The sequence below is a fragment of the Diaphorobacter oryzae DSM 22780 genome (assembly GCF_059568935.1).
The window spans coordinates 57,018-114,688 of sequence record NZ_JCANUL010000010.1 but is presented as its reverse complement, the minus strand read 5'-3'; the positions used below and the strand labels follow the sequence as shown (position 1 = coordinate 114,688).

Genomic DNA, 57,671 nt, shown 5'->3' with positions numbered 1-57,671 from the left:
GGTCTAAATTGGCACGCAGAACATGCTGCAAGGGGCTTGTAGCCTAGCTTTTCGGTGTGCGCTCTGTGCAAAAAAACAGTACTAAATTCAGCCATGAAACCCGCCGCCCCCTCCTGTGCTGCGCGTCACACGGTTCCTGGATCAGATCCGTAAGCGCATTCGTTACAACCACTATAGCTTGCGCACGGAGTTGGGCCGTTACATAGCTGCGAGTTCATCAGATGACCGCTTTGCGTGATTTGGCTGAAGAACAGCTCTGGGTCGGTCAGCGACAGTCGCGAATCAGCCAGTAGCTGTCATTTAAAATTCATGAAAAAAGCTTTGACCATCGCTCCAAAATCAACGCGGTTGCGTCGTCAGCGGTTGTCGATGACGTATCAATTACCAGCTGCGACGATTGCCAAGGCTCATACGCACGCGTCACGACTTGTTCCCATGTCGGAAGCGTGAATCCGTCAATATCAGCCTTTCGGGAGTTCACACGCCGTTCGTGTTCAACTAGGTCAGAGCACACAACTTCTACTTCAATGAACGGCGTAGCCACGCTTTTAGCAACCTCACGCCAAGCTTGCCGAGTAATTTCCAATGGATTAACACTATCTGCGACCACCGGAATGCCAAGAGATAGGTTGGATTTTGCGAGTTCATACGCCACCATATATCCGGTGGGGCCGACGTCTCTTTGCCCCTGAGATTTGATGATGGCGTGCTCGATAGCATCAATGCGCAAGTATGTGGCGGGTCGTTTTTGCACTAAAAGTCGAGAAATAGTGGTTTTGCCGGTGCCGGGTAAGCCTCCAAGAACAATCAACATGGCAGAAAATCCTTTAAATGGTTCGCAAGGTTAGCTGTCACATCCCGGATGATGTGCATGATATTCACAGCAGCGGTCACAAGCTTGCCAAAGCTTAGCGGCTGCAACCAGCCTCAAACGGCCGGCACAGACAGTTCGCATTCTTGACTGCCCGCAGGCCAGACACGGCCCGGTGGCCCAAGATTTCAGGATGCAGCGGGGCATTCATGGCTGGCCAGCGAAGGCTGACCCATGTAGCGTCGCACTGCCGGCTCAGAACCATGCCCAGATGCGGCGCAGCAACGCGGGGGCCGGTCGGGCAGGACGGAATACGTAGCGGCGTGAGTGGTGCATGGCCTTCTCGGTGTGAGTTTGTGGTGGCACTGTATGAAAAATCAGTATCATGGACAAGAGCGCTGTTGCACCTCTCAATCAGCTCGCCAAAGGCGCCAGAATTGGCGCGCGCGCCAGCGCCCTCCGCTCCACCTGATGTCCTCAGCCTCCGCGCCCACCGAACTCCTGGGCTTCATCCTCACGCGCCACTGGCGCGATCTCCCGGACGGCACCGAGATCGAATACTGGCTGGCCACCGACGAAGGGCCGAAGAAGGTGCTTCTGACCCAGCAGACCTCGGTCGCCTTTTTGCCGGCCTGCCATCGGGCTGCGGCACAAGCCCCACTGGCGAACCTGCAGGGCCTGGAGGTGAGGGAACTCGGTTTGAAGACATTCGAGCAGGAACCCGTCCTCGGTGTCTATGCCCGCAGGTTCCGCGATCTCGGCAAGCTGGCGCGTGCACTCCAGCCGCTGGGGATCCCGCTCTACGAAGCGGATGTCCGCCCGCACGACCGCTACCTGATGGAGCGGTTCATCACGGCCGGCGTCGTGGTCGAGGGAGGCCTGCGCGAAGGCTCGACCATCATCGACGGCCGGTTGAAGCCCGCGTCCAGCTGGCGCCCGGTGATGAAGGTGGTGTCGCTGGACATCGAGACGAGCGCGACCGAGGAGCTGTACTCCATCGCCCTGGATGGCGCGGGCGACCGGGTGGTCTTCATGCTCGGGGCGGCGCCGATGCCAGCCGCCTCACTGACGGACTTCAGGCTGCTTTATTGCCCGACTCGCCGGGAGCTGATCGAACAGCTCAATGCCTGGTTTGAGGTTCACGATCCAGACGTCATCATCGGTTGGAATGTGATCCAGTTCGACCTGCGGGTGCTGCAGAAGGCGGCCGATGCGAACTCCGTGCAACTGCTGCTCGGACGCGAACGCCGCCCCATCGCTTGGCGTACGCACCCGGGCCGACAGGGCTACCTGTTTGCACCCATGCCCGGACGGGTGGTCGTCGATGGCATCGAAGCGCTTCGGGCGGGCATGTGGAGCTTCCCGTCGTTCAGCCTCGAAGCGGTCTCGCAGAAACTGCTCGGCGAGGGTAAGGAGATCGGCGATGCCTACGACAAGATGGCCGAGATCGAGCGGCGCTACCAGGAAGACAAGCCAGCGCTGGCCCGCTACAACATCCGCGACTGTGCGCTCGTCCTGCGCATCTTCGACCAACTGGAGCTGCTGCCGTTCGTGCTCGAGCGAGCTCAGACGACGGGCTTACAGGCGGACCATTTTGGTGGGTCCATCGCCGCGTTCAGCCACCATTACCTGCCGCGCATGCACCGCCTCGGCTACGTGGCACCGAACGTGGGTGACATCGCGGCCAAGGCGTTTCCTGGCGGCTATGTGATGGACTCCACGCCGGGCTTCTACGACTCCGTCGTGGTCCTGGACTACAAGAGCCTGTACCCCTCCATCATCCGGACCTTTCTGGTAGACCCTGTGGGCCTGGCCGAGGGAGAGAGAGCCGACATCCAGACAGGGTTAGTGCAAGGGCCGCAAGGCACGCTGTTCTCGCGCGAGAAGCACTGTCTGCCGGACATCGTGACCACACTGTCGAATGCCCGGGACGAGGCCAAGCGGGCGCGTAATCAGCCGCTGTCGCAGGCCCTGAAGCTGCTCATGAACTCGTTTGCCGGCGTGCTGGGCGCTTCCGAGTGCCGCTTCTTCAATCCGAAGCTGGTGTCTGCCGTGACCCTGCGCGGCCATGAGGTGATGAAACTCACCCGGGTGTTCGTGGAGCAGCGCGGATACCAGGTCATCTACGGTGACACCGACTCCATCTTCATCTGGCTCAAGCGGGCCTATCCCAATGCGCAGGCGCACGCCATTGCGGCCGGCCTGGTGCAGGAGATCAACGCGTGGTGGACCCGCAAGCTGCGAGAAGAGCAGCAGTTGGAGAACTTCCTCGAAATCGAGTTCGACACCCACTACGCCAAATTCTTCATGCCCACCATCCGAGGCTCGGACGTCGGCAGCAAGAAGCGCTACGCCGGCCTGAGCATTGATGAGGAAGGACGAGAGGAGATGGTCTATCGCGGGCTGGAGATGGCCCGCAGCGACTGGACCCCGTTGGCACGCCAGTTTCAGGAGGGCTTGCTGTCACGCATCTTCCACGGAGAGCCCTATCGGGCGTTCGTGGCCGACTATGCGCGGTCGATGCTGGACGGCCAGATGGATGCGCTGCTCGTCTACCGCAAACGCCTGCGCCACCGGCTCGATGCCTACCAGGTCAACGTGCCGCCTCAGGTGCGCGCAGCGCGCATTGCTGACGCGCACAACGCGCGGCTGAACCGCCCCCTGCAGTACCAACGCGGTGGCTGGATCCAGTACCTCATGACGCAGAGCGGCCCCGAGCCCCTAGAGGCGCGGCATTCGCGCATCGACCATGAGCACTACCTTGTCAAGCAGCTTCAGCCGATCGCCGACGCGATTCTTCAGCCATTGGGGGACAGCTTTGCGGCATTGACGAGCGCGCAGAAGGTGCTGTTCTAGGGGGCAGGGGGCGCAAGCTGGTTTAATACCTGACGACGGAACTGGCTGACCGGTATAGGGTGACATGTCAGCTTGGCCATGCCGCTGCGCTTTTGGCTTTATCCTGCCGGTCTGGACGGTCAGTTTGCAGCGGTTGCGGCCATCCGAGGCCATGACTGTGCAGCGCTGCTGCGGATAAGGGTCAACCGACGATTGCGGTACTTGCCATTCTTGCAAGGCGCTTCAAGTCGCCCGCCTGTCTTCGAATGCACACCGCGCCTATTGGCTCTTGGTGCGCGGCTTGCCGTCGCCCATTGCTTCACGCCTGCGCTCCCACTTCAACTCCAGGGCTCCCACATTGAGGAACACGGCAAAGAGGACCGGCCTAGCCGCTGCATGAGCAGCCATGCAGCGTCACTCCACGTCACTGCGCCCGACCCGGCAGGAACTCAATGCCCGTGCGCCGCACCAGCTCCGCATAGCTGATGGGCCGTGACACGCGCTCACCGTCGCGGTTGGCTTGCCAGTGGGCCCAGGCGCGGTCCGTGGTGGCGTCATAGACCAGCTTGTACAGGTACGTGGGCACCCGTACGCCACCCGGGCCGATGCGCTCGCTCTCCGAGGTGAACACCGGCCCGGTGATCACGTACACATCGCCCTGGGCGCGCAACGCATAGTGCCGCGTATCCTGCTCAATCTTGGCCCAGGGCCCGCCGTTGTGCTGAATGTTCTGCGGCACCATGTTCGCCAGGGAGAAGCTCTGGGCCATGGCCGCGGGCGTGGGCATATCGCCGGCCGGAGCCATATGCCCGCGCGAGTATCCCGAGCCCTTGTAGTCTTCCAGTTCCGCCCGCTCGCTGCGCGGCAGCCGTGCATCCGCGAAAAAGCGCTTGGCGCGCTTCTCATCGGCATCCTCAATGAGGCGCCGGTTGAGCCGCTGGGCCACATAGAGCGGGGTGCGGGTGGCGCCGCTATGCAGCACGGCAAAGGCCTCATAGCAGAGTTCGCGCAGCGTGCCCTGACGAGGAACCTGAGGCGGCTTCCCCTCCATGAAGAACTGTAGGCACTGCGCGAAGCGCGTGGGCAGTTCAATGCTTGGCGGCGCGCTCCGGCTGGAGCGTGCCTCTACAGGGAAGGCGGTGAGGAGACCAGAGACGGCAGCGGCGGCAACGGCCAGTGCTGCGAAGGCGGGGCGCAGTGCTTGCACCCGAAGAACATTCCAAACCACGGCAAACAGGCAAAGCGCTCGATTGAAGCACGCCGCATGAATCCCCCGGTGTAAGCCGGAGAAACAATCTCCCGCTGGCAGCCAGCGATCCCGCAGCAATGCCAGCGCGGCCCAAGCAGGGCAGGAGGACGCGGGGTATCGGCAATAAATCCGACTTCACCACCTCGCATCCACCGACATGAACCGCGCCGAGCTCGTTGAAATCCTTGCCTCCAAGAACGATTTGTCCAAGACGGCTGCCAATGCCGTGCTCGAGACCCTGATCGAGACCATCCAGACTGCCGTCAAGAAGGGCGATGCGGTGCAACTGGTGGGGTTTGGCACCTTCAAGTCCACCAAGCGCGCTGCGCGCACCGGCAAGAACCCCGCCACCGGCGCGGCCCTGAAGATCCCTGCATCCACGGTGCCCAAGTTCGTGCCCGGTGCCAAGTTCAAGGCTGTGGTGGACCCCAAGGCTGCCAAGCGCAAGGCCGAGAAGGCCGGCAAGTAAGCTATAGCGGCTCAGCCACCAGCTGCCCGGGCACAAGCCCTTGGGCGGTTTTATGTTGGCGCCAGCGGCGCTGCGCACCCGACACAGACAGGATTGAAACAATGACCGCCTTCTCCGACGCCTTTCGCTCCGAGGTCCTGCGCATGGCGCGCAAGGAAATCAAGGGTGAACTGGGCCAGCTGCGCAAGACCGTCACCGCGCAGCGCTCCGACATCGCCGCGCTCAAGCGCGACATCAAGGCGCTCGCCACCCAGCTACGCGGGCTGGGCAAGGCACAGGACAAGGCGGCCGCTGCTGCAGAGCCGCAGCACAAGCGGGCCAAGGGCCAAGAGGCCACGGATTCCATGGGGCGCAAGGCGCGTGCTTTTGTCTTCAACCACGAGGCCTTGATCACCAAGCGGCAGGCACTGGGCCTGACCCAGAAGGAAATGGCCAAGCTGCTCGGTGTGTCGGTGGTGAGCATCTACAAGTGGGAAACGGGCGATGTCACGCCCCGAGCGGCCCAGCTCGAGCGCGTGCGCGAGGTGCTCAAGATGGGCGTGCGCGCAGCGCGCAAGCAGATTGCGGAGTAAGCGGTTATGCAATGGCAGCGAGAGGCTGGACGCAGTCATTCGACCTTAATTCGTCATTCGTCCGCTCTTTCCGCGAGCGGACGCTGTCCGTAGACCCATGAGGCATTGAGCCATCGGACTGACGATGCGCGGGCCGACCGGATGAAATTCATCTGGGAGTAGTCGCACTGCTGTGGCACTGGAGCGGCCCAAGGTGCATCAGCAGCCCAAGGTGGATGCGTTGGCGGCTCTGGAGCTGGGTATCGAGCACCGGCTGACCAGAACGGCATGGTGGAGCGGTTCAACGGGCGCATCGCGGACGTTCTGAAGACCCACCGGTTCAACAGCTGCGATGACATGGAGCAGAGTTTGCTGCGTTATGTGGCCCTGTACAACCACCAGTTGCCCCAGTCAGCACTGGGAAGCAAGACGCCTATGCAGGCCATGAAGCAGTGGCACAAGGAGCGCCCGGATCTGTTTCACAAGCGGCCCTATGAGCGTCCGGGATGCGACACCTAGGGGGCCCACCTCGCTCACAACCGCTGCCGAGGTTGCCTCCCTCGCTACAGTCCTGCAAGCCAAGTTACGGTGGCACTTTGTCTAGTAGTGCCATGATTCTCAAATGTTGTTAGCGCAGTTCACTTCAAATGCAGTTTATTAATCGCGGTCCTGACGTACCTGAGCGTCTATTGCAGGCCCATGAAAGTGGGCGCGTAGTGTTCTTTTGCGGTGCGGGCATTTCATATCCAGCGCAACTGCCCGGATTTTCCGGCCTTGTGAATAGACTATACGAAGCACTCGGGATCACACCCAATCCGGTACAGCAGTCCGCGATTCGGGCTGGGCAATTTGACACTGCCATTAGCCTGTTGGAAACGGATGTCGTCGGTGGCCGAGGGAGAGTTCGCCGTGAGCTGGCGACGATCCTGACTCCCAACCTTGCGGCTCCGAACGCTATAGCCACGCACAAGGCTCTGCTGACGTTGGCGCAGAATCGCGAGGGCCGAACGCGGCTTATCACTACCAACTTTGATCGTCTGTTTGAGGAAGTGAGAGCAACGAAATTACCGTTGCTCGCAGACTTCAAAGCGCCTCTACTACCTGTGCCAAAGTCCAGGTGGGATGGACTGGTGTATTTGCACGGCTTGCTGCCAGAGACAGTAACGGCAGGCGAGTTGGATCGCTTGGTGGTTTCCAGCGGTGACTTCGGGCTGGCCTACTTGACCGAACGCTGGGCCGCACGCTTCGTAAGCGAGTTGTTTCGCAACTTCACCGTGTGCTTCGTCGGATACAGCATCAACGATCCGGTGCTGCGCTACATGACTGATGCCCTGGCTGCAGACCGCTTGATGGGAGAAAGTCCATATGAAATGTTCGCCTTCGGTAGCTATTCCGAGGGTACAGAGGTGGCTAGCGCCAATGAATGGCAGGCGAAGAACGTTACGCCAATTCTCTATCGCGACGATGACCAACACGCCTTTCTTCACGAGACCGTGAGAGCTTGGGCCAACACCTACCATGACGGCGTGCGCGGCAAGGAACGCATCGTTGTCGAATGCGCTATCGCACGCCCTTTAGCGAGCACGAAGCAGGACGATTTCGTGGGGCGGATGTTGTGGGCATTGAGTGATCCGGGCGGTTTGCCCGCCAAGCGGTTTGCCGAACTCGACCCAGTGGCGTCGCTGGACTGGTTGGAGCCGTTGAGCCAGGAACTTTATCGGCACGCCGACTTGGGGCGATTTGGTGTTCCCCCCCAAGCGGCTGTAGACGAGCAACTCGTATACAGCCTAACCAGCAGGCCCGCACCGTACTCACTCGCGCCGCGGATGGCCATTGTTGACGCTGGATATCGCAGTAGCGGCTGGGATGCGGTGATACTCCAACTGGCCCGCTGGATGATTCGTCACCTTGACGACCCAAAGCTGTTGCTCTGGCTGATCAATCGCGGCGGCCAACTGCACGAACGATTGGTCTGGCTAGTCGAAGGTCGTCTTGATGAGCTAGATAAATTCACAAGTGACGGAAACACCAGTGAATTGAGTCGCATCCGGGCGAGCGCGCCCAATGCCATTCCGCGCCCAGCGATGCGAACGCTTTGGCGCTTGCTACTAAACGGCCACGTGAAGTCCGGCATACGTAATCTGAGCCTTTACCGCTGGCATGAACAGTTCAAGCGCGATGGGCTGACCGCTAGCGTACGCATGGCCCTTCGGGCAGCGCTAACCCCTTGCCTCTCATTGCGCGAACCGTTCCGCTGGTCTGGCGCGGATGATGACGACCAGGAAAAAGATCAAATCAAGAACATTGTGGAGTGGGAGGTTGTACTGGCATCTGATCATGTCCATTCCAGCCTTCACGACATTCCCAAGAATGACCAGTGGACAGCGGCACTACCGGACCTACTAGAAGACTTCAACGCCTTGCTGCGCGATGCGCTCGACCTGATGCGTGAACTTGGTGGTGTAAGTAGGGAGCAAGACCACTCGTACGTCCGTCAGCCTTCGATTTCAGTTCATTCGCAAAACAGGGACTTTGACGATTGGACGGCGCTGATCGAACTGACACGCGATGCGTGGCTAGCCACCGCAGAGAAATCGCCGGAGCGGGCGCGAGCGATGGCTGAGAGTTGGGTGCACGGAAATTCATACCCGGTATTCAGGCGCCTCGCGATGTTTGCAGCTGCACAAGGACGTGTCATTTCGCTTCGGCAGGCTTTGGACTGGCTGTTGGCAGATGAGCGACGATGGCTCTGGTCGGAGGAAACCAGACGCGAAACCATGCGCCTGTTGGTTTCCTTGACGCCTCAGCTGAATGCAGCGATGCAGGTTGAATTGGAGCAGGCCATTCTTTCCGGACCGCCCCGCAATCTGTACCGTGTCGATATTGAGCACGATGCTTGGATCAATATCGTTGATCACGGCGTATGGCTGCGGTTAGCAAAATTTGCCCAAGCAGGCGCTACCCTCAGCGAAGCGGGACAAACGCGACTCGATACCCTCTCGGCAGAGCACCCGTGGCAGCTAGCTGTAGACGAGAGTGATGAATTCCCCATTTGGATGGGAGGTGGCGGCTGGGTCGGAGATCGGGACCCATGGAAGCCATTCACTCCTATTCCACGAACGAGGCAAGGCGTACTGGAATATCTGCTGGAACATCCTGTGTTGGACGGCTCCCAGCAAGATGACTGGCGAGAATTGTGCTCAGAAATGCTTCAGGAAACCGCCGAGGCTCTAAGCGAACTCGCGCATCAGAAAAATTGGCCTGTAGAGCGCTGGCGCGATGCTCTGCAAGCTTGGGCTGAAGAAAAGTTACAGGACCAATCGTGGACCTTAATGGCCCCGGTCGTTGTTGATATCCCTGACAACTTGATGGAAACCTTGTCCCACGGCGTTAGTGGTTGGCTACAAGCCGTAGCAAAAACCTCTGAAAGCCACGAAGGTCACTTCCTAACTATTGCTCAGCGCATTTTGAGCTTGGATTTAGGGGGCGATGAAGACACTGACGATCCTGTCTTCCGCGCTATCAATCATCCGGTCGGACGCGTGACATGGGCATTGCTGGATCGGCTATATCGCCGAGAGCCCAATGACGAGCAAGGGCTGCCAGAAACTTACAAGACCGTTTTCACCGAGCTATGCGATACGCGGATCGCCAGGTTCAAACATGGTCGGGTATTGCTAGCCGCGCACGCTCTTTCGTTATTCCGTGTGGACAGGGCTTGGTCGGAAGAACATCTCGTACCTCTGCTTGACTGGAACCGCATCGAACCCGAAGCAATGGCAGCTTGGGAGGGTTTTTTGTGGTCGCCACGGCTTTATCGTCCGCTGATGGAGGCGATAAAGCCTAGTTTTCTGGAAACGGTCAACCACTACGGACAGTTGGGCAAACACAAAACGCAATTCGCGGCGTTACTTACATTCGCGGCACTTGATCCTGGTGACACCTTCACCACAGCGCAACTGGCCACTGCTGTCCGCGCACTTCCTGCGGACGGCCTGCGCAAATCGGCTCAAGCTTTGGTGCAAGCCTTGGAGAGTGCGGGTGAGCAGCGTGAAGACTATTGGAAGAATCGGGTCTTGCCGTTCTGGGAAAAAATCTGGCCGAAATCAAACAATCAGGCATCAAGCGCCAGCGCAGAGTCGCTAGCTCGTCTGTGCATCGCAGCGGGGAACGAGCTACCTTCGGCGATGGCAGTAGTTGGCAATTGGCTGCGTGTGATTCAGCAACCAGATCATGTGATTCGACGATTGCAGGAATCTGCTCTCTCAGCCCGCTTTCCGGATGAAGCACTGCTACTACTATCCGCTATTTTGGGTGATCACTCGCAGTGGCTATCACCGCAGCTGCGTCAATGCCTTAATGACATTGGCCAAGCCGCACCCGCCCTACTTACAGACTACAGATTTTTGAGGCTGGATGAGTTAGCCAGGAAGTCTGGAATATGACGAAGTGAACGGGCTGGCTTTGTTGCGCAAGTCGGAAGCGAGACGAGATGCTCCCTACCCCAGACGCAGCTATACCACAGCAGGCACAGGCACCGCCAAAAAGTTCCAGCTTTTGTGCAAGGTACTTTGTACGGTGCAGGCTGACATAACACGGCTCCATCGAATGACCGCTTAATGCAGAGTAGCCGACAAACGTGCATCGGCAGCCAACGGCAGCAATCGCTGCAAAGCTGGCAATCAGTTGAAAACAACCAGCGGCGGCAACGGGTCGAAACCGCCAGTTCCTTGCCCGCAAGAGCTGTCCTTGAAGCGCCCACTGCTCCGGAATCGTGGTCGCTCCATGCGCGAGCGTCTGCAAATGGCCCGTCACGGTGGTCCAGCAGTCGCTCCGCCGGCGAAATGTCCAATGACCTTGCAGTCGGCAACAGCCAATGGTCCGGGAATTTTTAGCGACTGCAACCAGTCTTAACCAGAACTAGCTGATCAGCGATTGTGGACTGTTTTTGACGGTGGCTTCGCCTCAATGCTTTATCGCAGCTCAGGCTATTGCAAATGCAGAGGCGTTGATCCATCGAAAACCGCAAGTCGCTGGATGTATGGCCCCATGTAGGTTTTCATTTCTACATGGGCAGGGCTAACTTGATATGTGTCGTGAGCAGGTGAATCCTCAAAGGCGGACACCAGGGCATGGGTGTAGCCACTAGCCCGGTCTGCCTCGTTGACTCCAAAATGGTAAATTTTTACGCCCACACATTCTTGACGAATCCGCACCGAATAGGCTTCCACTTGACGGAAAAATTCGGGGCCAGCATCTGGGATTAGCTCCATCATTACGATGTGCATGTACAACATAGATAGGGATCTTTTTTGTTCGTGGAGATGGTTCAAGGATCACGCCGAAGGGCGAGGAAATCAGCCGGTCCCTTACATGCGGGCCAGCATGCCGCCATCGATGGCGAGTACGTGCCCGTTGATGAAGGCCCCTGCGTTTGATGCCAGATACACCACCGCAGGTGCAATGTCATCGGGTTCGGCCCATCGGCCCAGGGGCACGGCGTTCTGTAGAAAGCTGTCGAATCCCTCGCGTTCCTGCAGTCCTTGTGTGAATTGAGTGCGCACAAAACCAGGTGCCAGCGCATTGCTGGTGATGCCGGCGCCGCCATACTCCACAGCCAGTGCTCGGGTGAATGCGGCGATAGCGCCTTTGGCCGATGCGTAAGCGGCGATGCCCGGCATGCATGCTTGGCCCGCCACGGAAGACATCAGGATGATCCGACCAAAGCCCTTGCGCGCCATGTGTGGTAGCACCGCGTGCGCGCAATTGAAGGCACCGTTGACATGCACATCAAAAAGCGATTGCCACTGTGCCAGTGTCATCTCGGTCACTGGTTTGCGGTTCTGGTTGCCGGCATTGCTGACCAGAATGTCAGGTGTCCAGCCGTCTGCCGCCAGCATGTCTATGGCCTCGCCCACCGCCCCGGCCTGAGAAACATCAAACACAGCGTGGCGCGCGTCCACACCGTCTGACGCAAGCAAGCGCAAGGCTTCTTCGCAGCGGCCAGCATCCAGATCATTCACCACAATGCGCGCGCCCGCTTGACCTAGGTGGCGAGCGATGGCCAAACCCAGGCCTGTGGCGCTACCCGTGATACAAGCCACGCGGCCCGTAAGTGCAAAGTTTTTCTCGAAATAGGAGGTCATGAAAGCAGCTTTCTTTTAACGCAAGGATTGGATACCAGCGCACACGTTGAGACTCTGGCCGGTGAAACTGCGTCCTGCTGGGGACGCCAGAAAAAGCGCTGTCTGCGCAACGTCGGCAACCGGTACCTTGCGATGCAAGGCCACATTCGCCAGAATTTCCGCGAGCATGTCTTCTTCGCTGATCTGGCGTGCCTGCGCCTTGGCCGTCGTAACGCTGCGGGAGCGCTCGCTGTCCACGATGCCCGGCAGGATCGCGTTCACGGTGATACCATCGCCTCCCAGTTCCAGCGCGAGGCTCTGGGTCAGGCCTACCACACCCCATTTGGATGCGGCATAGGGGGTGCGCAGTGGGTAGCCCAAGCGCCCGGCTACCGAACTGAGGTTGATGATGCTGGCGCACTGTGAGGCTCGCAGTGCGGGGATGGATCGGCGTACGCACAGGTACTGGCTACGCAAGTTGACGGCCATGGTGGCGTCCCATTGCTCCGGCTCGATGTCCTCAATGCGTGACGTAGGGCCAGCGATACCTGCGTTGTTGACGAGCACGTCGAGTCCGCCCAGCTCCGCCAAGGCGTGGTCAAACCAGGCATCGACAGCGGCTGGGTCCGATGCATCCGCGAGCCAACCGCCTCCACCCGGCAGCGAGGGCTCGGCAGCTGCGAGGGCGGAAGCGGAAATATCGCTGATCTGCACCCTGGCCCCTGCCTGCGAAAAGGCTTGCGCAATTGCCAGACCGATGCCTGAAGCGCCTGCGGTCACCATCACGCGCAGGTTTTGGAATTGCATATTCATGTTTCTACCCTCTGTGTATTGCCAGTCAGCGCATGTAGGAGCCGCCATTCACATCGAGCGTGGCTCCGCAGACAAAGCTGGCGCCGGGCGTGCACAGGAAGGCCAGCGGCCAGGCAATTTCTTCCGGTAAACCGAAGCGCGGCACTGGCACGTTCTTCAGCGTTGTGGGATCGGCTACAGCCACCATGGAGGTTGCGATGGCACCCGGTGCCACGGCATTCACCATGACCTCCGGCGCCGCCCGACGGGCCAGCCAGCGGACAAAGGTGTGGATTGCGCCCTTGGATGCTGCGTAATGCACAGGTGAATGGCTGAAACTGCCACCTGTGTAGGCTGCCACCGATCCGACGATGACCAGGCGCCCATAGCCCCGAGCCTTCATTCCGGGCAGCAGAGCACGCGCGAAATGGGCGGGTCCGGCCACGTTGACGTCCATGACCTCATGCAGTTGATCTGCCCAGTCGTCACCCTCCCAATTGGTCACTGGATAGATGCCTGCGTTCAGGATCGCGGCGTCAATCGGCCCGGCCTGGTCGCAAAGTGCCTCGACCTGAGGGCGGCTGCGGACATCACAGATGACAAAGCTGTGCCGACGCTCCCCAACCGATTGCAGCTCCTCCATGAAACCCTGTGCAGGAGCTACACGGTCTGTCAACAGCACCTCGGCCCCCAGGCGCGCGCACAGCCGTGCCGCAGCCTGGCCAATGCCGCCGGCGGCACCTGTGATCAGTACACGCTGGCCGGTGAGTTCGTAGGGAAGCAATGTCGAAAGAGGCAGCATGGAAGGTTAGGACAAAAGCGGTGGCACACAGGCACGCGTCTGCCGGCCCGTGGGCGATACAGCGGGCTCGGCGACTGGTGGGGGAAGACGGCCCACCGCCATCGTGGTGGGCGCGTCCTGCCGGCTATGGACCGGACCGTGCCGGTCGTAGGCAATTGCCCTGTCAGACTCAGGGTGCCGTCTTGCGAACTTTCTCGATGGTGGCCATGGTCTTGTTGACCAGGTCCACGCCCAACTCCGGCTTGTACTTCTCAATGATCGATGCAGTCGCCTGCACCATGCGGGTCTGCTCCGCTGGTTCGATGGTGTTGAACTTCATGCCAGCCTTGATCAGCTCCTTGACCACGTCTGCTTCCATCTTGCGGCTCACTTCGCGGTGATAGGCCTGTGCTTCCTTGCACGAGGATTCCAGTATGTTGCGCTCGGCGCTACCCATGCGGTCCCAGAGCTTCTTGCTCACCAGAACGACGGCGGGCAGGTATACGTGACGGGTTTCGGTCAAGTAGCTCTGGATGTCCTGATACGAGCTGGACTTGGTGACCAGATAGGCACTTTCCTGTCCGTCGATGGCCTTGGTTTCCAGGGCTGTGTAAGTTTCCGGGTAAGGCAGGGGCAGCGGCGTGGCGCCCAGTGCCTTGAAGATGTCGATGTATACCCGGTTTTGCAGCGTGCGCAGCTTCAGGTCGCGGAAGTCTTCCAGTCGCTTGATCGGGTGCTTGCTATTGGTTACTTGGCGGAAGCCGTAGTCCATATAGCACAGGCCAATCAGGTTCTTTTCCGAGAATTTCTGGAGCAGCAACTGTCCGACTTCACCATCCACCACCGCGTCGGCTTCTTTCTCGCTGCGGAAAATGAAAGGCAGGTCAAAAATGGCCAGTTCCTTCACGTTGCCTGCGGCACCGGCGGTGGACACCACTGACATCTCCAGCATGCCACCCTGCACGGAGGACATGGACTGGATTTCGTTGCCCAGCGTGGCGTTGGGATAACCGGTGACCTTGATCTTGCCAGCACTTTTGGTATTAACGATCTGTGCGAACTTGTCCACTGCTAGGCCAATGGGGTTGTCCTTAGCCACAGCGTAGCTGAACTTGATCTTGCGGCCCTGAATGTCCTGGGCATGCAGCTGGGCGCTGCCCAGCGCGACTACTCCAGTGGCTGCGGCCAGGGCCAAGCTGCGAATGTGGCGGGAAGTCTTTTGCTTTGTCATGTTTGTCTCCTAAAAAAATAGCAATCGTCAAACGGGATTCGGCCAATTACTTCAGTTCCTGGCCGTCGAGTTCGCCACCCAGAAACTTGTTGGGCTTGAGGAAGAAGCACAGCACTAGCGCCCCCTTGGGGGAGCGGGCCACGTGGCGATGGCCCTTGGGGCGCCAAGCGAAATTTCCGGCGGAATAAACGCCGTCGTCGTCCTCGAACTCACCTTCAAGCACGTAGCTCTGCTCGATCTCGACGTGTTCGTGGAGCGCTAGCACTGTGCCGGGCTGCCAGCGGAACAGTGCCGTAAGCAAGCCGGTGTCGTCGTCCTTGACAAGTACCTTCATGTCGATACCGGGTGTAGGGGTGGGCTTCCAGGGCAGGTCGTTCACCGCTACGTTGCGCGAATCAAGGGGGCCGTGCTTTTCAGCGTTGGGCAGGAAAGGTGTCATCAAGGCCATGGTGTCTCCGCGGACAGGAAAATTGGAAGGGAACAGGGGAGTACGGGCGCTGCGGCGCTTCAGGCAACAACGGTGTTGGTCAGTTCGCCGATCCCCTGGATGCGGGCACGCATGGTCTGGCCTACTTCGAGGCACTGCGGCGGGCGCAAAGCAAAACCGACGCCTTTTGGGGTACCGGTCGCGATGACGTCCCCGGGCAGTAGAGTCATGCCAGCCGAAAGCTGCGCGATCACCGTCGCCACGTTGAAGATCATCGAGTTGGTGTTGTCGTTCTGGCGCTCCTGACCATCGATTTCCAGAACGAGATTCAGGTTGTCGGGGTTGTCTACGGCGCTGGCATGCACCACCACAGGGCCCAGAGGGCAACTGGTGTCCAGGCTCTTGCCCTTGAACCATTGGCCGTGCAGGCGCTGCAGGTCGCGTGCCGTAACATCATTCAGGATGGTGTAGCCAAACACATGTTCGTGGGCCTTGTCGGCTGTAATGTCACGACCGCCCTTGCCGATCACTATGGCCAGCTCAACTTCGTAGTCGAGACTGTCGGTCAGTTTGCCGTGGCGCAGCACGTTACCGCGATGTCCGACCAGGGCGGTGCGCGGTTTGGTGAAGAACTCGATTGCCTTCGGAAAAGCATCTGCCGGGCGCCCGTTGGCCAGGTTACCTTCAATGATGTGTTCGCGGTAGTTGCGGCCCACATTGAAGATGTTGCGACCGCTGGCGGCTACCGGTGGCAGGATGGTGGCGTCGGCGTAAGCCAACGTGCTGGCGGCATGGCTGCTGACTGCGGCATCGCACGCCTTCTGGATGGCCTGGCGGGCCAAGGCGAGGGCGGCGTCGCCACCAGCGATCAGTTCGTCCACCGATGCGGGAGCGGGATGCGCCGGCCATGAGGCCGTTAGATCAAGGATTCGGGTTTCGGCTATCAGGGCACCGAGGCGGGCGCCATCGGCGTGGAGGAAATTCAGAAACTTCATGGAACTGCTTTTATGGAGAAATACTTGGCGTGGCCTGCGGCGCGTCTTCCTGCTCAACCGCTATATGCAGTGCGCGCACATGGGAACGCGCCAGGGATTCGGCTCGGTCGGCATCGCGCTGCTCGATGGCATTGATGATTTCGAGGTGCTCGCGTAGGGAGTCGGCGCTGCGGTGCAGGCGGGCGATGGTCTGGCGGCGGTAGCTGGTCTGGGGGTGACCGAAAGAGGCCCAGACTCGCTCCAGGAGGTGGTTGTTGGCCAGCCGGATGACCTCCACGTGGAAAGCCACGTTGGCCTGCGAGTACTGGGCGGCCTTGGCCTCGGCCATACCTGGTTCTTCGAAGGGCGCGAAAATGGCGCGTAGTGCCATCACGTCGCGTTGCGATGCGTTCAGCGCGGCCTCTCGGGCGGCAAAGCCTTCGAGCTGTTCCCGCAGCTGTAGCCATTCGCGGTAGTCACGGTCGCTCACCGGCTGCAGGAGTGCACCGCGTCCGGGGCGCAGGCTGATGACGCCGGTGCTGTCGAGCCGGATAAGGGCTTCGCGGACCGGCGTACGGCTCACGCCCAGTTGGTTAGCCAGATCTTCCTCGCGCACGCGTACCGGTTCGGTGATCGCGGAGCGAAGCGCATTCAGATGGGCACTCACCGCCTCGTAGACGCCGGCGCTGGTGGACTTCGGGACTTGCTTTGTATTCATGGGAAGTCTCTGGGGATCATTTGGTCAGGAAGTTCAGAGGTACCAGAACGATCGATGGGAACAGCACCAGCAGGAACATCACAATGAACTGAGCCATCATGAAAGGCAGCACCCCTTTGGCCACATGATCCAAGCGCATCTTGCCCACACCGGCCACTACGTTCAGCACCGAACCCACTGGCGGGGTTACCAGGCCAATGGCGTTGTTCATGATGAACAGCACGCCAAAGTACACCGGATCGATGCCTGCCTCTTTGATGACGGGCATCAGCACCGGGGTGAGGATCAGGATGGTGGGCATCATGTCCATCGCCGTACCCACAACCATGACCAGCACCATGATGGCAATCAACAAGAGCGTGGGGTTGTCCATGAAAGGCCTGAGCAGCTCGATCACTTGGTCCGGGATGTCTGCCACGGTGATGAGCCAAGCCGACACCATGGACGCTGCCACCAGGAACATGATGACGGCGGTAATCTTGGAGGCCGACACGAACACGGCATACATTTGGCGCGGGCTAATTTCCCGATAAACCAAAGTAGACACCAGCAGGGCGTACACCGCAGCCACCACTGCAGCCTCGGTCGGCGTGAACACGCCGAACTTCAGTCCGAACAGCACGATGATGGGCAGGCCCAGGGCCCACAGCGACTCCTTCAGCGCCACCAGCTTCTCGCGCGTTGTGGAGGCCGCAGGCAAGGTGACCTTTTCACGTGATGCCACCAGCCACCAGGCGATGGCGATGGCTACGCCCATCAGCACCCCCGGCACGATGCCGGCCATGAACAGCTTACCGATGGACACGTTGGCGGCCACGCCGAACACCACAAACCCGATGGAGGGTGGAATCACCGGCGCGATGATGCCGGCCGATGCGATCAACCCCCCGGCTCGTGCCTTATCGTGCCCGGCCTTGACCATCATGGGCAGCAGCAGGGATGCCAGCGCCGCGGTATCGGCCACCGCCGAGCCCGAAAGGGCAGCCATCAGGCAGGCAGCAATGATGGCCACAAAACCCAGGCCACCGCGCATGTGCCCCACCAGTGTGATCGCAAGATTCACTATCCGCTTGGACAAGCCCCCCACGTTCATGATCTCGCCGGCGAGCATGAAAAACGGCACGGCCAGCAGCGGAAAGCTGTCGGCCCCGTTCACCACGTTCTGGGCCAGGATCTGCGCATCGAACAGGTCCAAGTGCAGCATGAGCGCCAGGCCCGAGAAGAGCAGGGCGTAGGCAATAGGCATGCCGATGGCCATGGCCGCCAGCAGCGCGCCTACAAAGATGAGCACAGTCATTTCTGTTTCCGATTTTTGTGGGGTGGCTTACTTGTGCACCGCAGCATCAGGGGCGGGAGGCAGAACAAGGTGCGCTGTTTCTTCGGATTCCTGCACCATCACCAACTCGGCATCGGAGAGCCGACCGGTCACGGTGCGCCAGAACTGGTGCAATAGGATGAGCAACGTGGACACGGCAAACATCACGCCCGCAAAGTAGAAAATGGAAACAGATAAGCCACTCACCGGCGCCTCGGTTTCGCGGTTGACCTGTACTTGCATCCAGCTGCCCGTCAGCATCAGCCAGGTGATATAGAGCATGAGTAGCTGCACCACCACTAGACACAGTCGTTGGGCCCAGGTGGGCAGCCGCACGACCACCATGTCCGTGCCCATGTGGCCGCGCTCGCGCATCACGGCTACCGCGCCCATGAACACCATCCAGACAAACATCCAGCGCGAAATTTCCTCGGAGATCAGCCAGCCAGTGCTAAAGCAGTAGCGCATCACCACGTTTCCGAACACCAGAACCACCATGGCGGCCATCAGCAGCGCACACACGGCCTCCAGAGCTTGGCAATAGGCATTCAGTAACCGACTCATTGCCCATCCTTGTCGATTTGCTCAGCCCGTGGAGCCTCGACCGCCTCCAGTGCTCTCAAGATGATTGGTATGCAATTCATTACTTTGTATGCAAAAAACATTTTTAGTGTGCGAATTCTCATGGTGGATACACAAAAAGTGCTTCAGGGTTTACCCCCGCCTCCGGGGTGAGGCCTGGTTGGGCTGGTGCGGTAGCAACACGTTCATCGCACCAGCGGACAAGGCGTGCGACCCGGAGATGCACCAGACGCGCAAGGGGCGGCAGTGGTATTGCTGCATGAAGATGCACATTTGGGAGGACAGCTTTGTACCGTTTGGCTATCTCCGTCTCTTACAGTTCGAGCAAACTCAAGAGGCTTAGGTCGGTGCCAATGAGACGGGTAGCAGCCCGAGCAGGCCAGGGGGAGGGAGGTTCAGTGTGAATGCCTGTAGAAGGCTGTATTCGGAATCAGACGCGTGTCGTCAATAATGACGTGCAACAAAACGTAGCAAACGCATGGCAGGGCCATGGACCGTTTCGGGGGGAAGGCCATGCATAAGAAGAACCTTTCGGAAAGCGACATCTGCGACAAGTTCATCCGCCCGGCGATGGAGCAGGCCGGTTGGAACGGCATGGACCAGATTTACCGCGAATACCCGCTGCGCGCCGGTCGCGTGGTGGTGCGCGGCAAGCAGGCCCAGCGCGACAAAAGCACCGTGCTGCGCGCCGACTACGCCCTGTTTTTCAAGGCCAACATTCCCCTGGCCGTGGTGGAGGCCAAGGACAACCAGCATGCCGTGGGCGCGGGCATGGCCCAGGCCATTCAATATGCCGAACTGCTGGGTGTGCCGTTCAGTTTCGCCAGCAATGGCGACGGCTTTGTGTTCCGCGATGCCACGCTGGCCGATGGCGTGCTGGAGCGCAACCTGACTCTGGATGAATTTCCGGCCCCCGCCGAGCTGTGGAGCCGCTACTGCGCCTGGAAAGGCTGGAGCGACGCGGTGCGCGATGTCGCCGCGTTTGACTATGCGCCCAGCAAGACGCCGCGCTACTACCAGATGAACGCCATCAACCGCACGGTCGAAACCATCGCTGCCGGGAAGAACCGCGTGCTGCTGGTCATGGCCACGGGCACGGGCAAGACCTACACCGCCTTCCAGATCATCTGGCGCCTGTGGAAAAGCGGTGCCAAGAAGCGCATCCTGTTCCTGGCCGACCGCAACATTCTGATCGACCAGACCATGGTCAACGACTTTCGCCCCTTCAAGGGCGCCATGGCTAAACTCAGCCCCCATGCCAAGGGGGTGGAGCGGGTCGATGCCCAGGGCCAGGTGACGGTCGATGACGTGGAATTGGCCCTCAACAAAACCACCAAGCAGGTGGACAAGAGCTACGAAATCTACCTCTCGCTCTACCAGGCCGTCACGGGCTCGGACGAGGCCGACAACATCTACAAGCAGTTCAGCTCGGACTTCTTCGATCTGGTCATCGTGGACGAATGCCACCGCGGCAGCGCGGCAGAAGACTCCGCCTGGCGCGACATCCTGACCTACTTCGGCAGCGCGACGCAGATCGGCCTGACCGCCACCCCCAAGGAAACCGAAGACGTCTCCAACATCGACTATTTCGGTGAGCCGCTCTACACCTACAGTCTCAAGCAGGGCATCGAGGACGGTTACCTGGCGCCCTACAAGGTGATCCGCGTCGACCTGGACAAGGACACCTTCGGCTGGCGCCCTACTGAGGGCATGCGCGACAAGCATGGCAACCTCATCGAAGACCGTATCTACACCGGCGCCGATATGAACCGCAAGCTGGTGCTGGAGCGGCGCGACGAGGTCGTGGCGGCCAGGATCACCGAGTACCTCAAAGCCAACGACCGCCACGCCAAAGCGATTGTGTTTTGCGAGGACATCGACCATGCGGCCCGCATGCGCCAGGCGCTCAGCAACGCCAACGCCGACATCTGCGCGACCCAGCCCAAGTACGTGGTGCAGATCACCGGCGACAACGCCGAGGGTAAGCGCGAGCTGGACAACTTCATCGACCCCGAGAAAACCTACCCGGTGATTGCCACCACCTCTAAGCTCATGAGCACCGGGGTGGATGCACAGACCTGCAAGCTCATCGTACTGGATCAGACCATCAAGTCCATGACGCTGTTCAAGCAGATCATTGGCCGGGGCACGCGGCTGCGCGAAGACCTGGGCAAAACCTGGTTCACCATCCTGGACTTCAAGCGCGCCACGGAGCTGTTCGCCGACAAGGACTTCGATGGCGAGCCGGTGCAGGTCTATGAACCCCAGCCCGGCGATCCCGTCCAGCCGCCGGAGCCGCCCCCAGCGCCAATGCACCCTGCCGACGACCCCTCCGCACTGGAGCTCACTGATCCGCTGGGCCCCCTCGTTACAGGGCCTGGAGGTGACGAGCCCAAAAAATACATCGTCGGTGGCCAGGTCACCGTGGCCGTGGCCCGCGAGCGCGTGCAGTACCTCAACGCCCAGGGCAAGCTGGTGACGGAGAGCCTGCGCGACTACACCCGCATCAACCTGCTGAAAAAATACGATTCGATCGACCGGTTCCTGCAAACCTGGCACCAGGCCGACCGCAAGGCCGCCTTGCTGCACGAACTCGAAGGGCAGGGCGTGCTGCTCGATGCCCTGGCCGATGAAGTGGGCAAAGACCTCGACCCGTTCGACCTGCTGCTGCATGTGGCCTACGACCAGCCTCCGCTCACCCGCCGCGAGCGCGCCCAGCGCGTCAGAAAGCGCAATGCGTTCACCCAGTACGGCCCCGTGGCCCGCAAGGTGCTCGACTCCCTGCTCGACAAATACGCCGACGAAGGCATCACCACCATCGAGAGCAACGAAGTCTTCAAGCTACAGCCCTTCACCGACCTGGGTAGCCCGGTAGAGCTGGTGCGCAGCTTTGGCGGCCGCCCGCAGTACCTGAGTGCGCTCCAGGCGCTGCAGCAGGAGCTGTACGCTACGCACCCGGCCATCTGACCGTGCGCCGCTGAATACTCTGTTTTTGATAGCTGCTGGCGCTTATCTATAAGCGCTAGAGCCTGTTTTTGTCTGAAGCCTGCATTCCATGTCCAACCTCACCCCCGTCATTAAATCCATCCAGGACATCATGCGCCAGGACAGCGGCGTGGATGGCGACGCCCAGCGCATCAGCCAGCTCACCTGGCTGCTGTTCCTCAAGGTGTTTGACGCGCTGGAAGAGGAACTCGAACTCACCCGCGACGACTACAAAAGCCCCATGGCCGAGCACCTGCGCTGGCGCCACTGGGCGGCCGATGCCGAGGGCATGACGGGCGACGCCCTGCTCGACTTTGTGGACAAGCAGCTCTTCCCCGCCCTCAAGGGCCTGAACGCCGACCCCACCCGCAACCCGCGCGGCTACGTGGTGCGCGGCGTGTTTGAAGACGCCTACAACTACATGAAAAGCGGCCACCTGCTGCGCCAGGTGGTCAACAAGCTCAACGCCATCGACTTCAACCGCCAGGCCGAGCGCCACCAGTTCAACGACCTGTACGAAAAAATCCTGCGCGACCTGCAAAGCGCCGGCAACGCGGGCGAGTTCTACACCCCCCGCGCCGTCACCCAGTTCATGGTGGACATGACCAACCCTCAGTTGGGCGAAAGCGTCATGGATCCCGCCACCGGCACCGGCGGCTTCCTCGTCTGCGCCATCGAGCACCTGCGCAAACAGGTGCACAACGCAGAGCAAGAAGCCGTGCTGCAAAACAGCATTCGCGGCGTGGAGAAAAAGCAGCTGCCGCACATGCTGTGCGTCACCAACCTGCTGCTGCACGGCATTGAAGTACCCAGCCAGATCGTGCACGACAACACCCTGGCCCGCCCCCTGCGCGACTACACCGCTGCAGACCGCGTCAACGTCATCCTCACCAACCCGCCCTTTGGCGGCATTGAAGAGCCGGGCATCGAGGCGGGCTTTCCGGCCGACGTGCGCACCAAGGAAACCGCCGACCTCTTCCTCGTGCTCATCCAGCACCTGCTCAAGCCCGGTGGCCGCGCCGCCGTGGTGCTGCCCGATGGCTTCTTGTTTGGCGAAGGCGTCAAGGCTCGCATCAAAGAACAACTGCTGCAGCACTGCAACCTGCACACCATCGTGCGCTTGCCCAACGGCGTGTTTGCGCCCTACACCGGCATCAAGACCAACCTGCTGTTCTTCACCAAGGGCCAGCCCACGCAGCACATCTGGTACTACGAGCACCTCTACCCCCAGGGCGTCAAAACCTACAACAAAACCAAGCCCATCCGCATCGACGAGTTCGATGCCGAAAAAGCCTGGTGGGGCACCGAGGCCGATGGCTTTGCCGCCCGCGTGGAAAACGAACGGGCCTGGAAGGTCGGCATCGACCAGATCAAGGCCGCTGGCTACAACCTGGACCAGAAGAACCCCCACATCGGCGAGCAGCAAAGCCACGACCCCGACGTGCTGCTGGCCGACTACTCCCGCCTGCAGGCCGAGGCCCAGGCCCTGCGCGACGAACTCAAAGGCATCCTCGCCCAGTCTTTGGCCAAAACAGCCGCTAGCGCTTGAGGAATAAGCGCATGCTGCTATCAAATATGGAGCTACTCGCCACCGCCCCCGGTGGTGTCGCCCAACTGCGCGAACTCATCCTCACCCTGGCCGTGCAAGGCAAGCTGGTGCCGCAAGACCATGCCGATGAACCTGCGGGCGTGCTGTTGCAGAAGATTCGGGTGGAAAAGGATCGGCTGATTGCCGAGGGCAAGATCAAGCGGGACAAGCCGCTGGCGGAGATTGCGGAAGAGGAAAAGCCGTTTGGGTTGCCGCAGGGGTGGGCGTGGGTGAGGTTTGGCGATGCCTCAATCAACCGAGACGGTGAGCGTATCCCTGTCTCATCATCGGAGCGTGAGAACCGAGCAAAAGTCTATGACTACTACGGTGCCTCTGGCGTGATCGACAAGATCGATGGATTCCTATTCGATAAGACATTGCTGTTGATTGGGGAAGATGGTGCAAACCTTATTAACCGTTCAACTCCAATTGCGTTTTTGGCGCACGGTAAGTACTGGGTCAACAACCATGCGCACGTTATCGATACGACGCATCCAGAGTTGATGACCTATTTGGCCCTGTTCATCAACGCGATTTCCCTTGAGCCGTATGTCACGGGTACAGCGCAGCCCAAGATGAACCAGGCGAAACTCAACAGCATCGTTATTGCGCTCCCGCCCCTCGCCGAACAATCCCGCATCGTCACCCGCGTCGAAGCCCTCATGCGCCTGTGCGATGCGCTGGAGGCCAAGGGCCAGCTGGAGGCCGCGCAACACGCCCAACTGGTCAGCACCCTGCTGGGCACGCTCACCGCCAGCACCACGCCCGAAGAGCTGGCGGCTCACTGGCAGCGCGTGGCCCAGCACTTCGACTTGCTGCTGGACCGCCCCGAAGCCATCGACGCCCTGGAGCAAACCCTGCTGCAACTGGCCGTGCGCGGCCTGCTCGTGCCCCAAGACCCCACCGACGAACCCGCCAGTGCCCTGCTGCAAAAGATCCGCGCCGAAAAAGACCGTCTCATCGCCTCCGGCCAGATCAAACGCGACAAACCCCTGCCGCCTATTACCGAAGAGGAAAAGCCGTTTGAGTTGCCGCAGGGGTGGGAGTGGGTGAGGTTTGATGAGTTGATTCACCCTCAGAAGCCAATTGCTTATGGTGTGCTCGTTCCAGGCCCAGACGTATCGACAGGAGTGCCTTTTGTCCGAATTGCTGACCTATCAATCGTTAATCCGCCCGAAAGACCAGAAAAAACGATAACTCTAGAGGTTGATGCTCAGTTTCCGAGGACTCGACTTGAGGGCGGGGAGATATTGATGGGGGTGGTCGGTAGCATCGGGAAGCTTGGTGTCGCACCCAAGACCTGGGCGGGTGCAAACATTGCGCGTGCTATTTGCCGAATTGTTCCAGCTGATGCGGGGCTTCAGGAGTTTGTGCTCTTTCTGCTTGAGACCAAGTTCATGCAGGAGAGCTTTGCTGGTGACACCCGAACGTTGGCGCAACCTACGTTGAACATTGGATTGATACGGGCTGCTTTGACGCCTATGCCGCCCCCAGCAGAACAATCCCGCATCGTCACCCGCGTCACCGCGCTGCGCCGCCTGTGCGCCGACCTGCGCCAGCGCCTGGCCGGTGCCCAAACCACTCAGTCCCACCTGGCGCAAGCGCTGGTGGATTCCACGTCTTCCGTTTGAAGGTGAATTCCTGTGTCGAGCTTTGAGACCAATCCCAAAGACATGAAGGACCTGCTGGTCGATATTCAGGCAGGCAAGATTCAGTTGCCCGACTTTCAGCGCGGCTGGGTGTGGGAGGACATGCGCATCCGCGAGCTGCTGGTGAGCGTGGCCCAGTCCTTCCCCGTGGGGGCGGTGATGATGCTGGAGACAGGCGGCGCCGTGACGTTTGAGCAGCGCGGTGTGGAAGGTGTGGAGCCGCGCCCCAAGGCCGAAGATGCCAAGTGGCTGATTCTGGACGGCCAGCAACGCCTGACGACGCTGACCCAGGTGCTACAACTCAAGACGCCAGTGCAGACCCACAACGGGCGTGGCAAGAAGCTCAAGCTTTTTTACTACTGGAACATTGAAAAGGCGCTACAGCCCGGTGCCGATTTGCTCGACGCCATTGTGGCGGTGGACGAGAGCCGCCAGCAGTACGGGCAGTTCCACCGCGATGTGACGCTGGACCTGAGCACCCGGGAGCGTGAATGCGTGGCAATGCACTACCCATGCAATGCCATGTTTGATGCCATGGCCTGGATGGTGGACTTGAGCAAGTTCAATGCAGCCAGGATCCCGCAGTTTCTGGAGTTTCAGCAGGCGGTTATTGCCCGGTTCACAGGCTACAAAGTGCCGGTGATTCAGTTGCTCAAAGATACGTCGAAAGAAGCGGTTTGCACCGTGTTCGAAAAGGTCAACACCGGTGGCGTTCCGTTGAATGTGTTTGAGCTGATCACGGCCACGTTTGCGGCCGAGAAGTTCAACCTGCGCGACGATTGGCTGGGCAGTGTGGAGCGCAATGTGCAGGGGCGGCGCGCCCGGCTGCACGCGGCGGAGTTGCTGCGCAATGTGGAGGCCAGTGATTTCATTCAGAGCATCACCTTACTGGAGACCTTGGCCAAACGCCGCGAGCGCCTGGCCGAGCTGACCAAGGCCAATGCTGGGGTTGTGCCCAATGCAGACAAGCAGCAGTTGCCCCCCGTCAGTGCCAAGCGCAAGACCATGTTGGCGCTGACTCGCGAGGCCTACCAGGCCTGGGCAGACAAGGTGGAGCAGGGCTATGCCCAGGTGCCGCAGTTCTTGCGCCGCCAGTCCATCATGCGGTTGCGGGAGCTGCCGTACCAGACACAACTGGTGCCGCTGGCCGCCATCTTGGCCGAGCTGGACGACAAGGTGTGGCTGACGCCGGTGGCGTTTGACAAGCTGTCGCGCTGGTTCTGGTGCGGGGTGCTGGGCGAGCTGTACGGCGGCGCCGTGGAGTCGCGCATTGCCAAGGATGTGGAAGAGGTGCTGGACTGGGTGCTGCGCGACGGCAGCGTGCCCGCCACGGTATCGGACGCCAGCTTTGACGCCCAGCGGCTGGATCGGCTCTACACCCGCAACAGCGCGGCCTACAAGGGCGTCAACGTGCTGGTGCTGCGCCAAGGGGCGCAGGACTGGTACTTCAAGTCCACCGTGGACAAGCTTGACCACGACGACATGATGAGCCTGGACATTCACCACATCTTCCCGGAGGACTGGTGCAAGAAGCGTGGCATCAGGCCCGCCCAGTTCAACACTATCGTCAACAAGACGCCCATCTCTTACAAGGCCAATCGAAAGATCGGGGGGCATGCGCCTTCTGTGTATCTGGCGAAGTTGCAGGGGGAGAAGCTGGTGGGGCTTGACGATGCAACCATGGATGCGTTGCTTCATACCCACCAGATTCCTGCACGGTGCTTGCGCGCCGATGATTTTGATGGCTTCTATCAGGCGCGCAAGGCGCAGCTGTTGCAGTTGGTAGAGCAAGCCATGGGGAAGGCCCCGTTGGCCCAGGGAGATGCCTCCAGCGACAGTGACAGTGACGGTAGCGGCGAGGCGCTGGAGTATCAGGTGGAGGGGGAGGTGGCCTAGACGTCGCATACCGCCGCCCAGCTTCGCCGCAGAGCATCGCCTCGCGCTGGCGATGCTCTGCAATCGCCGGAGATCAAGCAATCTCTAAAGCCTTGGACTCGCTAACCCGACGTCTCCCCGGATTTGAGCACCGTTTCAAGCCGTTCCCGCGACCTCTACTCCTGACGGGCGCAGGGATTCGAAGGAACTTCAACATGAGTACGTCTCAGTAGTGGGGGCGCAGCCCACCAGCAAGGCCGAGTTGGGCTTTATTTGGCACGAAATCAGGCCTTGCCAAGCCGTCTGTCCCCCCAGGCGCAACTGCTGTTCGTCGCATGCCATCCCATAGATGACGTGGCCCTAAGGAATACCGTTATGTCACCACGCGCAGTTTGCCGGGCTCTGTCTGAGCGCCGAACTGCACCCCAGCCTGTTCCAGAATCCACGCCTCTATGCGCTCATGGTGCATGCGCAGCAGGTCGAGAGGGCGCACGGTGTAATGCTTCTCAGCAGTTGCACTGGGCTTGTGTCCCATGATTTGTGCCACCACACCGGCGGGAATTTCCAGCCATTCGGTCAGGCTCTTGAAACTGCGGCGCAGACCATGAACGGTCAGGTCGTCGATACCAGCCACTGCGCAGGCGTCATGGTGTGTATTGCGCGGAATTACTATGCGCCCACCAGCGGCGGTGGCGCTGGAGAAGACAAATTCATTGCGACGGGGGAGGGCGGCCAGCAGGTGCCACACATAGGGCGTCAAGGGGATAACGCGAGTGCCCTCCACTTTGTCCCGGATGGTCAGCCCCCGCCACTTGGTGTTTATGTCATCCCAGCGTAGGCCCAACACTTCGCCAGCCCTTGCACCAGTCAGCAGCAGTGTTTGCAGGTAGGCGGAAATCACCGGATTTTGCAGTTGACGTACGGCGTCAAACCATGCCCGCAATTGTTCCTTCAGCAGCGCATCCTGTTTCACTCCGGCCTTGCCCAATGTCTCCCGTGCCTTGTTGGTCTTCGCAGGGTTCACGCTGGGCAGCACCGACGCATATTCTGGCTGTTCTGCGCACCAACTTAGAAACGCTTTCAGGCAGCGCCATGCAAGGCGGGCGGCGGCGGGGCGGGTTTGTGTCTCGCGGGCTGCCCATGCCTCGATAACGGGTGCCGTCAGGTCACGCAGGGGCAAGGCCACGAAAGGGCGAAGTATCCCTGGCGCAGTTGCGCCACCGACGGCGCGATTAGATGCCACTCCGCCAGGCTTCACCAGTATCAGATGTTCGCTGTAATGGCGCTCCCCCCAGCGTGGGCGGCGGGCATCCAAGTACACGGCCCACGCCTCGCCGACGGTCACTGCCTTGGCGGCAGCGGCGGCTTTCTCTGCGGCTTTGTCTGCCTGTTGCTGGCGTTCTAGCTCGCGGGGGTCTTGTCCGTTATCTAGCACCACGGCAAGGCGACGCGCCTCAGTACGCGCCTGTTCAATGCTCCACAGCTTCACATCCCCGATGGTGCGACGAACGGTTTGCCGGTTTAACTTCGCTTCATAGACAAACGACTTGGCGCCGGCAGTAGTTACACGCACCCGCAGGCCAGGGGCTTCACTGTCGCGCAAAAAAGCCTGTTGCTTGCCAGCAGGACATGTCAGGCGCTCAATTACCCCGGCGGTCAGGTTAATCCGGTCAGACAGATTTGGGGCTTCGCTTTTCTTCGGTCTTGCCATGTTGATAGCTCCGGTCGGTTTGGCTACATGGGTTGCTCATGTAGCCACCATGTAGCCAAGAAACCTATATTTTTGAGTATAGCAATCAACACTTCACTGTCTAAAAATTCAGTATGTAAACGCTAAGTTGTTGTTTTTATTGATTTCATTGGCGTCGATCAACACTGTGAAATTGATAAGTTGCCTGACTCGAAATCAGGCGTAGTGGCAACACTACCGTGGGTTCGAATCCCACCCTCTCCGCCACAGACAACGCCCAGCAGCTATATAAAAATAGCGCTGGGCGTTTTCGTTGGGCCATGCCGTGGCATGCTCATGCGCCGATGCTGGCTTCCTCCAGTGAAGATCCTCGTGGCAGCAGCAGCCGGAATTCGGCGCCTGTGCCGCTGGCGCTGTGCACTTCCACCCGTCCGCCATGGCGCTGGACCACGGTCTGTACCAGCGCCAGGCCCAACCCTATGCCGCCTACACCGGGGTGGCTGTCCGCGTGCAGGCGCTTGAAGGGTTGGAACAGGTTGCCCTGCAACTCCGGTGCAATGCCAGGCCCCTGATCGCGGATGGAGATCATCCAATGCTGTTCATGTGATGCGAGTAGGCAGTGCACGCTGGTACCGGCAGGGCTGAACTTGATGGCGTTGCCCAGCACGTTGGCGATGGCGCGGCCCAGCAGGCCGCGATCGCCTTGGCAGGGCGCCGTGTCGGGCAGGGGGGAGATGTGCACCTGCACGCCATGCTCCTGGGCGGAGGCCCAGGCGTCGTCCACGGCCTCTTCCAGAGCGGCCACCAGGTCGAAAGACGTGCTGTGGTAGGCCTGCGACTGAGCGCTGGCGAGGTGCACGAAGCTTTGCGCCATGGCGAGCGAGGACTGGGCGTAGCGATCCACGCGTGCCAGCAGTTCCGGTTGCGGCATCTGGTCGGGGAACTCGCGTTGCATCTCCAGCAGCGTGAGGATGGATGCGATGGGGGCGCGGATGTCGTGCGAGATGAAGTGCAGCGCCTGGTCGCGCTGCTGCTGCGCGCGGCGCATGTCCGTCAGGTCCACCAGGGTGATCAGCCAGATGGTGCTGCGGCCCAGTGCGAAGGGCTTGCACAGCATGAGCATGTGGCGCCCCTGCGCGTCCCGGCCTTCCTGCTGGGGGGGCATGGTGTCCATGTGGCCGGCGTCTTGCGGCAGCAGGGGCCGGCCCGTATCGACCTGCACCAGGTCGGCCAGCGCCTGTGCAATGGCCTGGCCCTGCAGGGGCTGGTCTGCCTGCACATGGCGCAGCGCGGCCTCGTTGGTCAGGGTGATGCGACCACGGGCGTCACAGACGAAGGTGGGAGAAGGCAGGTGCTGCAGGCTGTCGCTCACGAAGTGGTGCAGCTTGCGCAGCCGCCGTGTGGCGTCTTCGACGGCGTGGATGCGCTGCTCGAGCACGTCGCCGCGCAGCAGGGGCGGTGGATTCTCCTGGGGCAGCGGCGACAGGCCCGCGCGCTGCAGCGCTTGTATCTCCAGCTGCAGGAAATGCGCTGCCGCGCTGAGCCGGCGCCAGCTCCACAGCGGGTACACCATGGCCAGGCCGACCAGGGCCGGTGCGACCGCGAATTGCCAGTCCACCAGTGCTGGCGCCAGCGCTGCGGCCACCAGCGTGGCAACGAAGAGGGTGGCGCAGGATATCAACCCGGCCAGCGGCCCCAGCGACCAAATGCAGAGCAGGGCCAGGGCCACGGGAACGAGGTTGAAGGCCATGTCCCCGGCCATGTCCGCAGGCTGGATGCGGGACTGCGCCAGTTCGGCATTGAGCGCATGGGCGATCATTTCAACGCCGGCGATGCGCTCGGCGCGGGCCACCATGGGCGCGGCGAACATGTCGCCCAGCCCGGTGGCGGTGGCGCCCACGAGCACATACTTGTCGCGAAACGCATCGGCCGGTACCAGGCCCTTGAGCACGTCGACATAGGCATAGGCCGGGAACGCGGGCTGCCCTCGCGCAAAGCGCAGGATCTGGCGTTCCTGCTGGACCCAGGGCCCGCTGGCGGGCGCCATGTTGCCGCGGCAGCCGGGCAGCTCCAGCCCTTCGGCGCACAGCAGGGCGGTGCTGAAGTGCGGCCAGGGTGCGGCCTGCGGCCCTTCGCGCTGAAACAGGCTGCGCGTCACGCCGTCGGAGTCCACCTGCACCTGCACATGACCGAGCTGTGCGGCGGCGCGCCGGATCAGGGGCAGCGGTGCATCTGCCGCGCCGTACAGGCCCTGGCCACGGCGTGCCACGGGCAGTGCGACGTGGCCGCTGCGCTCCAGCGCGCGCGCCAGCAGCAGATCGTCGCCGGGGTAGTCGGCGTCTTCTTCGCCAAACAGGATGTCCAGCCCCAGGGCGCGTGGCGACTGCGCGGAGATACTGTCGATGAGCTGGGCATGCAGGGCGCGGCGCCAGGGCCAGCGGCCAATGGCCTCGATGCTGCGGTCGTCGATGGCGACGATGACGATGTCCGGGTGCGCGGGCCGCGCGTGCAGGCGCATGCCCGCATCCTGCACCATGTGGTCGATGCGGCTCAGGCTGTCGCTGGCGCTCAGCCAGGCCACCAGGCCCAGCACGACAAGGGCCAGGGCGATCCATTCGCGGCGCAGGTCGGTGCGGCCGCGCGTCCGCGCGAACGGTTTCATCTCACGGGATCCGTGCGGTGGCGGTTGCGTCCACACCCGCTCAGGGCGACAGCGGGCGACCGTCGGAGGACATGACGGGCAGGCCCGTTCCCGTGAGCACTGCCGCCTGCACGCGGATCTGGCGCGGCGTGGAGAAGCCGCTTTCCAGGCCCGAGGGGTCGCGCGTCTGGATGCGTACGAAGTACTGGCCCGGCGCCAGGCCGGTGGAGGACCAAGCGGGTGCCTGCAGGCGCTCATCCACCAGCGGCGCGGCAAAGTCCTCGGCGCTGGCCACCTGCAGGCGGAAGCTCTGGCCGGGCTCGCCTGGCCAGCGCAGCTGCAGGCCGTCGCCGCTGCTTTCCGTTTGCAGCGCGGCGGCGCTGGGCGTGCTGGGGTGGTTGGCCACGACGAACGGCTGGGCCGGGGCGTAGGGGCCCTGGTCGGCACCGCCTCCGGGCAGTTCGCGCACGCTGGCGACGCGCCAGAAATAGTGGCCGGCCGCCAGTGCGCTCACCCGGGCGCCGCAGTGTTGCGCATGGGTTTCGTCCAGCTGCGGCGCGGCAAAGGTGGCGTCGGCCGCCACCTGGATGCGGTAGCGCGCCGCGCCGGCCACCGGCGTGCACAGCAGCTCGCCCTGCGTGCGCGAGAGCGTGCCCCCGGCCGGCGGTGCCTGGTACAGCGGCGGTACGGGCTGTGCCTTGACGGTGATGCCGCGCTGCGCTGGCCGGCCCGGCAGGCCGGCATCGTCGATGGCGCGCACCGACAGGTGGTAGCCGCCGTCGTCCACCCCGCGCAGGCGCACCTGCGGAGTGGCGAAGGTGCCGCTGCGCAGGATCTCGGTGAAATCGGCGTCGCGGGCCACCTGGACCTGATAGGCCACGGCCGTGGCCACGGGCGTGAGCGTGAGGGCGAGGAAGTCGGCGTCGTGCAAGGTCGCCGGCAGCGCGGACAGGTTGGGCGCCGGCAGCAGGGCGCGCGGGGCGCCGAGCCGGCCGTCGGCCGTGACGACCAATCCGTGGCCGCCATGCACCTGCGTGGCTTGGGGGGCTGGCCCGCCGTCGCCGGCGATGCGCGGCTCCACCGCGAGCGCGCCCTCGGTCACGGCGGCCAGGGTGCGGCCATCGTCGGCCAGGGTGACGGCAAAGCGGGTGCCGCGCACGCTGGTCGAGGCCTGGGGCGTGCGGATCTCGAAGCGGCGTGCGCCGCCGCGGCTGGGGGGCACGGAGGATTCGATGCCACCGCGGTGCAGTTCCAGCACGGATTGCGCGTCGCCCGCGCGGCCGCGCCGCCGCAGCTGCTGTAGTTGCACCTCCGAATCGGCCTGCACGCGGATCACCGTGCCGTCGGCGAGGCGCACGCTCACGAAGGAATCAGGGGCCACCTGCACCCGCGTGCCTTCGGCCAGGGGCTGGCCGGGCTGCAGCGCCACCGCCTGGGCAGCGCCCGGCGGGATCACGGCGGCCTGGCCCTGTACATGGCCCACCTGGGCCGACCCGGCGGGCAGCAGGTGCATGGGGATGCGCAGCACCGAACCGGGCTGCAGGTGGCGCGGGTTGGCCACCTGGTTGTGGGCCTGCAACTGCGTCCACAGTTGGGGAGCGCCCAAGTAGTGGGTGGACAGGGCTTCCAGCGTGTCGCCGGGTTGCACGCGGTGCTCAAGGGTTTGTGCCGCGGCCTGTCCGCCCCAGAGGGCTGCCGCCGCCCAGAGTGCCAGCGCAAGGGGCGCAGTCCGGCGCCCCGGCGTTTGCCGTGCCTGTATAGCTGTCACGTTGTGGTCCTCCCTCTGTGCAATGCCAAGCGGGGACAGGCCTTGTGGGCCGGACGCATCCGCAGGGCCGATGTTACCGGGGGATGTCGGCGGGCTCTTCCGTGCGGGTTTTGACGGCCTCGAAGCGGTAGCCCACGCCGTACACCGCCGTGACCATGTAGCCGTTGGCCGGGCGCAGGTCCAGCTGCGTGCGCAGGCGCGAGATGTGGGTGTCGAGCGAGCGCGAGATGACCTCGGCGCTGTGGCCCCAGATGATTTCGCGCAGGTGGTCGCGCGACAGCAGGCGGCCCATGTTCTGGAACAGGAACAGCGCCAGTTCGTACTCGCGCGTCTTCAGTTCCACGGGCTCGCCGTCCATTTCCAGGCTGCGGGTTTCGGGCAGGAAACGGTAGCGGCCGAACTCCAGCACGCCGCCGACGCTGGCCGGGTAGGCGCGGCGCAGCAGCGCGCCCACGCGGGCCGCCAGCTCGCCCACGCGCACCGGCTTGACCATGAAATCGTCGGCGCCGCAGGTCAGGCCCCGCACGATGTCGCGCTCTTCCTGGCGGTTGGTGACGAACAGGATGGGCAGGTCGGCGCCCAGCTGCTCGCGCACCCAGGTCACGATCTCGGGACCCTCGATGTCGGGCAGCTGCCAGTCCACGATCAGCAGGTCGAAGGTCTCGCGCCGCAGGTCCTTGAGCAGGGCCGCACCCGTGGAATAGGTGTGACAGACATGGCCCATGTCGGTCAGGGCACGGGTGAAGAGTTCAAGCTGGAGCGCGTCGTCGTCCAGTGCCGCTATGCGCATGGCACTCCTTGCAGGTGGTGGGGGTGCGCCGAGTATAGAAAGCTCTCCCGGTTCGCCCCGCCATGGACGCCGGCGGTTGACAGTTGTTTACCTGCGTTTGCCGGATATGTAGTCTTTTTGCCATCAGCGCCCGTGTATAAAGCGCTATTAGCTATAAAAACAATAGCGAGCAGTGGTGCTCAGTTCTGCGCCGCAGCGGCCAGCGCCTGCAGGGCGGCGGTCACTTCGTCGGCGCCCACGCCCTCCAGGGGCGCCAGCTGCGGGGCCAGCGCCTGCAGGGCGTCCGCCTCCTTTTGCAGCCGGGCGATGGCCTGGCCGGCATCGCGCGGGGCGTCGAAGCCCTGGCTTTGCAGCAGCAGCCGGCCGTCGGCGGCGACGAGCTTGAAGTAGAACTTTCCGTCCGCCTCGCGGTACTGCTTGAAGGCGGGCAGGGCGGCCTTGCCGGCCTTCGGGGCGCCCTGCGCCGGGGACCGAGCGGCGCTCAAGGAGCGCAGGCCCACGGCGGCGCGCAGCCGCTGCAGCAGGGGCCGGGCGATGGCGCGGGCGCGCTCGGCGCCAGCCTGCAGGGCGGCCTCCACCTTCTCGGGATGGGCCATCAGGTCGTCGTAGCGCGCCCGCATGGGCGTGATCTCTCGGTCGATGCAGTCGAACAGCTGTTGCTTGGCATCGCCCCAGGCGATGCCGTCGGCATAGGCGCGCCGCATGGCGGCGGTTTCCTCGGGCGTGGCGAAGGCCTGGTAGATCTGGAACAGCGCCGAGCCCTCCACCTCCTTGGGCTCGCCGGGCGCGCGCGAGTCGGTGACGATGGAGCCGATGAGCTTCTTCAACTGCTCGCGCGGGGCGAACAGCGGAATGGTGTTGTCGTAGCTCTTGCTCATCTTGCGGCCGTCCAGGCCGGCGAGCAGGGCCACGCTGTCCTCGATGGCCGCCTCGGGCAGCGTGAAATGCTCGCCGTAGAGGTGGTTGAAGCTCGACGCCATGTCGCGCGCCATTTCCACGTGCTGGACCTGGTCGCGGCCCACGGGCACCTTGTGGGCGTTGAAGATCAGGATGTCGGCGGCCATCAGCACCGGGTACATGAACAGGCCGGCGCTCACGCCGTCGTCCGGCTCGCGCCCGGCTTCCTGGTTCTTGTCCAGCGCGGCCTTGTAGGCATGGGCGCGGTTGAGCAGGCCCTTGCCCGTCACGCAGGTGAGCAGCCAGTGCAGTTCGGGAATCTCGGGAATGTCGGACTGGCGGTAGAACGTCACGCGCTCGGGGTCCAGGCCCGCGGCCAGCCAGCTGGCGGCGATCTCCAGCGTGGAGCGGTGCACGCGCTCGGGCTCCTGGCACTTGATGAGGGCGTGGTAGTCGGCCAGAAAGTAGAAGTTCTCCACCCCCGGCGTGCGGGTGGCGGCGATGGCCGGGCGCATCATGCCCGCGTAGTTGCCCAGGTGGGGGGTGCCGGACGGCGTGATGCCGGTGAGAAAGCGCGTGGTGGTCATGGAGTCAGCGAATCAGCGAAGCAGCGCGGTGAGCGGGGAGATCAGCAGGTCGATGGCGGCGTAGCCCAGCGACATCAGCGGGCGCAGCCACAGCGTGCCGACGATGCCCGCCACGACCAGCGCCAGCACGATGAAGAAGCCGTAGGGCTCGATGCGGGCGACGAAATGGGCCTGCTTCCAGGGCAGCAGGCCGACGAGGATGCGGCCGCCGTCGAGCGGAGGCAGCGGAAACAGGTTGAAGGCCCACATCACCAGGTTCACCGCGATGCCGGCGCGGGCCATCTCCAGGAAGAAACGCTCCTGGGTGCCCATGGCCACCAGCGCCACCAGCAGCAGCGCCCAGGCGATGGCCTGCACGAAGTTCGACGCCGGGCCGGCCAGCGCCACCCAGACCATGTCGCGCTTGGGATGGCGCAGGTGGCTGAAGTTCACCGGCACCGGCTTGGCGTAGCCGAACAGGAAGGCGCCCGAGGTGGCGAAGTACAGCAGCAGCGGCATCAGCACCGTGCCCACCGGGTCGATGTGCTTGAGGGGGTTGAGCGTGATGCGCCCCATCATCTGGGCGGTGTTGTCGCCGAAATGGCGAGCCGCGTAGCCGTGGGCCGCTTCGTGCACCGTGATGGCGAACAGTACGGGCAGGGCGTAGATGAGTACGGTTTGGATGAGATTGGAGATGTCCACGGCCCGGATTGTCTCAGACGCGGCGCTCCCCGGCCGCGAGGGCCCGCCGGGCGCCAGGGCGGGCGGTGTTGGGGAGTCCACGTACGGGATGCACCGGAAAACCTTGATAGCATGCCTGGTTGTTGCCAAATGCAACCAAAACATCAAAGGGGACAAGCGGTGCTGGGTTTGGATCGATGGACGATTGGAGCGCGCCTGACGCTGGCGTTTGGCTCGGTGGTGCTGTGGGTGGGGGCGCTCATGGCGGTGGCCCTGTGGGGGCTGGCGCAGCCGGGCGGTGCGGGCGCGGCGGCCGTGCCCTGGGTGTGGGCGCTGGGCGGCGTCGCCATCGCGGGGGCGCTGTTTTCGCTGCTGTCGCTGCGCCGCGGCATCGTGCGGCCCCTGGCCCAGGCCATCCTGATCGCCGAGACCGTGGCCGCGGGCGACCTGAGCCAGGAATTCGACTCCGAGCTGCGCGGCGACTTCGGCCGCCTGCTGAATGCGCTGGGGACCATGGAGGACACGCTGACCGAACTGGTCGGGCGCATCAAGCAGTCGGCGGATGCCATCGGCGTGTCGGCCGGCGAGATCGACGCCGGCAACGGCGACCTGTCGCGCCGCACCGAGGAGCAGGTGAGCGCGCTCACCCAGACGGCGGCCAGCATGGAGCAGCTCACGGCCACCGTGCGCCAGAACGCCGATCGCGCGCGCTCGGCCAGCGGGCTGGCGGTGGACGCCTCGCACACGGCCGGCCGCGGCGGCGCGGTGGTGGGCGAGGTGGTGCAGACCATGGACGCGATCAGCGCCAGCTCGCGCAAGATCGTGGACATCATCCAGGTGATCGAGGGCATTGCCTTCCAGACCAACATCCTGGCGCTGAACGCGGCCGTGGAGGCCGCGCGTGCCGGCGAGCAGGGCCGGGGCTTCGCCGTGGTGGCCAGCGAGGTGCGCAGCCTGGCCCAGCGCAGCGCCGTGGCCGCGCGCGAGATCAAGACGCTGATCCAGCAGTCGGTGGACCAGGTGCAGGCCGGCGCAGGCCTGGTGGGCCAGGCCGGCCAGACCATGCACGAGATCGTGCAGTCCGTGGGACAGGTCAGCGGCCTGTTGGGCGAAATTTCCCACGCGCTGGGCGAGCAGAGCGAGGGCATTGCTCATGTGAACCAGGCCGTGGCCCACATGGACGGCGCCACGCAGCACAACGCCGCCCTGGTGCAGCAGGCCACGCAGGCCGCCGCGGCGCTGACCGACCGGGCCGGGGACCTGCAGCAGGCCGTGGGTGCCTTCCGGCTGGACGACGACGGGCCCGCGATCGGCGTGGCCGCCAACGGGCCGCTGCGGCTTCAGGCCTGACGGGGATTTTGCTATTATAAATATAGCTATTTGCGCTTGATAGGCGGGCGCTGAAGGCTATTTTGGCCCTGAATCCCCAGCGCGGGGCCGGGCCTCAGAGCCCCAGGGCCTGCAGGCTGCCGCGCCCCTCGCGCACCACGACGGCATCGCCGCCGGTGTTCATGGGCGTGAGGTCCAGCACCGTGGTGGGCTCCTGCGGGCAGGCGCCGGAGTCGATGACGCCGTCGATCAGCTTCTCGTAGCGCTCGCGGATCTCCTGGGGATCGTTGAGCGGCTCGTCCTCGCCGGCCGGTATCAGCGTGGTGGCCAGCAGCGGCGCGCCGTGCAGTTCCAGCAGCATCTGCAGGCCCTTGCGGTCGGGCACGCGCAGGCCGATGGTCTTGCGCTGCGGGTGGCTCACGCGGCGCGGCACTTCCTTGGTCGCGTCGAGGATGAAGGTGTAGGGCCCGGGCGTGGCCAGCTTGAGCAGCCGGTACTGGCGGTTGTCCACATGGGCGTAGCTGGCCAGCTCCGACAGGTCGCGGCACAGCAGCGTGAGGTGGTGCTTGTCGTTGATCTGGCGCACGCGGCGGATACGGTCCACGGCGTCCTTGTCGTCGAGCCGGCAGACCAGGGCGTAGCTGGAGTCCGTGGGCACGGCCAGGACGCCGCCGCCCGAGAGCAGGCCCGAGGCCTGCTTGAGCAGGCGCGGCTGCGGGTTGTCGGGATTGGTTTCGAAGTATTGGGCCATGGGGGTGGGCGCCGTCCGGTTCAGGCGGCGGAGCGGCTCGGGGCGCGCAGGATGCGGTCGGCCAGCACCTCCCACACGGGCGTCAGCTGGCCGGGCAGGTCGGGCAGGGTGCCCAGGTCGGTGTGGGATTCGCCCGGGCTGTGAAAGTCGCTGCCGCGCGACGCGGCCAGGCCGAACTCCCGGGCCATGGCGGCATAGACGGGGTACTCGGCGGGCGTGTGGCTGCCGGTCACCACCTCCACGCCCAGCCCGCCGTGCTGCTTGAATTCGGAGAACAGCGCGTATTCCTCATTGGCCGTGAAGCGGTAGCGCGCGGGGTGGGCGATCACGGCCATGCCGCCGGCCTCGCGGATCCAGCGCACGGCGTTGGCCAGCGTGGCCCAGCGGTGCGGCACATAGCCGGGCTTGCCTTCGGTGAGGTACTTGCGGAACACCTCGGAGGTGTCACGGCAGAGCCCGGTATCGACGAGAAAGCGCGCAAAGTGCGTGCGCGAGATCAGCTCCGGGTTGCCCACGTAGCGCAGCGCGCCCTCGTAGGCGTCCGGTATGCCGGCCAGGGCGAGCTGCTGGGCGATCTCCTGGGCGCGCTCGCCGCGTCCGCCGCGCGTGGCGGCCAGTCCCCGGGCCAGTTGCGCGTCGTCCGCGTCGAACCCGAGGCCCACGATGTGCACCGTGGTGTCGGCAAAGGTGACGGAAATCTCCGTGCCCGTGAGGTAGTCCATGCCCAGCGCGTGCGCCGCGGCGGCGGCGCGGTGCTGGCCGCCGATCTCGTCGTGGTCGGTCAGCGACCAGAGCGCGACCCCGTTGGCATGCGCGCGCGCGGCCAGCGCCTCGGGCGTGAGGGTGCCGTCGGACACCACGGAGTGGCAATGCAGGTCAGCGTTGAGCAGGATGGACACGAATTCATTGTAGGGCGCGCGCCCCGATTGCGCTGCGGTGATGGCGACAACGCCATGGCGTGGGACGGCCTGCGCTTGTTACCTTAAAAATCTGTAATGAAATGTGCATCGGTGCGACACTAATGGGTCGCGCGGAACGGCTTGCCGTGCCGCGCGGTTTCGTTTCTTTTTCTTGCTGATGCGGCGCCGTGGCGCGCCCTTGAATGTGCACGACATGAATCTCAATCATTTGCCCGTTGCCCGCAAGCTGTGGGCCCTCATCCTGGGGCTGATGCTCTCGATGCTGCTGCTGTTGGGCGGCCTGCTCAACCACATGCTCAACCTGAGCGACGAGGCCGCCCGCATCGTGCAGGCCAACGAAGACCGCATCAGCCTGGCCCTGCGCTGGAAGGGCCTGACCGCGCTGGCGGTGGACCAGGCCATGAATTCGCTGGCCGCGGCCGATGAGACCCTGTCGGCGCGTCTGGCCAAGCAGTCCAAGGAAGGCATTCAGGCCATCAACGCCGTGCAGTCGCAGGTGGAGGCCTTGGCCTTCACCGCGGAGGCCAAGGCGCAGCTCGAGCGCGTGGCCGCCGCCCGCAAGGTGGTGCTGGACGCCAACGCCGAGGCCGGCAAGGTGCGGGCTTCCGGCGACTTCGCCGGCGGCCTGTCCATCGTCGAGAGCAAGTTCATGCCGGCCGTGGAGCGCTATATGGGCGAGCAGGATGCCTTCGTGCAGCTGCAGGAACGCCAGCGCGACGCCGCCAAGCAGGAGGCCATGGAGCAGCGCCGGCGCGCTGGCTGGATGGGCGCGGGCATCGCCGCACTGGTCGTGATCGTGGGCATGGTGCTGGCCCGCCTGTTGGTGCACTCGATCACGCGCCCGCTGGCGCGTGCTGTGGGCCTGGCGGACGCGATCGCCTCTGGGGACCTGACGCAGGACGTACACGACGACAGGCGCGACGAGCTGGGCCACCTGCTGCGCTCGCTGTCGGCGATGGGCGCGCGGCTGCGCGGCGTGGTGGGCGAAGTGCGTTCGGGGGTGGAATCGGTCTCTGCGGCCTCCAGCCAGATCGCCATCGGCAACCAGGACCTGTCCTCGCGCACGGAACAGACAGCGGCCAACCTGGAAGAAACGGCAGCCAGCATGGAAGAGCTGACAGCCACCGTGACCCAATCGGCGGACACGGCACGCCAGGCCAACCAACTGGCGGCCAACGCCGCCCAGGCGGCCGAGCGCGGCGGCCAGGTCGTGGGCCAGGTCGTGACCAGCATGCAGCAAATCACCGACTCCAGCCGCAAGATCGCCGACATCATCGGCGTGATCGACGGCATCGCCTTCCAGACCAACATCCTGGCGCTGAACGCCGCGGTGGAAGCGGCCCGCGCCGGCGAACAAGGCCGGGGCTTCGCCGTGGTGGCCGGAGAAGTGCGCAGCCTGGCCCAGCGCAGTGCCGAAGCGGCCAAGGAAATCAAGCAACTGATCACCACCAGCGTGGATAACGTCGAATCGGGCTCGGCACAGGTGGAACAAGCCGGCCAAAGCATGCAAGACATCGTGCACAGCGTGCGGCGGGTGAGCGACCTGATCGGAGAAATCACGGCGTCCTCGACAGAACAGCGCGACGGCATCGGGCAGGTGAACCAGGCGGTGGCCAACCTGGACCAGATGACCCAGCAAAACGCGGCGCTGGTGGAGGAATCGAGCGCGGCGGCGGCGGCCATGCACGAACAGGCACAGCGTCTGTCGCAAGTGGTGGCGGTGTTCAACGTGGGCGCAGGTGCGGTGGTGGCGCAGCGCACGCCGGTGGCGGCCCCGGCACGGACCCCCATGGTGAAGGCCCCGGCGGCCAAGGCGGTGAGCGCCCCAGCCCGCCCGGCGGTGGCCAAGCCCGCGGCCAAGCCAGCGGTGGCGGCGCCGGCGCAGATTGCCAGCGCCAAGGCGCCGGCGATGGCGGGCGGGGATGAGGATTGGGAGAGCTTCTAAAAAGAGAGCGGCTGGCGCTTGCTGCAAGCGCCTTGCAGGCATATTTGACTGCTGAAAATGGCAAAGCCCCTGCTGCAGGGGCTTTGCCATGTGGGCGCCTGCAGAAGGGCGCCCGGCGGCGTGCTCAGCCGGCGCGCTGGCCCGTCTGCACCATCTTCATGGCCGATCCGATGAGGGCTGACACCTCGGTCATGTTGCTGGGCACGATGAGTGTGGTGGTCGCATCGCTGGCGACCTGGCTGTAGGCCTCCACGGCCTTTTCGGCCACCTTGAGCTGCACGGCCTGGTCGCCGCCGGGCTGGCGGATGGCGGTGGCCACGCGCTCCAGGGCCTGGCCCGTGGCCTCGGCCACGGCGAGGATGGCGGCGGCCTCGCCCTGGGCCTTGTTGATCACGGCCTGCTTCTCGCCCTCGGAGCGGGCGATGAAGGCCTCGCGCTCGCCGGTGGCGATGTTGATCTGTTCCTGGCGGCGGCCCTCGGAGGCGGCGATCAGCGCGCGCTTCTCGCGCTCGGCGGTGATCTGGGCCTGCATGGCGCGCAGGATTTCGGACGGCGGGGTCAGGTCCTTGATCTCGTAGCGCAGCACCTTCACGCCCCAGTTCAGCGCGGCCTCGTCGATGGCGGCCACCACCTGGGCGTTGATCATGTCGCGCTCTTCAAAGGTCTTGTCCAGCTCCAGGCGGCCGATGACCGAGCGCAGCGAGGTCTGCGCGAGCTGCGTCACGGCGGTGATGTAGTTGGACGAGCCGTAGCTGGCGCGCATGGGGTCGGTGACCTGGAAGTACAGGATGCCGTCCACCTGCAGCTGGGTGTTGTCCTTGGTGATGCAGACCTGGCTGGGCACATCCAGCGGAATTTCCTTGAGGCTGTGCTTGTAGGCGATGCGGTCGATGAACGGAATGATGAACTTGGGGCCGGGCGAGAGCGTGCCGGCGTACTTGCCCAGGCGTTCCTTCACCCAGGCGTGCTGCTGCGGCACGATCTTGACGGCGCGCGCGATGAAGATCACGGCGATGACGAAGAGGACGATGGCGATTTCCATGGAGCGTTGTCTTTCTTTCGGTGCGGCGGTGGAATGTGGGTCGGGATGGTAAGCGGCCGGGATTACAGCGGATCGACCAGCAGGCGGTTGCCCACCAGCTCGGCCACGCGGTGCGGCCCGGTGGCGGGCGTGATGCCCTGGCGGTGCACGGCCGTCCAGCTGGCGCCGCGGTACTTGACGATGGCCGTGCCATCGGGCTGCCAGGAGTCGATGTAGACGGTTTCGCCCACGTCCAGGTTCACGCTGCGGTCGGCACGCGCTGGCGGCTCGCCCGGGCGGCTCCTGCGCTTGAAGTACGCGCCCAGCACCGTGCTGGCGCCCACGAGGGCGCTCACCAGGATCTGTGCGGAGGTGCCCAGCCCGGCGTGCGCGGCCAGGGCGCCGGCGGCCAGGCCGATGGCCAGCATCAGCAGGTAGAACGTGCCGGTCAGCAGCTCGACCACCACGACGGCGCCGGCCATGAGCCACCAGATGGTGGATGGATCCAGGTTCACGGGTATTTCTCCTTCCCTAGTTGTGTGGACTTGTTGTATGGAAACCGACTGATTCTGGGCGAAATGCGGTGGTGTTCATAGGGCATACACGCATATTCCTTACACTCCGCGCCTGTTTCTTTTTTTTGGCCGGCTTGCTGGAGGCAGCGCATGAAATTTCGCTTTCCCATCGTCATCATCGACGAGGACTATCGTTCCGAGAACACCTCCGGCCTGGGTATCCGGGCGCTGGCGCAGGCCATCGAGGCCGAGGGGTTCGAGGTCCTGGGAGTGACCAGCTACGGCGATCTGTCGCAGTTCGCCCAGCAGCAGAGCCGGGCCAGCGCCTTCATCCTGTCGATCGACGATGAGGAGTTCACGCTGGGCGCGGGGCAGGACCCCATCGTGCACAGCCTGCGCACCTTCATCGAGGAGGTGCGCCGCAAGAACGCCGACGTGCCCATCTACGTGCACGGCGAGACCAAGACCGCGCGCCACCTGCCCAACGACATCCTGCGCGAGCTGCACGGCTTCATCCATATGTTCGAGGACACGCCCGAGTTCGTGGCCAAGCACATCATCCGCGAGGCCAAGAGCTACCTGGAGGGCGTGCAGCCGCCGTTCTTCAAGGCGCTGCTGGACTATGCCGAGGACGGCTCCTACAGCTGGCACTGCCCGGGCCATTCGGGCGGCGTGGCCTTCCTCAAGAGCCCCGTGGGGCAGATGTACCACCAGTTCTACGGCGAGAACATGCTGCGCGCCGACGTCTGCAACGCGGTGGAAGAGCTGGGTCAGCTGCTGGACCACAACGGGGCCATCGGCGAATCCGAGCGCAACGCCGCGCGCATCTTCAATGCCGACCACTGCTTTTTCGTGACCAACGGCACCAGCACGTCCAACAAGATGGTGTGGCACCACACGGTGGCGCCGGGCGACGTGGTGGTGGTGGACCGCAACTGCCACAAGTCCATCTTGCACAGCATCATCATGACGGGTGCGGTGCCGGTGTTCCTCAAGCCCACGCGCAACCACTTCGGCATCATCGGCCCGATTCCGCAAAGCGAGTTCGAGCCCGCGACCATCCAGGCCAAGATCCAGGCCAACCCGCTGCTCCAGGGCGTGGATGCCAAGAACGTGAAGCCCCGCGTGCTGACGCTCACGCAGTCCACCTACGACGGCGTGCTCTACAACACCGAGACCATCAAGGGCATGCTTGACGGCTACGTCGAGAACCTGCACTTCGACGAGGCCTGGCTGCCGCACGCGGCCTTCCACCCGTTCTATGGCAGCTACCACGCCATGGGCAAGAAGCGCGCGCGCCCCAAGCAGTCCGTGGTGTACGCCACGCAGTCCATTCACAAGCTGCTGGCAGGCATCAGCCAGGCCAGCCATGTGCTGGTGCAAGACAGCCAGACCACCAAGCTGGACCGCCACCTGTTCAACGAGGCGTACCTGATGCACACCTCGACCAGCCCGCAGTACAGCATCATCGCCAGCTGCGACGTGGCCGCCGCCATGATGGAGCCGCCCGGCGGCACGGCGCTGGTGGAGGAAAGCATTGTCGAGGCACTGGACTTCCGCCGCGCCATGCGCCAGGTGGAGGACGAGTTCGGCAAGGATGACTGGTGGTTCAAGGTCTGGGGCCCCGAGGAACTGGTGGAAGAGGGCCTGGGAACGGCCGAGAACTGGGTCTTCCGCAACAAGGGCAAGAAGAAGAACGGCGCCGCCAAGTGGCACGGCTTCGGCGACCTGGCCGACGGCTTCAACATGCTGGACCCGATCAAGTCCACCATCGTCACGCCCGGCCTGAACCTGGACGGCAAGTTCGACAAGACCGGCATTCCCGCCAGCATCGTCACCAAGTACCTGGCCGAGCACGGCGTGGTGGTGGAGAAGACGGGCCTGTACAGCTTCTTCATCATGTTCACCATCGGCATCACCAAGGGCCGCTGGAACACGCTGCTGGCCGCGCTGCAGCAGTTCAAGGACGACTACGAGAAGAACCAGCCCATGTGGCGCATCCTTCCCGAGTTCTGCCAGCAGCACAAGCGCTACGAGCGCATGGGCCTGAAGGACCTGTGCCAGCACGTGCACCAGCTGTACGCCAAGTACGACATCGCCCGCCTGACGACCGAGATGTACCTCTCGGACCTGTCGCCCGCGATGAAGCCCAGCGATGCCTATGCCCACATCGCGCAGCGCAAGACCGAACGCGTGGCGATCGACGACCTGGAAGGCCGCATCACCACCAGCCTGATCACGCCGTATCCGCCGGGCATTCCGCTCCTGATTCCGGGCGAGGTCTTCAACAAGAAGATCGTGGACTACCTGAAGTTCGCGCGCGAGTTCTCCAAGCTCTGCCCGGGCTTCGAGACCGACATCCACGGCCTGGTGGAGATCGAGGACGACGAGGGCCACGTGCGCTACTACGCCGACTGCGTGGCGCAGCAGGATGCGCCCGCCAAGCGCGCGCCGCGCGCCTCGGCCAAGGGCAAGCAGGTGCAGGTGGGCAGCGACGGTCCGTTCGGCCGCACGCTCTGATCCATTGACGCCGTGATGCGCGGGCCGGGGGCGGGCAACCGTCCCCGGCCTTTTTGCTTTTTGCTCCTTATTTTGTAGCTGTTTGCGCTTTATGGGCGGGCGTTAGAGTCTGTTTTGCCTTGTGTCTTTGGCAAGGCGCCCGGCGGCTGGTCCGCGCGCACGCGCCAAAAGCGTGCGAAGCGCGGCAGGCCGCTGGCGTGCAGGCCGTTGTAGCGGTAGGTCACCACGGTGCCCACGGGCGGCGGCGTGCGGCGCAGCGCGTCGCTCAGGCCGCTGCCCAGGCGAAAGCGCTGGCCATCCGGCATCTGCACCAGCAGGGCGCCGGTCTGTCCCGCGTACTTGCCCCGGCCCGGCACATGGCCCACCACCAGGCCTTCCGCGTCCTCGAAAGATTTGAGCTTGAGCAGATCGTCGCTGCGCCCGCCGCGGTAGGGCGCATCGTCCCTGCGCAGCATCAGGCCTTCGGCGCCTGCCTTTTCGTGTTCGTGCAGTTGCTTCATCAGCGCGGCATGGCTGGCCACGCGCCACTGCGGCGCGGCCTGCACCCAGGGCTGGGCGATCGCGGCCACCGTGCGCCGCAGCTGCGGCAGGCGCTCGCCAAAGCCGCCGGGCTGGGCCGGCTGGTCGAACACCATGTAGCGCAGCGCGCGCCACTGCGCGTCTTGCGGCGTGCCCTGCGCAGCGGCCGCCTGCGCCGTGGCGAACCGGCCGCGCCCGGCCCACAGCTCGCCGTCCAGCGGCGTGGCGGGCCAGCCGGCCGTGAACCAGGCCGGCGCACGGATCGGCAGGCCCTGGCGGCTCACCAGCTGCCGGCCATCCCACAGCGCGCGCACACCGTCGTATTTCTCGCTGACCCAGTAGGCCTGCACTGGTACGCCCGGGTGGAAGGGCAGCGCCAGCGTGGGCTGCGGCATGGCGCCGTCCACCGTCGGCGTGTCCTGGGCCGGGGCCACGCAGGGCCACCACAGCAGCACCAGGGCGGCATGGCGCCACAGGGCGGGCAGGAAGCGGCGCGGCGGAGTCGTCATGGCGGGCCTTGGGTGGTGGCTGTGCGCCGCATTGTGCGCGCTGCCTTGGCAAAAAAGATAGCTGTTGGCGCTTGATGGGTGGGCTCTGGAGGGCAAAAATGCCCCAATTGACCTGTTGAGACATGGCATCTGGTGGCGAGGAGGCGGCGCAGGACCGTGCGCGCCAGGCCTGCCACCGGGCGTTGCCCGCGTATTGCGGGCCGGGCAGCACGTGCCCCGCATCGGTGTAGCATTCCTGGCTCGCGTGGAGAGGTGACAGCCGTGCCGGAGAGTGCGGGCATCTCGGGGGGCGCAGGGTAGATTCCCCGGGCACCGGCGCATAGATTTGCCGTGCCGCCGCAATCCACGACGGGTGGTAGGGGGCGTGGCAGTGGTCACTGTTTCTTGGTTCTCGCGCATGCCCCTTTTTCTTGCCGGCAGCAAGCCGTCGGACGTTTCTTCCGTTTCTCTGTTCAGAACCTCGTTCGCGGTCACCGCGGGCGTGTGCTTTTTGCTGTTCGCCGCCGGGGTGTATTGGGCGGTGCTGCTCAGCAGCCACCAGGACATGCAGCGCTACACGCAGGCGCAGGCCTGGCTGCGTGTGACGCAGATGTCGCGTGCCGTGTCCGCGCAGGTGGGGGCCATGCTCTCCGGCATGGACTACACGCTGCGGGGCATGGTCAGCGACTACGAGTCGGGCGACGGGAAGGCGTTCAGGCGCGCCGTGGCCAGCGTGCAGGAGGCCTATCCGAGCGGAACCATCGTGCAGGTGGCCGTGGCGGACGCCTCGGGGCGCGTGGTGTATTCCAGCCTGGACGGGCAGGCCCAGTCTTCGCCGGGCATCTCGATCTTCGATCGCGAGCATTTTCAGGCGCACCTGCAGGATGCGGACCGGGGGCTCTTCGTGGGGCGTCCCGTGCAGGGCCGGGTGTCCAAGCAGTGGAGCATCCAGCTCAGCCGCGCCTTGCACCAGGACGGAAAGTTCGCGGGCGTGCTGGTGCTGTCGCTGTCGCCGGAGTACATCTCGCGGCAGCTGCAGGCCATTTTCGAAAATCCCCGCGATGTGATCCTGCTGCTGCGCGAGGGGGGAACCTATCTGGCCCGGTCGCAGCACCAGGCCGAAGTCCTGGGCCACGATGTGCCCGAAGAGCGGCTGGCGCTGTTCCTGCCCGGCATGCAGCAGGGCACCTACGAGGCGCTCGCCACGCCCGACGGCATCCAGCGCATGTACGCATGGACCCGCGTGAGTGGCTTCCCACTGCTGGTGAGTGCCGGTCTCGACAGCCAGGCCGTGTATGGGCCGCTGCAAGCCACGATCCGCGCGAGCCTGCTGCGCAATGGGGCCGGCACGGCGCTGATCTGCCTGGGCGGCTTGCTGACGGCCTGGCTGGCGGTGCAGCGTCGGCGCGTGGAGGTGCAGCGCGTGCAGAGCGAGCAGCGTTTCATGCGCCTGGCGCAAGAGGTGCCCGGAGGGCTCTTCCAGTACGGGGTGGACGCGGCGGGCCGCCATGTGCTGCCGTTCACCAATCCCGGCTTTTACGCCATCCACTGCCTCGACGCGCCGGAGACGGAAGCGGGGCTGCCGAGCCTGGCGCAGCGCGTGCACGCGGACGATGTGGACGCGCTGCGCGCCTCCATCGAGGCGGCCGTTCGCACGCGGGGCACCTGGGAGCACAAATACCGCATCGACTGCCCGGATGGTTCCGTTCATTGGCTGCATGGCCATGCCAAGCCACAGAGCGAGCCCGACGGTACCGTGCTGTGGCATGGCTACATCCTGGACGTGACCCGCGACGAGGCGCTGCAGGCCGCCTTGCGCCAGAGCGAGGAGCGGTTGCGCCTGACCTTTGGCGCCGTCCGCGATGGCCTGTGGCAGTGGGATTGTGCGCACGACCAGTTCCTGTGGGACGCGCGGTGCTATGAGATGCTGGGCCTGGACGATCAGGCCCCGGGTGCGTTCACCCTCGCGGAGCTTGTGGCGCGCCTGCACCCGCTGGATCAGCAGCGGGCGCAAGCCCGGCTGAGGCAGCACCTTGCGCAGGGCGAGTCTTTCCGCGTGGAAGTGCGGCTGCGCACGGCGGCGGGCACCTGGCGATGGGTGGAGTCACGTGGTGAGGTGACCCAGAGGGACAGTGCAGGCCAGCCCCTGCGGATGCTGGGCACGCACACCGACATCCATGAACGGGTGGAGCAGGAGCGCCTGGTGAGCGCGCTGCTGGACCGCGGCAGCGCCTTGGTGTTGGTGGCCAGCCCGTCCCGGGACGTCGTCTACGCCAACGAGCGCGCCGCCGAGTGTTTCGGCATCGCAGCCGGCAGGATGCCGAAGCCGGTGTCCTTCCAGGCGCTGCACACCAGTGCCGAGCGCTTCGACGACTTCGCGGAGTTGTACAAAGTCCTCAAGCTCCAGGGCACGGTGCGCACGGAGTGGATGCTGTGCGTCGCGGCGGGTGCGCCGCGCTGGTTTGACATGCAGGGTGCGCTGCTCGACCCCGAGGACCCCGACGGCAACGTGATCTGGACCTTGTTCGACGTGGACGCACGCCGCCAGGCCGAAGCGGGCCTGGCCCATGCGCAGCAGCGCGTGGAGGCCCTTATCGAGCATTTCCCCTCAGGCATCCTGGTCACCGACGGGGCGGGGCGGACCATCGTGGCGGCCAACCAGATGCTGGTGGCCATGATGCGGCTTCCCTTTGCGGCGGATACGCTGATCGGGGAGCCGGTTTCCGCACTTCTGTCCCATTTGCCGGCGCAGATTGGCGCGGTGCTGCAGGTGTTGCCGGGCGACGCGGCGCAGGGCGTGGCGGATCCGGCGGCCCTAGAGCCAGGCCGCGCGGTGTACGCGCTGCCCGATGAGCGGCACCTCGAGATCGAGCGGCTGCAGCTGCGCAAGGACGTGCACCTGCTGGGCCTGTGCTGGGTTTTCCACGACGTGACGGACTACAAGCAGCGCGAGTCCCGGCTGGAGGCGCTGGCCTCGACCGACGCCCTGACCGGCGTGAGCAATCGCCGGGCCTTCATCGGCCGCATGGAACAAGAGCTGGAGCACCAGCGCCTGGGGCTGGGCAGCCCTTCCGCGCTGATCATGCTCGACATCGACCACTTCAAGCGGGTGAACGATACCTACGGCCATGCCGTGGGCGATGTCGTGCTCAAGCACCTGACCGCCACGGTGTCCCGGGAGCTGCGCAAGAACGACCTGCTGGGACGACTGGGGGGAGAGGAGTTCGCCGTGCTGCTGGCGGGGGTGGACGAGCCCACGGCCTTACGGCGGGCCGAGCATCTGCGCCTTGCCATTGAGCGGCAGGCGGTTTCGGTGAGCGACCTGGGCCCGATCCGCTTCACGGTGAGCCTGGGTATTTGCCTGCTCCAGCAGACGGACACGTCGGTGGAGGAATGCCTGGAGCGAGCGGATGCGGCCCTGTACCACTCCAAGCGCACCGGCCGCAACCGAGTTTCCTGCTGGAGCCCCGCCATGCAGACCGCGACGGGGGCACGCTAGCGCCCCGTGCAGAGGGCCGTGCCGACGGCCCGTCGCCAGGCCGCAGCAGGCGGGGTGCCGGGCACAGCAGGGGTGGCCGGCACCATGCTGGTTCAGACCTGGTCGGCGCTCAGGCCGGCGGTCTGGCTGAAGCCGCCGTCCACGTAGGTGATCTCGGCCGTCACGCCGCTGGCCAGGTCGCTCAGCAGGAAGGCGGCCACATTGCCCACGTCCTCGATGGTCACGTTGCGGCGCAGCGGGGCGGCGTCGGCCACGCGGCCCAGCAGCTTGCCGAAGTCCTTGATGCCGCTGGCGGCCAGCGTCTTGATGGGACCGGCGCTGATGCCGTTGGCGCGGATAGCCCGGCCGTCCTCGGTGCGGCCCACGGCCTCGGCCAGGTAGCGCACGCTGGCCTCCAGGCTGGCCTTGGCCAGGCCCATGGTGTTGTAGTTGGGAATGGAGCGCAGCGCGCCCAGGTACGACAGGGTCAGCAGCGAGGACTTGTCGTTCAGGTAGGGCAGGGCCGCCTTGGCCATGGCCGGGAAGCTGTAGGCGCTGATGTCGTGCGCGATACGGAAGCCGTCGCGGCTCAGGCCGTCGAGGAAGTTGCCGGCGATCGCCTCGCGCGGCGCGAAGCCGATGGAGTGCACGAAGCCGTCGAACTTGCCCCAGACGGCGCCCAGGTCCGCGAACAGCTGGTCGATCTGTGCGTCGTCGGCCACGTCGCAGTCAAAGACGAGCTGGGAGTCGAACTCGGCGGCGAACTCGGTGATGCGGTCCTTGAAGCGCTCGCCCACGTAGCTGAAGGCGAGTTCTGCGCCTTGCTGGTGGCAGGCCTTGGCGATGCCGTAGGCAATGGAGCGATTGGACAGCACGCCCGTGATGAGCAGCTTCTTGCCGGCGAGAAAACCCATTGTTGTTCTCCTGAGGGATGCGATGCGTGTTGGGGAAAAGACTCATGCGGCCCGCCGGTCTGCGGGCCGCTTGCGTAGTGCAGAATTGTCGCATGCGGTTTTGGCGTATCTGTCTGTTGTGGGGGGGCTGCATGTTGGGCGCGCCAGCGGCGTGGGCCGCGCATGCCTACGCCTTGTGGGGCGAGCCGGCGCTGCCAGCGGGTTTTGCGCATCTGCCCTATGTCAATCCCGATGCGCCCAAGGGAGGGGAGCTGCGCCTGGTGAGCAATCTGCGCGTGTCCACGTTCGACAAGTACAACCCCTTCACCATCCGCGGCAACGCGCCGGCCTACCTGTCGGCGCTGATGTTCGATTCGCTGCTCACGGGCTCGCTGGCCGAGACGGCCACCGGCTACGGCCTGCTGGCCGAGGACGTGGCGGTGGCCCCCGATGGCCTGTCGGCCACCTTCCGCCTGCGGTCCGAGGCGCGCTTTCACAACGGCAAGCCGGTGATGGCCCAGGATGTGAAGCACAGCTTCGACACCCTGGTGGGGCCCTACACCTCGCCGGCCTACAAGACCCTGCTGATCGAGGTGGCTGGCGTGGACGTGCTGGACGACCGCACGCTGCGCTACCGCTTCCACAAACCCAACCGCGAGCTGCCGCTCACCGTGGGCGGCCTACCCGTCTTCAGTCGCGACTGGGGACTGGGCGAGGACGGCCGCCCCAAGCCCTTCGACCAGGTGGTGATGGACATTCCCATCGGCAGCGGGCCGTACAAGATCGGCCCCGTCAACTTCGGCAAGGACATCACCTACGTGCGCGACCCGCAGTACTGGGCGCGCGACCTGCCGGTGCGCCGCGGCACGGCCAACTTCGACCGCGTGCTGGTCAAGATCTACAAGGACAACACGGCGCGCCTGGAGGCGCTGAAGGCCGGCGAGTTCGACCTGATGCGTTTCTTCAGCGCGGGCGACTGGGCGCGGCGTGTGAACGGCCGCAAGTTCGATACGGGCGAGCTGGTCAAGGGCGAGTTCGCCAACAAGCTGCCTTCGGGGTTCCAGAGCTATGTGCTCAACACGCGGCGCCCGCTGCTCCAGGATGCCCGCGTGCGCGAGGCGCTGGGCCTGGCGTTCGACTTCGAGTGGATGAGCCGCCAGCTGTTCTACGGCGCCTACCAGCGCGTGCACGGCCTCTTTGGCAACACCATGTGCGAGACGCATGGCAGCCCGTCGTCCGAGGAGCTGGCGCTGCTGGAGCCCTGGCGTAAGGACCTGCCGGCCACGGTGTTCGGCCCCATGGCCGAGCCGCCCACCACCGAGGGCGTGACCACGTTGCGTGACAACCTGCGCCGCGCGCAGGCGCTGCTGAAGGACGCCGGCTGGCAGGTGCAGGACGGCGTGCTGCGCAACGCCAGCGGCCAGGCCTTCGAGCTGGAATACCTGGAAAGCAATGAGGCTGGCATGCGCACCGTGGCCTCGTGGATGCGCAACCTGCAAAAGCTGGGCATTCAGCTGCGCTTTCGCGCGGTGGACTTCGCGCTGTACCAGCAGCGGCTGCAGAAGTTCGATTTCGACATCACCACCATCGCCTACCAGGGCACGAACAACCCGGGCCAGGAGTTTGCCGACCTGTTCGGCAGCAAGGCAGCTGACCAGGAGGATTCTGGCAACTTTCCCGGCGTGAAAAACCCGGCGGTGGACGCCATGATCCGCGCCATGGTGTCGGCCAAGACCCAGGCCCAGTTGCTGCCGGCCTGCCATGCGCTGGACCGCATCATTGCGCACGGGCATTACCTCATTCCGCAATGGTCCGCGGGCACGCACCGCATGGTCTACAACGCCTGGCGCCTGGACCGGCCGGCGGCGGTGCCACCCTATTCGCCCGGCGAGATGTGGGCCGTGGACACCTGGTGGGCGCGCCAGCCCCCGCTCACGGCAGAGACGGCGCCCAAGGCGCGCAAGGACTGAGTCACCGCCCATGTTTGCCTACATCCTCAAGCGCGTCCTGCTCATGCTGCCCACTCTGCTGGGCGTGCTGCTGCTGACCTTCGTGGTGATCCAGTTTGTCCCCGGCGGCCCGGTGGAGCAGTACCTGGCCGAGGCCAAGGCCGGCGCTGCCGGCCTGGGTGGGGGCGGCGGCAGCGAGGGCGGGGGCATGGCCTACCGCGGCGCGCAGGGCGTGGACCCCAAGCGCCTGGAGCAGATCAAGCAGCTGTACGGTTTCGACAAGCCCGCGCACGAGCGCTTCGTGCAGATGCTGGGCCAGTTCGCGCGGTTCGACCTGGGGCGCAGCTTCTTCCAGAACAAGGACGTGTGGCAGCTGGTGAAGGAGAAGCTGCCCGTCTCCATCAGCCTGGGGCTGTGGACCTTCTTCATCAGCTACCTGGTGGCCGTGCCGCTGGGCGTGGCCAAGGCGGTGCGCGCGGGCTCGCGTTTCGACTTTGTCACCACCCTCATCATCCTGGTCGGCTATGCGATACCGGGCTTCGTGCTGGGCGTGGCGCTGCTGGTGGTGTTTGGCGGGCAACTGCAGTGGTTTCCGCTGCGCGGGCTGACATCGGCCAACTGGGAAGAGCTGAGTCTGTGGGGCAAGGTGACGGACTACCTCTGGCACATCACGCTACCCATCACCGCCATGGTGGCCGGCAGCTTCGCGGTGACGGCCATGCTGACCAAGAACGCCTTTCTGGAGGAGATTCGCAAGCAGTATGTGCTCACGGCGCGCGCCAAGGGGTTGTCCGAGCGCCAGGTGCTGTGGAAGCATGTGTTTCGCAACGCGCTGATTCCCATCATCACCGGCTTTCCGGCAGCGTTCATCGGCGCGTTCTTCGCGGGCTCGCTGCTCATCGAAACACTGTTCTCGCTCGACGGCCTGGGCCTGCTGAGCTATGAGAGCGTGATCCGCCGCGACTACCCCGTGGTGCTGGGCACGCTGTACCTGTTCACGCTGATCGGGCTGGTGACCAAGCTCATCAGCGACCTGTGCTACGTGTGGGTGGACCCGCGCGTGAAGTTCGACTGACGAAGATGGCCGCACCGATGCCCGTGACCTCTGCCGCCGCGCCCTCCAGCCCCGCAGTGTCGCTGTCGCCCTCGCGCCGGGCCTGGCAGCGTTTCAAGCGCAACCGCCTGGGTTTCTGGAGCCTGGTGGCGTTCTGCACCCTGGTTCTGCTGAGCCTGGGGGCCGAGCTGATCAGCAACGACCGTCCGCTCATCGTGCGCTACGAGGGGCAGACCTATTTCCCCTTGCTCAAGGACTATCCGGAGACCACCTTCGGCGGCGATTTCCAGACGCCCACCGACTATCTCGACCCCTTCATCCGCGAGCGGCTTTCGCTAGGCGGCAACTGGGCCCTGTACACGCTCAACCGCTACGGGCCGGACACGTTGAATTACTTTGCCAAGGAGCCCAACCCCTCTGGCCCCTCGCGCGACAACTGGCTGGGCACCGACGACCGGGGGCGCGACCTGCTGGCCCAGCTCATCTACGGCTTTCGCGTGAGCGTGCTGTTCGGCCTGGCGCTCACCGTGGTGGGCGTGGCCCTGGGCGTGGCGGCGGGGGCCATCCAGGGCTTCTTCGGCGGCAAGACCGACCTGGCATTCCAGCGCTTCATCGAGATCTGGGGCTCCATGCCCGAGCTGTACCTGCTCATCATCTTCAGCGCGGTGTTCGCCCCCAGCATCGGCCTGCTGCTGGTGCTGCTGTCGCTGTTCGGCTGGATGGGGCTGTCGGACTACGTGCGTGCCGAGTTCCTGCGCAACCGCCAGCTCGACTACGTGAAGGCCGCGCGCGCGCTGGGCGTGTCCAATGGGCAGATCATCGCGCGCCACATCCTGCCCAACAGCATGACGCCGGTGGTCACCTTCTTGCCGTTTCGCATGGGCGCGGCCATCCTGGCGCTCACCTCCCTGGACTTCCTGGGCCTGGGCGTGCCGCCGGGCACGCCCAGCTTGGGCGAGCTGCTGAGCCAGGGCAAGAACAACATCGACGCCTGGTGGATTTCCATCTTCACCTTTGGCGTGCTCGTCACCACCCTGCTGCTGCTGACCTTCATGGGCGACGCGCTGCGCGACGCGCTCGACCCGCGCAAGGCCGGCCACTGACGCCGCGCCCTCTGTCACCAACCACACAGACCGCCATGCGTGCCACCGCTCCCATGAACCCCCAGTCACCGCCGCTGCTGCAGGTGCGCGACTTGAGCGTGCGCTTCGGCGCCAAGGCGGTGGTGCACGGCGTGAGCTTCGACATCGCCCCCGGCGAAAAGCTGGCCCTGGTGGGCGAGTCCGGCTCGGGCAAGACCGTGACGGCGCTGGCGCTGCTGCGGCTGGCGGGCGACGCGCAACTGGACGGACAGGCGCTGATGGGGGGGCGCGACCTGTTGCAGCTGACCGAGCGCGAGCTGCGCGGCGTGCGCGGCGGGGACATCGCCATGGTGTTCCAGGAACCCATGACGGCGCTGAACCCGCTCATGACCGTGGGCGAGCAGATTGCCGAGGTCTTGATTCTGAAACAGGCCTTGAGCAAGGCACAGAGCGCGCAATCAGCTATTGAATTGATAGCTAGTACCGGCATTCCGGAGCCCGCGCGGCGTGCGCAGAGCTATCCGCACCAGCTCTCGGGCGGGCAACGCCAGCGCGCTGTGATCGCCATGGCACTGGCCAGCCGGCCCAAGCTGCTGCTGGCCGATGAGCCCACCACGGCGCTGGACGTGACGCTGCGCGGCCAGATTCTCGACCTGCTGTCCGACCTGCAGCGCCAGACCGGCATGGCCGTGCTGATGATCACGCACGACCTGCTGCTGGTGCGCCGCTTTGCCGATCGCGTGGCGGTGATGGAGCAGGGCGTGCTGGTGGAGCAGGGCGCGGTGGCCCAGGTCTTCGGGGCGCCGCAGCATGCCTACACGCGCAAGCTGATCGGCAGCACGCCGCGGCGCGATGTGATCGAGGGCGTGGTGGTCGACGCGGCCACGCCGGCGGCCCAGGCCGGAGGGCTGCGCGTGGCCTACCCGGTGCCGCTGCCGGGTTTTCGCGGCTGGTTTTCCAAGGGGGAGTTCGTGGCCGTGCAGGGGGCAGGGTTTCGCATCCAGCGCGCACGCACGCTGGGCGTGGTGGGCGAGTCGGGCTCGGGCAAGTCCACCCTGGCCCAGGCGCTGCTGGGCCTGCTGCCTTCGCGGGGTGAGCTGCAGGTGGCGGGCCAGTCCTGGCAACAGCCCGCGCACCGCAACAGTGCCCACAACCAGCAACTGCGCCGGCAGGTGCAGGTGGTATTCCAGGACCCGTTCTCGTCCCTGTCGCCGCGCATGACGGTCGAGGAAATCGTGGGCGAGGGCCTGCGGGTGCATGCCCCCGGGCTGCCCCTGCCCGAACGCCGCGCGCGCGTGGCTGCCATGCTGGCCGAGGTGGGGCTGACGGATGCGCAGTTCCCCGGCCTGCTGGCGCGCTACCCGCATGAGTTTTCCGGGGGGCAGCGCCAGCGCCTGGCGATCGCGCGGGCTCTCATCGTCGAGCCGCAGCTGCTGGTGCTGGACGAGCCCACAAGCGCGCTTGACGTGACCATCCAGCAGCAGGTGCTGGGGTTGCTGCAGCGCCTGCAAAAGGAACGTGCGCTGTCGTATCTGCTGATCACCCACGACGTGGCCGTGGTGCGCGCCATGGCGCATGAGGTGATCGTCATGAAGGACGGCGAGGTGCTGGAAAGCGGCAGCGTGCAGCAGGTGCTGGACGCACCCCGCCACCCCTACACGCAGCGGCTGGTGGAGGCCGCGCGGCCGGGCTGAGGCGCATGGCCGGGCGCGGGTCGCTGAAATACATCGGGCAACACTTTTGACATCTGCCTGCGGGCCGGTGCCCGGGCGCGCTTTCACAATGCGGGTGGTGCCGGCCGCGCAGGCGGGCCGGCCCGTTCCAACCGATCCACAGCGAGGAGAAGCTACCCATGGCCCCAAACCCCATTCCCTTTTTTCGGTGCCTTGCGGGCGCCACTGTGTTGGCCGCGCTGGCGGCATGTGGCGGCGGGGGCGGTGACGGCGGCGGCGAGGGCGGCAAGGGCACCCTGCGCCTGGCACTGACGGATGCGCCCAGCTGTGGCTACGACGCCGTCTTCGTGACGGTGGAGAAGGTGCGCGTGCACCAGAGCGCCAGCGCGGCGGACGACGCGCCCGGCTGGTCCGAGATCACGCTCAACCCCGCGCGCCGCGTGGACCTGCTGTCGCTGACCAATGGTGTGTTGCTGGAGCTGGGCGAAATGCCGCTGCCGGTGGGCAAGTACACCCAGATGCGCCTGGTGCTGGCCAGCAACGGCGGCGGCGCTCCGCTGGCCAATGCCGTGATTCCCTCGGGTTCGAGCGCCGTAGCGCTGACCACGCCCAGCGGCCAGCAAAGCGGCGTGAAGATGAACGTGAACATCGACGTCGCGGCGAACCAGATGGCGGACTTCGTGCTCGACTTCGATGCCTGCAAGTCTGTCGTCACCGCCGGCGCCTCGGGGCGCTACTTGCTCAAGCCCGTGGTGTCGGTCATCCCGCGCCTGATTTCGGGCGTGCAGGGCTTCGTGGAGCCGGGGCTCGCGGCCACGGTCACGCTGCAGTCCCAGGGCGAGGTTGTGCGCGCCACGGTGCCCGATGCCTCGGGCCGCTACCTGCTGCAGCCGGTGGCGCCGGGCAACTACACCCTGGTGATGACCGCGCCCGGACGGACCACGGCTGTCGTGACCCAGGTGCCCGTGCTGGCGCAGCAGGTCACCCCCGTGGCCGGCGCGGCGCTGCCCCTGGTGCTGCCCGTGTCGCCCGTGGGAACGGTGCGTGGAACGGCGCCCGTGGACACCTTTGTGCGCGCCCTGCAACCGCTGACGGTCGGAACGACGGTGGAGGTGGCCGCACGGCCGGTGGACGGCGTGACCGGTGGCTACAGCTTCGCGCTGCCCACGGCCGCGCCGCTGGTGGCGCCCTATGCGGCGGCGCCCAATCCGCTGGTGTTCGCCGCGGATGCGGTGGCGGCCAGCCGCTACGTCATGCGGGCGCGCCTGGCGGGGCAGGCGGACAAGCAGCAGGCCCTGCTGCCGCTGGCCGCCGGATCGGTCCAGACGGTGAACTTCACCTTCCCCTGACGGCCGCGGCGTTTTGCCGTTCCTAGAATGGGCGGGGCGCCGGGCCAGTGGCCCGGCGCCCCTTTTTCTTGCCACAGCCCTCCCATGCCCCGCTTCGCCGCCAATCTCTCCATGCTCTACGCGGAGCATGCCTTCCTCGACCGCTTTGCCGCCGCCGCGCGCGATGGCTTCAGGGGCGTGGAATATTTGTTTCCC

The 57,671-nt window shown here is 64.4% G+C and carries 42 protein-coding genes and 1 pseudogene (1 of these 43 only partly in view); 19 read left to right on the top strand and 24 right to left on the bottom strand.

What is annotated here, in order from left to right:
- Positions 1–307 precede the first annotated feature (307 nt).
- The gene (locus BP68_RS15075) at positions 308–814 is read right to left on the bottom strand and encodes a P-loop nucleotide/nucleoside kinase family protein (RefSeq protein ID WP_496373196.1); all 507 of its coding nucleotides are present in this window, start codon (positions 812–814) and stop codon (positions 308–310) included.
- Positions 815–1,282: 468 nt separating this feature from the next.
- Between BP68_RS15075 and BP68_RS15070 the strand changes: the two genes are divergently transcribed.
- Positions 1,283–3,667 carry a DNA polymerase II gene (locus BP68_RS15070; protein WP_496373194.1) on the top strand — a complete coding sequence of 795 codons (2,385 nt, stop codon included), beginning with the start codon at positions 1,283–1,285 and terminating at the stop codon, positions 3,665–3,667.
- A gap of 403 nt (positions 3,668–4,070) precedes the next feature.
- On the opposite strand, the gene BP68_RS15065 is transcribed toward BP68_RS15070, so the two are convergent.
- Complete coding sequence (locus tag BP68_RS15065; RefSeq protein WP_496373235.1) at positions 4,071–4,823, bottom strand: DNA/RNA non-specific endonuclease; 753 nt, start codon at positions 4,821–4,823, stop codon at positions 4,071–4,073.
- A 229-nt stretch (positions 4,824–5,052) separates the two neighbouring features.
- On the opposite strand from BP68_RS15065, the gene BP68_RS15060 reads away from it, so the two are divergent.
- From BP68_RS15060 to dsr1, 4 genes and pseudogenes are all read left to right on the top strand, one after another.
- Positions 5,053–5,364 carry an HU family DNA-binding protein gene (locus BP68_RS15060; protein WP_496373192.1) on the top strand — a complete coding sequence of 104 codons (312 nt, stop codon included), beginning with the start codon at positions 5,053–5,055 and terminating at the stop codon, positions 5,362–5,364.
- 101 nt (positions 5,365–5,465) lie between these two features.
- On the top strand, positions 5,466–5,936 hold the full coding sequence (locus tag BP68_RS15055) for a helix-turn-helix domain-containing protein (RefSeq protein WP_496373190.1): 471 nt from the start codon (positions 5,466–5,468) through the stop codon (positions 5,934–5,936).
- A gap of 261 nt (positions 5,937–6,197) precedes the next feature.
- A pseudogene (locus BP68_RS15050) lies at positions 6,198–6,434 on the top strand (integrase core domain-containing protein); the annotation flags it as partial.
- 128 nt (positions 6,435–6,562) lie between these two features.
- Positions 6,563–10,360: an anti-phage defense-associated sirtuin Dsr1 gene (gene dsr1 / locus BP68_RS15045; protein ID WP_496373188.1), complete on the top strand. Its 3,798-nt coding sequence runs from the start codon at positions 6,563–6,565 to the stop codon at positions 10,358–10,360.
- Positions 10,361–10,903: 543 nt separating this feature from the next.
- Here dsr1 and BP68_RS15040 read toward each other — a convergent pair.
- The 10 genes from BP68_RS15040 to BP68_RS14995 all read right to left on the bottom strand — a co-directional run bounded on the left by BP68_RS15040 (position 10,904) and on the right by BP68_RS14995 (position 18,842).
- Positions 10,904–11,212: a Dabb family protein gene (locus BP68_RS15040; RefSeq protein WP_496373186.1), complete on the bottom strand. Its 309-nt coding sequence runs from the start codon at positions 11,210–11,212 to the stop codon at positions 10,904–10,906.
- 72 nt (positions 11,213–11,284) lie between these two features.
- Positions 11,285–12,061, bottom strand: coding sequence for an SDR family NAD(P)-dependent oxidoreductase (locus BP68_RS15035; RefSeq protein WP_496373184.1), 777 nt, complete (start codon positions 12,059–12,061; stop codon positions 11,285–11,287).
- A gap of 15 nt (positions 12,062–12,076) precedes the next feature.
- Positions 12,077–12,853, bottom strand: a complete 777-nt coding sequence (locus tag BP68_RS15030; protein WP_496373182.1) for an SDR family oxidoreductase — start codon at positions 12,851–12,853, stop codon at positions 12,077–12,079.
- A gap of 25 nt (positions 12,854–12,878) precedes the next feature.
- Positions 12,879–13,634, bottom strand: coding sequence for an SDR family NAD(P)-dependent oxidoreductase (locus BP68_RS15025; protein ID WP_496373180.1), 756 nt, complete (start codon positions 13,632–13,634; stop codon positions 12,879–12,881).
- 169 nt (positions 13,635–13,803) lie between these two features.
- Positions 13,804–14,844 (bottom strand): TRAP transporter substrate-binding protein, encoded by a 1,041-nt coding sequence (locus BP68_RS15020; RefSeq protein ID WP_496373178.1) that lies wholly within the window; start codon positions 14,842–14,844, stop codon positions 13,804–13,806.
- A 46-nt stretch (positions 14,845–14,890) separates the two neighbouring features.
- Positions 14,891–15,292 (bottom strand): cupin domain-containing protein, encoded by a 402-nt coding sequence (locus BP68_RS15015; RefSeq protein ID WP_496373176.1) that lies wholly within the window; start codon positions 15,290–15,292, stop codon positions 14,891–14,893.
- Positions 15,293–15,351: 59 nt separating this feature from the next.
- Positions 15,352–16,266: a fumarylacetoacetate hydrolase family protein gene (locus BP68_RS15010; RefSeq protein WP_496373174.1), complete on the bottom strand. Its 915-nt coding sequence runs from the start codon at positions 16,264–16,266 to the stop codon at positions 15,352–15,354.
- 10 nt (positions 16,267–16,276) lie between these two features.
- Positions 16,277–16,963, bottom strand: coding sequence for a GntR family transcriptional regulator (locus BP68_RS15005; protein ID WP_496373172.1), 687 nt, complete (start codon positions 16,961–16,963; stop codon positions 16,277–16,279).
- A gap of 16 nt (positions 16,964–16,979) precedes the next feature.
- Entirely contained in the window at positions 16,980–18,260 is a 1,281-nt protein-coding gene (locus BP68_RS15000) for a TRAP transporter large permease subunit (RefSeq protein ID WP_496373170.1), read from the bottom strand.
- Between the two features lie 27 nt (positions 18,261–18,287).
- Positions 18,288–18,842: a TRAP transporter small permease gene (locus tag BP68_RS14995; protein ID WP_496373168.1), complete on the bottom strand. Its 555-nt coding sequence runs from the start codon at positions 18,840–18,842 to the stop codon at positions 18,288–18,290.
- Between the two features lie 531 nt (positions 18,843–19,373).
- Between BP68_RS14995 and hsdR the strand changes: the two genes are divergently transcribed.
- The 4 genes from hsdR (at position 19,374) to BP68_RS14975 (ending at position 26,978) form a co-directional block, all read left to right on the top strand.
- The gene (hsdR, locus tag BP68_RS14990; RefSeq protein ID WP_496373166.1) at positions 19,374–21,827 is read left to right on the top strand and encodes an EcoAI/FtnUII family type I restriction enzme subunit R; all 2,454 of its coding nucleotides are present in this window, start codon (positions 19,374–19,376) and stop codon (positions 21,825–21,827) included.
- A gap of 88 nt (positions 21,828–21,915) precedes the next feature.
- Positions 21,916–23,394: a type I restriction-modification system subunit M gene (locus BP68_RS14985; RefSeq protein ID WP_496373164.1), complete on the top strand. Its 1,479-nt coding sequence runs from the start codon at positions 21,916–21,918 to the stop codon at positions 23,392–23,394.
- Positions 23,395–23,405: 11 nt separating this feature from the next.
- Positions 23,406–25,064, top strand: coding sequence for a restriction endonuclease subunit S (locus BP68_RS14980; RefSeq protein ID WP_496373162.1), 1,659 nt, complete (start codon positions 23,406–23,408; stop codon positions 25,062–25,064).
- 42 nt (positions 25,065–25,106) lie between these two features.
- Positions 25,107–26,978, top strand: a complete 1,872-nt coding sequence (locus BP68_RS14975; protein ID WP_496373160.1) for a GmrSD restriction endonuclease domain-containing protein — start codon at positions 25,107–25,109, stop codon at positions 26,976–26,978.
- Between the two features lie 352 nt (positions 26,979–27,330).
- Here the strand turns inward: BP68_RS14975 and BP68_RS14970 are convergent, their stop codons facing one another.
- From BP68_RS14970 to BP68_RS14945, 6 genes are all read right to left on the bottom strand, one after another.
- Positions 27,331–28,668: a tyrosine-type recombinase/integrase gene (locus BP68_RS14970; protein WP_496373158.1), complete on the bottom strand. Its 1,338-nt coding sequence runs from the start codon at positions 28,666–28,668 to the stop codon at positions 27,331–27,333.
- 313 nt (positions 28,669–28,981) lie between these two features.
- Positions 28,982–31,309: a CHASE2 domain-containing protein gene (locus BP68_RS14965; protein WP_496373156.1), complete on the bottom strand. Its 2,328-nt coding sequence runs from the start codon at positions 31,307–31,309 to the stop codon at positions 28,982–28,984.
- A gap of 40 nt (positions 31,310–31,349) precedes the next feature.
- The gene (locus BP68_RS14960; protein ID WP_496373154.1) at positions 31,350–32,936 is read right to left on the bottom strand and encodes a FecR family protein; all 1,587 of its coding nucleotides are present in this window, start codon (positions 32,934–32,936) and stop codon (positions 31,350–31,352) included.
- Between the two features lie 193 nt (positions 32,937–33,129).
- A complete protein-coding gene (locus BP68_RS14955) occupies positions 33,130–33,846 on the bottom strand; it encodes a response regulator transcription factor (protein ID WP_496373152.1) in 717 nt (238 codons plus the stop codon).
- 179 nt (positions 33,847–34,025) lie between these two features.
- Positions 34,026–35,330, bottom strand: coding sequence for a tryptophan--tRNA ligase (locus BP68_RS14950; protein WP_496373150.1), 1,305 nt, complete (start codon positions 35,328–35,330; stop codon positions 34,026–34,028).
- 12 nt (positions 35,331–35,342) lie between these two features.
- Entirely contained in the window at positions 35,343–36,011 is a 669-nt protein-coding gene (locus BP68_RS14945) for a site-2 protease family protein (RefSeq protein ID WP_496373148.1), read from the bottom strand.
- 159 nt (positions 36,012–36,170) lie between these two features.
- On the opposite strand from BP68_RS14945, the gene BP68_RS14940 reads away from it, so the two are divergent.
- On the top strand, positions 36,171–37,340 hold the full coding sequence (locus tag BP68_RS14940; protein WP_496373146.1) for a methyl-accepting chemotaxis protein: 1,170 nt from the start codon (positions 36,171–36,173) through the stop codon (positions 37,338–37,340).
- Between the two features lie 94 nt (positions 37,341–37,434).
- On the opposite strand, the gene BP68_RS14935 is transcribed toward BP68_RS14940, so the two are convergent.
- Positions 37,435–38,070, bottom strand: coding sequence for an L-threonylcarbamoyladenylate synthase (locus BP68_RS14935; RefSeq protein WP_496373144.1), 636 nt, complete (start codon positions 38,068–38,070; stop codon positions 37,435–37,437).
- A 20-nt stretch (positions 38,071–38,090) separates the two neighbouring features.
- Entirely contained in the window at positions 38,091–38,969 is an 879-nt protein-coding gene (locus BP68_RS14930; RefSeq protein ID WP_496373142.1) for a 3',5'-nucleoside bisphosphate phosphatase, read from the bottom strand.
- Between the two features lie 214 nt (positions 38,970–39,183).
- On the opposite strand from BP68_RS14930, the gene BP68_RS14925 reads away from it, so the two are divergent.
- A complete protein-coding gene (locus tag BP68_RS14925; protein WP_496373140.1) occupies positions 39,184–40,935 on the top strand; it encodes a methyl-accepting chemotaxis protein in 1,752 nt (583 codons plus the stop codon).
- A gap of 124 nt (positions 40,936–41,059) precedes the next feature.
- Here the strand turns inward: BP68_RS14925 and BP68_RS14920 are convergent, their stop codons facing one another.
- Together BP68_RS14920 and BP68_RS14915 are read right to left on the bottom strand one after the other, a co-directional pair.
- Complete coding sequence (locus tag BP68_RS14920) at positions 41,060–41,977, bottom strand: SPFH domain-containing protein (protein WP_496373138.1); 918 nt, start codon at positions 41,975–41,977, stop codon at positions 41,060–41,062.
- Positions 41,978–42,039: 62 nt separating this feature from the next.
- Positions 42,040–42,471, bottom strand: coding sequence for an NfeD family protein (locus BP68_RS14915; protein WP_496373136.1), 432 nt, complete (start codon positions 42,469–42,471; stop codon positions 42,040–42,042).
- Positions 42,472–42,621: 150 nt separating this feature from the next.
- Here BP68_RS14915 and BP68_RS14910 point away from each other — a divergent pair, with 150 nt between their 5' ends.
- Positions 42,622–44,991, top strand: a complete 2,370-nt coding sequence (locus BP68_RS14910; protein ID WP_496373134.1) for an Orn/Lys/Arg family decarboxylase — start codon at positions 42,622–42,624, stop codon at positions 44,989–44,991.
- Between the two features lie 89 nt (positions 44,992–45,080).
- Here the strand turns inward: BP68_RS14910 and BP68_RS14905 are convergent, their stop codons facing one another.
- Positions 45,081–46,019, bottom strand: a complete 939-nt coding sequence (locus BP68_RS14905; protein WP_496373132.1) for a DNA ligase — start codon at positions 46,017–46,019, stop codon at positions 45,081–45,083.
- A 397-nt stretch (positions 46,020–46,416) separates the two neighbouring features.
- Between BP68_RS14905 and BP68_RS14900 the strand changes: the two genes are divergently transcribed.
- On the top strand, positions 46,417–49,497 hold the full coding sequence (locus BP68_RS14900) for a diguanylate cyclase (protein WP_496373130.1): 3,081 nt from the start codon (positions 46,417–46,419) through the stop codon (positions 49,495–49,497).
- 92 nt (positions 49,498–49,589) lie between these two features.
- On the opposite strand, the gene fabI is transcribed toward BP68_RS14900, so the two are convergent.
- Positions 49,590–50,390 (bottom strand): enoyl-ACP reductase FabI, encoded by an 801-nt coding sequence (gene fabI / locus BP68_RS14895; protein ID WP_496373128.1) that lies wholly within the window; start codon positions 50,388–50,390, stop codon positions 49,590–49,592.
- 92 nt (positions 50,391–50,482) lie between these two features.
- On the opposite strand from fabI, the gene BP68_RS14890 reads away from it, so the two are divergent.
- From BP68_RS14890 to otnI, 6 genes are all read left to right on the top strand, one after another.
- Positions 50,483–52,339 carry an extracellular solute-binding protein gene (locus BP68_RS14890; protein WP_496373126.1) on the top strand — a complete coding sequence of 619 codons (1,857 nt, stop codon included), beginning with the start codon at positions 50,483–50,485 and terminating at the stop codon, positions 52,337–52,339.
- 10 nt (positions 52,340–52,349) lie between these two features.
- Positions 52,350–53,393: a microcin C ABC transporter permease YejB gene (locus BP68_RS14885; RefSeq protein ID WP_496373124.1), complete on the top strand. Its 1,044-nt coding sequence runs from the start codon at positions 52,350–52,352 to the stop codon at positions 53,391–53,393.
- A 17-nt stretch (positions 53,394–53,410) separates the two neighbouring features.
- Positions 53,411–54,475, top strand: coding sequence for an ABC transporter permease (locus BP68_RS14880; RefSeq protein WP_496373122.1), 1,065 nt, complete (start codon positions 53,411–53,413; stop codon positions 54,473–54,475).
- A 35-nt stretch (positions 54,476–54,510) separates the two neighbouring features.
- Positions 54,511–56,148, top strand: coding sequence for an ABC transporter ATP-binding protein (locus BP68_RS14875; RefSeq protein ID WP_496373120.1), 1,638 nt, complete (start codon positions 54,511–54,513; stop codon positions 56,146–56,148).
- A gap of 158 nt (positions 56,149–56,306) precedes the next feature.
- Positions 56,307–57,476, top strand: a complete 1,170-nt coding sequence (locus tag BP68_RS14870; protein ID WP_496373118.1) for a DUF4382 domain-containing protein — start codon at positions 56,307–56,309, stop codon at positions 57,474–57,476.
- Positions 57,477–57,560: 84 nt separating this feature from the next.
- Positions 57,561–57,671: the 5' end (the start) of a 2-oxo-tetronate isomerase gene (otnI, locus tag BP68_RS14865; protein ID WP_496373116.1), read on the top strand. 708 nt of this gene lie beyond the right edge of the window; the window shows 111 of its 819 coding nt (coding positions 1–111); its start codon is at positions 57,561–57,563; its stop codon lies off the right edge, out of view.

Bases quoted from the DNA above. Each gene is read 5' to 3' on its own strand.
- hsdR (WP_496373166.1), top strand. From the start codon at position 19,374: ATGCATAAGAAGAACCTTTCGGAAAGCGACATCTGCGACAAGTTCATC.
- BP68_RS14905 (WP_496373132.1), bottom strand. From the start codon at position 46,019: ATGACGACTCCGCCGCGCCGCTTCCTGCCCGCCCTGTGGCGCCATGCC.
- BP68_RS14995 (WP_496373168.1), bottom strand. From the start codon at position 18,842: ATGAGTCGGTTACTGAATGCCTATTGCCAAGCTCTGGAGGCCGTGTGT.
- BP68_RS14910 (WP_496373134.1), top strand. From the start codon at position 42,622: ATGAAATTTCGCTTTCCCATCGTCATCATCGACGAGGACTATCGTTCC.
- BP68_RS15015 (WP_496373176.1), bottom strand. From the start codon at position 15,292: ATGGCCTTGATGACACCTTTCCTGCCCAACGCTGAAAAGCACGGCCCC.
- BP68_RS15060 (WP_496373192.1), top strand. From the start codon at position 5,053: ATGAACCGCGCCGAGCTCGTTGAAATCCTTGCCTCCAAGAACGATTTG.
- BP68_RS15020 (WP_496373178.1), bottom strand. From the start codon at position 14,844: ATGACAAAGCAAAAGACTTCCCGCCACATTCGCAGCTTGGCCCTGGCC.
- BP68_RS14885 (WP_496373124.1), top strand. From the start codon at position 52,350: ATGTTTGCCTACATCCTCAAGCGCGTCCTGCTCATGCTGCCCACTCTG.
- BP68_RS14880 (WP_496373122.1), top strand. From the start codon at position 53,411: ATGCCCGTGACCTCTGCCGCCGCGCCCTCCAGCCCCGCAGTGTCGCTG.
- BP68_RS14985 (WP_496373164.1), top strand. From the start codon at position 21,916: ATGTCCAACCTCACCCCCGTCATTAAATCCATCCAGGACATCATGCGC.
- BP68_RS15000 (WP_496373170.1), bottom strand. From the start codon at position 18,260: ATGACTGTGCTCATCTTTGTAGGCGCGCTGCTGGCGGCCATGGCCATC.
- BP68_RS15005 (WP_496373172.1), bottom strand. From the start codon at position 16,963: ATGAATACAAAGCAAGTCCCGAAGTCCACCAGCGCCGGCGTCTACGAG.
- dsr1 (WP_496373188.1), top strand. From the start codon at position 6,563: ATGCAGTTTATTAATCGCGGTCCTGACGTACCTGAGCGTCTATTGCAG.
- BP68_RS14965 (WP_496373156.1), bottom strand. From the start codon at position 31,309: ATGAAACCGTTCGCGCGGACGCGCGGCCGCACCGACCTGCGCCGCGAA.
- BP68_RS14935 (WP_496373144.1), bottom strand. From the start codon at position 38,070: ATGGCCCAATACTTCGAAACCAATCCCGACAACCCGCAGCCGCGCCTG.
- BP68_RS15030 (WP_496373182.1), bottom strand. From the start codon at position 12,853: ATGAATATGCAATTCCAAAACCTGCGCGTGATGGTGACCGCAGGCGCT.
- BP68_RS14955 (WP_496373152.1), bottom strand. From the start codon at position 33,846: ATGCGCATAGCGGCACTGGACGACGACGCGCTCCAGCTTGAACTCTTC.
- BP68_RS15010 (WP_496373174.1), bottom strand. From the start codon at position 16,266: ATGAAGTTTCTGAATTTCCTCCACGCCGATGGCGCCCGCCTCGGTGCC.
- BP68_RS14900 (WP_496373130.1), top strand. From the start codon at position 46,417: ATGCCCCTTTTTCTTGCCGGCAGCAAGCCGTCGGACGTTTCTTCCGTT.
- BP68_RS15025 (WP_496373180.1), bottom strand. From the start codon at position 13,634: ATGCTGCCTCTTTCGACATTGCTTCCCTACGAACTCACCGGCCAGCGT.
- fabI (WP_496373128.1), bottom strand. From the start codon at position 50,390: ATGGGTTTTCTCGCCGGCAAGAAGCTGCTCATCACGGGCGTGCTGTCC.
- BP68_RS14950 (WP_496373150.1), bottom strand. From the start codon at position 35,330: ATGACCACCACGCGCTTTCTCACCGGCATCACGCCGTCCGGCACCCCC.
- BP68_RS14970 (WP_496373158.1), bottom strand. From the start codon at position 28,668: ATGGCAAGACCGAAGAAAAGCGAAGCCCCAAATCTGTCTGACCGGATT.
- BP68_RS14890 (WP_496373126.1), top strand. From the start codon at position 50,483: ATGCGGTTTTGGCGTATCTGTCTGTTGTGGGGGGGCTGCATGTTGGGC.
- BP68_RS15035 (WP_496373184.1), bottom strand. From the start codon at position 12,061: ATGACCTCCTATTTCGAGAAAAACTTTGCACTTACGGGCCGCGTGGCT.
- BP68_RS15055 (WP_496373190.1), top strand. From the start codon at position 5,466: ATGACCGCCTTCTCCGACGCCTTTCGCTCCGAGGTCCTGCGCATGGCG.
- BP68_RS14975 (WP_496373160.1), top strand. From the start codon at position 25,107: ATGAAGGACCTGCTGGTCGATATTCAGGCAGGCAAGATTCAGTTGCCC.
- BP68_RS14920 (WP_496373138.1), bottom strand. From the start codon at position 41,977: ATGGAAATCGCCATCGTCCTCTTCGTCATCGCCGTGATCTTCATCGCG.
- BP68_RS14870 (WP_496373118.1), top strand. From the start codon at position 56,307: ATGGCCCCAAACCCCATTCCCTTTTTTCGGTGCCTTGCGGGCGCCACT.
- BP68_RS14980 (WP_496373162.1), top strand. From the start codon at position 23,406: ATGCTGCTATCAAATATGGAGCTACTCGCCACCGCCCCCGGTGGTGTC.
- BP68_RS14925 (WP_496373140.1), top strand. From the start codon at position 39,184: ATGAATCTCAATCATTTGCCCGTTGCCCGCAAGCTGTGGGCCCTCATC.
- BP68_RS15075 (WP_496373196.1), bottom strand. From the start codon at position 814: ATGTTGATTGTTCTTGGAGGCTTACCCGGCACCGGCAAAACCACTATT.
- BP68_RS15070 (WP_496373194.1), top strand. From the start codon at position 1,283: ATGTCCTCAGCCTCCGCGCCCACCGAACTCCTGGGCTTCATCCTCACG.
- BP68_RS14875 (WP_496373120.1), top strand. From the start codon at position 54,511: ATGCGTGCCACCGCTCCCATGAACCCCCAGTCACCGCCGCTGCTGCAG.
- BP68_RS15040 (WP_496373186.1), bottom strand. From the start codon at position 11,212: ATGTTGTACATGCACATCGTAATGATGGAGCTAATCCCAGATGCTGGC.